A 54190-nucleotide genomic window follows, 5' to 3' on the forward strand; every position below is an offset into this window, starting at 1 on the left:
GAGGGTGTGGGCGATCACCCCGGCGTTGGCCATGAGGATCAGCATCAGATCGTTGGGGGCGAAGTCGGCCCGCAGGCGCCCCTGCGTCTGGGCGCGCCGGGTGAGCGCACTGAAACTCCGGTAGGCGCGCGATCTTTCCGACTCGAACTCGGGCGCGGCCGGGAAGGCCCCGATGAGCACCTGGGTGAACCCCCGGTCGCTGGCCTGTAGTTCGCACACCTGCAGGACGCACTGGCGAAACCCCTCCCAGGCGTCGGGGAGCTCTGCCGCCGCCTCGGTGAGCTCGGCGTAGCGGCGCATCCGGTCATGGAAGACGGCCGCCACCAGTTCGTCGCGATGGGCGAAGTTGCGCAGGGCCGTGGCGATCCCCACCCCGGCGCGGCGCGCCACCTCGTTCATCGAGGCGTCCAGGCCCAGATCGGCGAACGCCCCGGCCGCCGCGGCGACCAGACGCTCCCGATTGCGTACCGCGTCGGCCCGTCGGCCCGCCTGCTGAGCACCCATGGAGAGCAAGGTTACGCGACCCCGGAATATCTGGATAGGGCACTCCAGTTATGCTGCCCGTCGAAATGGAGCGGGTGCTCCAAATGATCGGGAGGCAAGTCGTGGAAGTCGGGATCGCGTCGCTCAGCGACGTGGGGGCAACAACAATGGACGTCGGTCGCCGGACCCGGGAGATCGTGCGGTACGCGGTGCTCGCCGACGAGCTGGGTCTGGACGTGTTCGGCCTGGGAGAGCATCACGGCGAGGACTTCGCCGTGTCCTCACCGGCCGTGGTGCTCGCGGCGGTGGCCCAGGGCACCCGCCGGATCCGGCTGGCCAGCGCGACCACCGTGCTCACCACGCTCGACCCGGTGCGCGTGCACGAGGACTTCGCCACGCTCGACCTGCTCAGCCAGGGACGCGCCGAGATCGTCGTGGGCCGCAGCGCCTATCCCGACCCGTTCGCGCTGTTCGGCGTCGATCTGGCCGACTACGACGAGGTCTTCGCCGAGAAGCTGGACCTGCTGCTGCGCCTGCGTGAACAGCCGCGCATCACCTGGAACGGCCGGCATCGGCCCGCCCTGCAGGATGCCGCCGTGGTGCCGCGCCCGCACCAGGAACAGCTGCCGGTCTGGCTCGGGGTAGGAGGCTCACCCGCCAGCCTGGAACGGGCCGGTCGGCTGGGCCTGCCCATGATGCTGGGGCTGATCGGCGGCACCATCGAGCGGGCCCGCGCCGCGGTGGAGCTGTACCGGTCGGCCGGGGAGCGGGCCGGGCACGACCCGTCCGTGCTGAAGGTCGGTCTGGCCACCCACCTGCTGGTCACCACCGACCGTGCGTCGGCCCTGGCCGCCTACCCGAACTACCGATCCTTCCTGGCGCCGAAAAGACCCGGTGCGCCGGGCTTCATCGTCGACCAGGCCACCTTCGAGGCTGGAATGTCGCCGTCGGGAGTGCTGATGATCGGCAGCACCGAGGCAGTCGCCGAGAAGGCCCTGCGGATGCGGGATCTGCTCGGCGCCGACCGCATCCTCTCCCTCGCCGACTGGGGCGGCCTGGCTCCCGGCCGCGTCGAGGACAGCATCGCCCGTTTCGCCCAGCACGTAGCCCCCACCCTCCGGAAGGACTCCCTCTGATGTTCATCGCCACCGTCATCGTCTCCGTTCTGCTCGCCGTCGCCCTGATCGCCTCGGCCGGCGGCAAGTTCCGCCGCAACGAGATCGCCCTGAAGATCTCCAAGACCACCGGCTGGCCGGAGAACCTGCTCTGGGCCCTCGGTGTGCTCGAGGTCGCGGGTGCAGCCGGGCTGATCGCCGGCCTGTTCTGGTGGCCGCTCGGGGTTGCTGCCGCCATCGGCGTCACCCTCTACTTCGCCGGCGCCGTGATCTCACACCTGCGGGTGCGCGATCCCGAGTGGCAGCCTGCCGTCGTCATGGGGCTGATCGCGGCGGCCGCCCTGACCCTGCGGGTGCTCAGCGCCTGAGAGCGCTCGGATCCGGAACAAGTCATTTCACTGATGCGCAGACCGTCGGCGTCCGCGCAGACTGGCTCACCGGCCGTTCGGGCCCCGGGCGGTCGGTGAGCCGACGAGGAGAGACCAGATGACCATCGAGGAACTGATGCACGCCAACCTGCTGGAGGTGTTCGGCGAGCGAGACGCCGAGCGGCGCCGGGCCGCCATCGAGCGCACCTGCGCGCCCGACGTGCGGTTCAGCGATCCGCAGGAGGTGGTGGTCGGCCGGGACGCCCTGTCGGCCAAGGCACAGAAGATTCTGGACGAGGCCCCCGGCTTCGTCTTCTCGCCGGCCGCTCCCGCATACGCGGTTCAGAACCTGGGTCACCTGGCCTGGAACTTCGGGCCACAGACGCAACCGCCGATCGTGCGGGGGATCGACATCGCTCTGGTCGAGAACGGCCTGATTGCCAGCTTCTACACGCTTCTGCTGAACGACTGAATCGAGGACGGGTGGTGAGGCCCGGTCGGTCAGTGTCGCCGGCCCTGGCCTACGCCGCGTATTTCGCCGGACTGGATCATGTAGCCGCAGGAACGGCGTCACAGCAGTGCTTCTCGAGCCACTGACTGCGACGCTGCTGCAGTCGCAGGCGACGAGGGAGCCCTCGATGGACGTGAGAGAGGAACAGCGGGTCGGGGGCAGCAGCGCCGGTTCAGGCAGTCGGTTCAGGCAAAGGCAGGAACGGCGATGTTGCCCTCTTCACCGCTCGCGGTGGTCTCCCGCTGGTCGGTGACCAGGTAGATGCCCTCCGTCGACCAGGCGTCCGTCTCACCGCAGAACACCCGGCTGCCGACCGCGACCACCCCGGTCCAGGACCTGCCGTCGTAGCGACCGCCACGCAGCAGCAGCACCCGGTCGTCCATCTGGTGGGCGGCCGTGGTGCGGTACTGATTCCTGCTGGAGGTTTCGTCGTGCTTGCTCACGCAGAGCCCCTGACTGGGCATGGGCGTCACCTCCGGCGGGTCCGGAGGTCGTGGATCGCCCTGCCGATCCCCTTGACGGTACGTCATGGTGCGGCCGGGTTCGATCCGAGCAGACTTCGAGCAGACGGCGCTCCCGCGGGCGTGGCACCACTTCGACCCAGGCGGGCGCGCGGAACTGGCCCACAAATGTCTGAAGACACTTGAGGAAGGCCAGTCGTAAGCTGCTACGGATGAACACGATCGATGCGGGCGTGCTGACCGTCGCCTACCTGCAGGAAGGCCCCGAGGACGGGTGGCCGGTGGTGCTGTCGCACGGGTTTCCCTACGACGTGCACGCCTACGACGAGGTGGTGCCCCTCCTGGTCGCCGAAGGGGCCCGGGTCGTCCGCCCGTACCAGCGGGGTTTCGGCCCGACCCGGTTCCGGTCGGCCGAGACCCCGCGCAGTGGCCAGCAGGCCGCCCTCGGGAGCGACCTGCTGGCCCTGATCGACGCGCTCGGCCTTCACCGGCCGATCCTGGCCGGGTACGACTGGGGTGGTCTGGCCTCGTGCGTGGCCACCGCTGCCGAGCCGTGGCGGGTGGGTGGCCTGGTGTCGATGGCCGGCTACGACGTCCTGGACATCGCGGGGCAGGGGGAGGCGTCCCCGCCGTCCCTGGAACAGGTTGTCTGGTACCAGCACCTGTTCCAGACCGAGCGCGGCCGCAAGAGCCTGGCCGCCGACCGCCGTGGGCTGTGCCGTCTGCTCTGGCAGCAGTGGTCGCCGGGCTGGCGGTTCGACGACGACACGTTCGCCCGCACCGCAGCCTCTTTCGACAACCCTGACTTCGTCGACGTCGTGGTGCACGCCTACCGTCACGCTTTCGGCCTGGCTGCGGGCGATCCGGCCTGGGAGGCGCTGGAGGGCAAGCTTTCCCGCAAGCCACCGATCACCGTCCCGGCCGTCACCCTCGACTGCACCCAAGACCCGCTCAAGCCGGGCGGCACCGCGCACCACGCCTCCCACTTCACGGCCCGCCACGAGCATCGCGTGGTCGAAGCCGGGCACAACCTGCCCCAGGAGGCGCCGGAGGCCTTCGCCGATGCGGTCCTGACGGTTCAGGGCTGGCTCGGCACCGGATCGTAACCACCCGAGGCGATCTCGCTGAGCAGCGAGGGCCGGCTCGGCGTCCAGCCGAGGGTCTGGCGTGCATGCTGGCCGGTTGCCTGCTGGTTCACCAGCAGGGCCGCGCCGAAAGGGCCCAGCCGTTCGATGGTCTGCTGCGGGGTCTCGGGCACGACCCGGCCCGCCAGGCCCAGCCGGTGACTGGCCGCCTCGCCCAGTTCCCGGGTCGTGGGGTTCTCGCCCGAGACGCCCAGGAACCGGGAACCGTGCTCGGCGCGAACGAGCGCCGCGACGTAAAGGCGCGCCAGATCGTCCACATGAACCGTGGTCCAGTGCTGGGTGCCGTCACCGATCAGGGTGAGCGCGGCCGGGTCGCCGACGCGTTCGCCGGCGAACACGACGTTGGGGATGCCGCCGTGCCGCCCGTACACCACGGCCGGCTCGATCAGGACCGAGCGGATTCCCGGTGCGGCGAGCACTCGTTCGTCGATCTCGGACCGCCAGCGGACGATCGTGGGCGCGTCGGTCGGGGTCTGTTCGGTGATCTCGTCCCCGGCTCCGTGGACCCAGACACCGCCGGTACGGACGAAGGGCTTGCCGGATCCGGCGAGGCCGGCGAGCACGGCGTCGGCGAAGTCGGCCTCGGCCGCGCTGCTGGTCTCGTCGCCCGGGGAGGCGGTGGTGATGACACCTTCGCTCTGCTCGGCCAGACGCCGGACCAGGTCGTGATCCTGCATGTCGCCGACCACGGGCGAGCCGCCCTCCTTGCGCACGGCGGCGGCCTTGTCGTCGGTGCGGACCAGGGCGGTGACGGTGTGGCCGGCCTCCAGCAGGGCGGCCAGGACGCCCCCTCCGATGTAGCCGGTGGCTCCGGTCAGCAGGATGTTCATGGTTCGCGCCTTTTCGTCAAAGATTTGTGGACGCCGGTGGGCGGCCTCCTCGAGTCTGGGCCGACCAGGCCTATCGGGGGAAACGAAAAGTTCCGATGAGGGTCAGCGCTCTGGGCGATAAGCTGGGCGGATGGAACAGCGGCAGCTGGAGTACTTCGTGGCGGTGGCCGAGGAGCTCAGCTTCACCCGGGCGGCCGCCCGCACCATGGCAGTCCAGTCCACGGTGTCAGCCAGTATCCGCACCCTCGAGCGCAGCCTCGGGGTGACGCTGTTCGACCGTTCCACCACGAAGGTGGCCCTGACGCCGTCCGGGCGGTCCCTGCTGCCCCAGGCCAAGCGGGCCCTGGAGGCTCTCGACGAGGCCCGCCGCGCCGTCGGCGGTATCTGCGAGGGGCTGCGGGGGAGCCTGCGGGTGGGAACGCTGGCCGGGCTGAGCGTGGTCGACCTGCCGGGGCTGGTGGCCGACTTCCGCCAGCAGCATCCCGGCGTGCAGTTGCATCTCAGCGCTGATCCCTCCGGTTCGGAAGGGCTGCTGGAAGGGCTGCGCTCGAACGCCCTCGACCTGGCCTTCGTCGGGGTGGAGTCCGGCGACGTCCGCGACATCGAGCTCACGCCGATCGCCGAGTACCAGCCGCGCCTGCTGGTGCCGGCCGGGCATCCGCTGGCCGGGGCGAAGGCGGTGTCGATGAACGAGCTGAGCCCGTCCCCGTTCATCGACATGCCGGCCGGATTCTGCAATCGGGGCCGCACCGACGCGGACTTCCGGCGGGCCGGGGTGGCTCGCTCGATCGTCGTCGAGGTCACCGACCTGACCTCGATCCCGGGCTTCGTCGAGGCCGGGGCCGGGGTGGCCGTCGTCCCGCCGTTACAGACCGAGACCGGCCGGCGGGTGGTGCCGGTCGCGCTCGATCCGCCCGCCACGCCGTGGATCCTGGGCCTGGCCCGGCCGGCCTCGACCACCCGCACCCGGGCGGCCGAGGCGTTCACCGCGTTGGTGCCGAACCGCACGGGCGCCACCCAGCGATTCTGAGCAGTGCTCAGAGGCGGTCCAGCAGGCCCTCGAGATCCCGCTCACCCTCACGGGTCTGCACTCCGGCGGCCAGCTGGCGGCGCGCCACCTCGGCCAGGTCTTCGGTGAACAGCGAGTACAGGGCGGCGTTCTCGACCGCGTAGACCTCGTGCGGGGCCGGCGGTGCGGCGGCGTCGACGATCTGCTTGAGCGCGGCCACGACCTCGGGCTTCACCTTCGCCATCCGCTGCGCCAGGGCGTCCACGAACGCGTCGAGTTCGTTGGCCGGCAGCGCCCGGTTGACCAGGCCGTAGCGCTCGGCCACCTCGGCCCCGACCAGCTGACCGCCGACCAGGAGCTCCAGGGCCCGGGCCCGGCCCACCAGGCGGGTCAGGTTCACCGTGCCGCCACCTCCGGGCACGATGGTCAGATGGGCCTCGGGCTGCGCCTGCCCCGAGGCCCCGATCGCCGCGAAGCGCAGGTCGAGGCTCATCAGGAACTCGTTGCCGGCGCCCCGGGCGAACCCGGCCAGCTTGCCGATGGTGACCTGGGGCAGGGTGCGCACCTCCTCGCTCAGGGCCTCGAGGATGTTCAGCCCGTCGGGGATCTCGGCCCCGGGCGCGGCGTCGATGGCGGCCTGGGTGGCCCGGGGCAGGGCCTCCGGGTCGGTCACGTAGGCCATGTCGCCGTGGGCGCTGAAGAACTCCGGGTCGGCGCTCTGGAACACGATGACCCGCACGGCCGAGTCGCCGCGCACCTGGTGCACGAAGCCCCGCAGCGACGGCAGCAGGACGGCGTCCATCAGGTTCAGGGGTGGGTGGTCGAGCGTCACGGTGGACACGCCCTGGGTCACGGTGACGTGGAGGCCGGGCCAGGTGGTGTAGTCCATGAGGGGATCCTTCGCAGAGGCGCCGGGGCTGTTCCCCAGCGGCACCCCTTGACCGTATGTAGCCGTCGATCAGACAGGCCATGCCTGAAAACCTCGATCTGTTGATCGGATGTCTCACCGGCGTACGATGCGTGAGTGGATCCTCTGGCTGACGCGCTGACCATCTCCGGAGTCCAGGGAGCGCTCGGCACCCGGGTCGAGGCGGGCGGCCCCTGGGCCCTGGCGCTGGACGGGCAGTCCGGCACGACCCTGCACGCCGTGACCGCCGGCCGGGCCTGGCTCAGCGTGCCCGGTGCGGAGCCGGCCGAACTGGGCAGCGGCGACGTCGTCCTGGTGCCGGCCGGTGCGGCGCACCGCCTCGGTGACCAGCCCGGCTTGGCCGAGCCCGCCCAGCCCGCCGGGCCGGCCAGCGGTGAGGCGGGTGAGGTGATCCGGCTGGGCACCGGGCCGGTCACCACCCGGATCGCGACCATCCACTACCGCACCGACCCGGTCACCCTGACCCAGATCCTCAGCGCGCTCCCGGCCCTGGTGCACGTGCGGGCCGACTCCGGCACTGCGGGACTGAACGACACGGTGCGGATGCTGGCCCGCGAGCTCGCCGACCCGGGGATCGGCACGTCCGCGGTGCTGCGCAGCCTGGTCGACATCGTGCTGGTGGAGATGCTGCGCGCCTGGCTGTCGGAGAGCCCGCCGGAGTGCTTCGGCACCTGGCTCGGGGCCCTGGGCGACCCGGTGGTGGGCAAGGCCCTGCAGCACCTGCACCAGGACCCGGCGACCCCGTGGACGACAGCCTCACTCGCCGAGGCCATCTCGGTCTCCCGGGCAACTCTGGCCCGCCGCTTCCCGATCGCCGTCGGCCAGACCCCGGCGGCCTATCTGGCTCTGTGGCGGATGGACCTGGCGGCGGTCCGGCTGCGCGACACCCACGACTCCCTGGAGACGATCGCCGAGAGCGTGGGCTACGGGTCGGTCCCGGCCTTCACCCGTGCCTTCACCCGGGCCCACGGCCGCACCCCGGGCCGTTACCGCAGCCAGGCCCGTAGCCACTGATCGGCCTTCGGCCCGCCCTCCCGCCGTTCCTGCCGCACGCGCAGCCGATCAGGAGGGCACCTCAAGGTGTACAAACGGTACGCAGCGTCCCATGTGTACACCTCGCAGTTGGGCTCGGTGGTGGCCGGCACCTCCAGGTAGGCGAGGTGCCGCAGGAAGCTGCTGAACACCTCGGCGGCCTGGCTTTCACCCGGGTGGGGTGCGTTTCTGCGCACGGGCTAACGGCTTTCCGGGAGGCACGGCCTGGTCGCTCCTACGATGAACGGCTGATCCGGAACATGTAGCACCCGGCCATGGGGTTCCGGGAGTGCACGAAGTCGATCTCCGGGTTCGCCAGCAGCGCGGTCAGTTCGGCGTCGGCCTGGGCGCCTTCGACGAGGGTGTTGCTGAACTGGTGGCCGTTGCGGTCGTAGGCGCGCAGCAGTTGCCGGCGGTGGCGGAAGGCGGGCGGGTAGCGGTCGGTGTCGCGGTAGCCGCCGCAGTCGTGGGGGTGGACGAAGATGGGCCCGACCTCGGCGTAGGCGCCGCCCCGGTTCTCGGGACGGTAGGCGATCAGGGCGATCTGCTCACCCACCTCGGCCTCACGCAGGCAGCAGCGCAGCGGTGCTCCCTGAGACTCGGTGTTCACCAGGCTCCGGACCGGGTTGCCGTGCTGGTCCACGCCCTGCTCGCGTACCTGCGCCAGCACCGGTGCGGGGATCGCGCTCACCTGAAAGGTGTTCATCTGTTGTGTTCTCGCTTCTCGTGGTCGAGGAGGGACTGCTTCACGCTCAGGCCCCAGCGGAAGCCGCCGAGGGTGCCGTCGCTGCGCACCACGCGGTGGCAGGGCACGACCAGGGCCAGGCGGTTGCGGGCACAGGCACTGGCCACCGCACGCACCGCGGTGGGGGCGCCGATCTCGGCGGCAACCTCGCCGTAGCTGCGGGTCTCGCCCGCCGGGATACGCCTCAGGGCGCTCCACACCCGGGCCTGGAAGGCGCTGCCACGCACGTCGAGCGGCAGCGCGGCGGCGGCCGGATGCCCGGCGGCGAGGGCGGCCAGACCGCTCGCCACGTCGGTCAGGGCCTCGTGCTCGGGGGTGAAGGTGGCGGCGGGGAACTCTGTCTGCACCTCATCGAGCAGACGCGGCAGGTGGGGCCCGATGCGGACCGCGCACAACCCACGGGCGCTGGCCACCGCCAGAACGGTTCCCACGACGGTGTTCACACTGGTCCAGCTCAGGTGCTCACCCACGGCGCCGCGGGCGTAGGAGCTGGGCGTCATGCCCAGGGTGGGGGCGGCCGTGTCGTAGAAGGCCCGCACCGAACCGAAGCCTGCGGCGAAAACTGCCTCCGTGACCGGGCTCCCCGTACGCAACAGGACTCTGGCCGTTCCGGTGCGGACAGCGTCCCCAAAGGCTCTGGCACTTGTTCCGGCGACCGCCGCGAAGGCGCGGGAGAGGCCACGCTGACTGAGCCCCGTGATCGAGCGCAGTTGTGCGGCCGGGAGTGGACCGCCGTGGGCCCGCATCGCCCGGCAGGCGGCAATGACGGCTGCCTCGGCCGACGTGTGCCCGGCTTCCCCCTGCCGGTCGGGTTCGCAGCGCAGGCAGGGCCGGTACCCCGCAGTGCGGGCCGCGACGGTGGTGTCGAAGAACGAGACGTTGGCCGGTAGCGGGCGGCGCGAGGGGCAGGTGGGCCGGCAGTAGATGCCCGTGGTGCGCACCGCGTAGACGAACGCCTGCTCGGGTTCCTGACGCGCCAGCACCAGACGCCAGCGCGCCTCCTCGATGTCCGCAGCGGTGTTGCTCACGACGTAGACGTTAGGCAGTGGCCTGGGGGCTCGGCACTCCACTTGCGGCCATCGAAGTCTGGGTGGCGCCGGCGCGCAGCAGTTCCAGTGCCCGCGCGGCCGGGCGGTTGCGGGCACTGGATTCGCGGACGATGGCGTAGATCGAGCGCACCGGACGGGGCCGGATCAGGGGGACGATCACCAGGCCTTCGGGGATCTCCTTGGCTCCCAGCCGCGGCATCACGGTGATGCCGACGCCGGCGGCGACGAATGCGATCCCGGTGGGGTAGTCGTGCGCCTCCACGTGGAAGGGCGGGCTGAAACCGGCCGCGGCGCAGGCGTCCAGCAGGTTCTCCCGGCACCAGCCGTGGGCGAAGTCGTTGTCGATCCAGCGTTCCCCGGCCAGTTCGGCCATCTCGATCTCGGCGCGAGCGGCCAGCGGATGGTCGCGGCGCAGCACCACCACGTACGAGTCGTCGAGCAGGTGGTGGGCCACGAAACCGCTGCCCGGCACGAACGTGCGATTGGCGACGGTCAGATGGATGTCGGCGCGCTCGTCGGGGTTGTCCGGCGGAGTGTCTCTGAGCTGCAGGTCGAGCCGCAGACCGGGGAACTCCTCGGTCAGCCGGCTCACCACCGGCGGTAGCCAGGCCGCGCCGACGGAGGCGAAGTAGGCGATGGACAGGCCGCCGGTGCGCCCCGAGCGAAGATCGGCCACCAGGGCCTCGGTCGCGCCCAGCCGGGTGAGCAGTTCGTCGGCCTCGGCCGCCAGCGCCAGACCTGCCGGTGTGGGACGGAGCCCCCGGCCCACCCGTTCCATCAGGGGCAGGCCGGTCTCTCGCTGCAGGGCGGTGACGTGCTGACTGACGGCGGACGGGGTGTAGCCGAGGTTGGTGGCGGCGGCCTGGACCGATCCGCTGGCCACCACCGAGCGGAACACGCGCAGTCGATGCAGATCGAGCATGCCCCGACAATACAGTCCGGCTTAAGAGTCAGGAAGAAACTCGCGCTGGTGCTTAAAGGTCTGCAGGCTCGACGATCGGTCCATGACCGCACTGGCCAGTCCTCCGGCCCCCTCCACGTCGCCCCGGCCCGCACCCACGTTCCTGCCGATCGCCGCCACGGCCGTGACCATCGTCCTCTGGGCCTCGGCGTTCGTCGGGATCCGCTCGGCCGGGCACGACTACTCCGCCGGGCCGCTGGCCCTGGGCCGACTGCTCGCCGGCTCGGTCGTGCTGACCGTGGCCGTCCTGATCAGCGGCCGCCTGCGGGCCCGGCGCCCGGACCGGCAGACCCTGCTCTGGGCCCTGGTCTGGGGTGTGGCCTGGTTCGGCCTGTACAACGTGGCCCTGAACCTGGCCGAACAGCGCCTCGACGCCGGAACCGCCGCCCTGCTGGTCAATCTCGCCCCGGTCCTGGTCGCGGTGCTGGCCGGACTCCTGCTCGGCGAGGGCTTCCCAGCCCGCCTGATGATCGGTATGGCCGTTGCGTTCAGCGGCGTCACCATCATCGCGGTGACCACCTCCACCGGCCGTGGTGACCTGCTCGGCGTCGTCCTGGGGGTGGCCTCGGCGGTGCTGTACGCGCTCTCGGCGACCGGTCAGAAGCGCCTGCTGGCCCGCATCGACGCGCTGACCCTGACCTGGATCGGCTGCCTGACCGGCACCGTGGTCACCCTGCCGTTCGCCCCCACCCTGATCAGCCAGGCTGCTGAAGCGCCCGCCTCGGCCACCCTCAGCATGATCTACCTGGGCGTGTTCCCGACCGCCGTCGCCTTCCTGACCTGGGGCTACGCCCTATCCCGGACCAGCGTGGGCCGCCTGGCCGCCTCCACCTACGTGGTGCCGCCCCTGGTGGTGCTGCTGTCGTGGACCCTGCTCGGCGAGGTGCCCGGCCTGCTCGCCCTGGCCGGTGGGGTGCTCTGCCTGAGCGGCGTGGGGATCGCAACCCTGCGTCGTTCGGCCCCGACGCCGCAACGTCAGGTCTCGAACAGCTGATCCTGCTCACCGTCGGGCACCGCCCGCGTGGGCGGTGCGGCCATGTCCTGGTCGCGGGTGGCCAGCTCCCAGCGCATGGCGTACTTGTCGTGCCGCACCACACCTTCGCGGGCCAGCTGGTTCAGCGAGCGGCTGACCTGGTCACCCACCAGCAGCACCTTCCAGGACGAGCGGATCTCGGCCGGGATCTGCGCCCATAGACGCTCGCGGATCTCGCGCAACGTCATCGGGGCCGGGCCGGCGGCGAGGCACGCCAGGATCCAGGTGTCGGTCTGGGCGCTGATCTGCTTGCTGTCCATCGCCCGTCATCACACCACACTCGCCGCCGGCCGGGCTGCGTCTTACCGGCCGGCGGCCAGACCTCGCAGGAAGCCCTCGACGTCGCGCTCGTTCTCCAGGGTCTGCATACCGTGCTCGACCGCCGCGGCCATGATCTTGGCCGACCTCTCTCCGGTGACCAGGGCCGACCACTCGTCGTGCTCGACGCGCAGGCCCGGGGTCAGGTCGGCGGCGGGCAGGGCGCGCTTGGCCGCGGCGATGAGGTCGGAGCCTACGGCGGCGATGTCGGTGGCCAGCTTGTCCACGTAGGCGTCGAGTTCGGCGGCCGGGATCGCGCGGTTGATCCAGCCGTACTGCGCGGCCGTGTCTGCGTCGAGCAGTTCGGCCGACAGGACCAGTTCCAGGGCCCGGCTGCGGCCGACCCGCTCGAGCAGGTACTGCGTGGCGCCCCCGCCGGGCAGGATGCCCAGGAGCGCCTCGGTCTGGCCGATCCGGGCGGTCTCGGTGGCGGCGAAGGCCAGGTCGGCCGCGATCACGAACTCCGCGCCCCCGGCGCGGGCGATGCCCGACAGCTTGACGATGCTGACCTGCGGCTGGGTGCGCAGGAGCTCGCCGATGCCCTGGTGCACGTTCACCTGCGGGAAGCGGGCCGCGACCGGCTCGAGTTCCTTCAGGTGCTCGAAGATGCCCATGTCGACGTGGGCGAGGAAGAACTCCTCGTGGGAGCTGGAGAACAGCAGGACGCGTACGTCGGTGTCGTCCCGCAACCTCTCCAGGAGGTCGTGCAGTTCGATCATCATGGCCGCCGAGAGCGTGTTGACCGGGGGGTTGTCGAGCTGGATCCGGGCGATCCCGCCGGCGACGGCGACGTGCAGGGTGGTGTAGCGGGGGAGGTCCATGGCTGCTTCCGTGGTTGTCGAGAGGCCTGTAGGTTCCTGATGCATACCTACCGTCCCCCGGCCCGGCGGGAACGGGCAAGAACGCACTTTCCGCATACCAGGTATCCGAAAGGGAACCGATGGCAACGCCCTTGGACCGCCCGCAGCCGCGCTTCTACGTCAACTGCCCGACCCGGCCGATCCTCGACCAGATCGCCGACAAGTGGTCGATGATGGTGATGACCGTGCTGGAGGAGCCGACCCGGTTCAACGAGATCAAGCGGCAGCTGGAGGGCGTGACCCAGCGCGTGCTCACCCAGACGCTGCGCCGGCTGGAGCGCAACGGCATGATCCAGCGCCGCATCCTCGAGACCACACCGGTGGGCGTGGAGTACTCACTCACCCCGCTCGGGCGTTCCTTCCGCGAGCCCTTCGTCCGGCTCTACGAGTGGACGCTCGAGAACAGCGACGAGATCACCCGGATGCAGGCGGACTACGACGCCCGCAGCGCCGGCTGAGCCGGCTGAGGCGTTCAGGTGTTGCGCTGCAGGGCCTGAAGGGTGCTGGTCGGGTCGGCGTTGAAGGCGAAGCGCGCCTGCGGGGCCAGTTCGTGCCCGGCGTTGACGATCTGCTCGAACAGTTCGGTGAACTCGGCCCGGCCACGCACCCCGTTGCCGATCATCACGATGTCGATGGTGGGGTCGGCCAGGAGCCGGCGGATCTCGGCGAGGCCGGCGGCGTGGTCGTTGCCGATCAGGGCCCGCACGATGTCGTAGCCGGCCTGCTCCACCGCCGCATTGCCCTCGGCGATCCGGGCCCGCAGGGTCTCGGCGTCCAGGCCGGGCGGCAGGGTTACGGCTTCGGGGGCGAGCCCGATCAGCAGAACACGCGTCATACCGTCATGCTAGGCAGACCGTCCCTGGTCGTGGGGGGCGGTTCAGCCCACCACCCGCAGCCCGCTGTGCTGCGAGATCATCGAGCGCAACGCCTCCTCGGACTGGGCGTCGGCCGGGGTGATCGCCGAAAGTCGTTGCTCGGAGCCGTCTTGCACGGCCAGCACGTCGTAGCGCAGGGTCATCACCCCGGCGGTCGGATGTAGCACCCGCTTGGTCCCGTTGGTGCGTTCCTGCACCGTGTGGTCGTCCCACCAGGTGGCGAAATCCGCACTCTTGCGCCGCAGATCGCCGACCAGGGACTTCAGCCGCGGATCGTCGGGGTGCCGGGCCAGGTTCGCCCGCAGGTTGCCCACGTGCTCCTGCGCGATGCGGGTCCAGTCGAGCTGGAACTCGCGGGCTCCCGGATCGAGGAAGAGCGGTTCGGCGGTGTTGGCCGTCTCGGCGAACCCGGGGCCGAACAGGGCCAGAGCGGCGGCGTTGTGGGCCAGCTTGTCGAACCGGAAGTCGACGATCCAGGCCGGGGTGGTGGGCATGCTGCGCAGCAGGGTCTGCAGCGACTCGCTGGCGGGGGCGGGCACGTGCCGGGCCGGTGGGGCCTCGCCGCGGGCGATCAGGTGCAGGTGGTGGCGTTCGGTCTCGGACAGCATCAGGGCCTGAGCCACGGCGTCGAGCACGGCGGCGCCGGGCACACCCACGCGCCCCTGCTCGAGCCGGATGTACCAGTCGATACTGACCGCGGCCAGCTGCGCGACCTCCTGGCGGCGAAGGCCCGGTGTGCGGCGCCGGTCGGAATCCGGAAGCCCCACGTCGGCCGGCTGCACGCGGGCCCGCATCGCCCGCAGAAAAGCCGACAACTGGGGACGATGGGTGGCACGGATCGCGGTCACCTCGCCAGCCTGCCTCACCCCCTGGGCGGTGGTCGACCGCTCAGGGTGGTACTCCGGGCACCAGCATGCCGAGGATCTCCCTGCCCCCGGCGGTCGGCCGCAGATTGGAGGTGTTCACCGAACCGTCCGATCGATGGAGCACAACCAGCATGAACAACCCGTTCGACCGTCTTCCCCAGGTGCCCGCCTTCGAGCTCAGCAGCTCGGCCGTCGTCGAGGGACAGCCCCTGGCCCCGGCCCAGATGTCCGGCGCCTTCGGCATCCCCGGAGGCCAGGACATCTCGCCGGACCTGACCTGGTCGGGCGCCCCGGAGGGCACCCGGAGCTACGCCGTGACCATGTACGACCCCGACGCCCCGACCATGTCCGGCTTCTGGCACTGGGCCGTCGCCAACATCCCGGCCTCGGTGACCACCCTGCCCGCCGGTGCCGACCTGCCGGCCGGGGCTGTGCACCTGCCCAACGACGCCCGTATGCCGCAGTACATCGGTGCGGCCCCGCCCGCCGGGCACGGCCCGCACCGCTACTTCATCACCGTGCACGCCCTGGACGTCGAGGACATCGGCGTGCCGGCCGAGGGCACTCCGGCCTTCCTGGGCTTCACCATCGCCGGTCACATCCTGGCCCGCGCCACGATCGTGGCCACCGCCGAGACCTCGGCCGCCTGAACCGGATTGGGGCTGGGTGCTTTCACAGCACCCAGCCCCGTGGTTTCGCGTCAGCTCACGTGATCGAGCTGGGACTCCCGCGTTCCCGGCTCGCCCGGGTCACCCGTCCTCTGTTTCTGCTGTGCCTGAACCACGAGAACCGCGGCGACGGACCAGAGAACGATCAGACCGGGCAGCGCCAGCACGCCGAGCTGATCGGCCACCTCGGCCACCGGGTTCGCCGCGCCCAGCCGGTCGGCCAGCCAGCCCAGGGCCGCCACCGCGGTCAGCGCTGCGGCGGCGTTGCGGGCCACTGCATACCGGCCGGAGCGAGCCAGCACGATCAGCGGGGGCAGGACCAGCACGACGACCAGCAACTGCATGGCCTCGATGCCCAGGTTGAAACCGAGCAGCGACCAGGCCAGCTGGGCCCCGGTCAGGTCCAGCTCGCGCAGCGCCTCGGAGAACGCCAGCCCGTGTACGAGCCCGAAAGCCCCGGCCACCAGCGCTTCCCGGCCGGCGAAGAGCGGACGGACGGCGTGCAGCGCGGCGACCAGGATGCTGACCGCGATGAGGGATTCGACGAGCTGTTGCGGCACCGGCGCACCGAGGGTGCCCAGGGCCAGGGTGAGCGAGTGGCCGAGGGTGAAAGACAGTGTGATGGCCGCAATCCGGTGAACCGCCCGCTGAGCCGGGGCAACGCCTGTCCAGCGCCGGCCGACGGCCAGCAGGGGAGCGGGCAGCAGCAGTGTCAGCAGGAACAGCTGATGGTCGGTGCCTTCCCGGATGTGCTGCACCCCCAGGCTGAACATCGCCGAGAATCCGCTCGTGGCCGTGAGATCCACGTGCAACGGCTGCACCTTGTTGGTCACCGTACTGCGCCGCACCGTACCCACCGTGCGGACACTGTCGTCATTTTCGGTGCGGGCCGTGACGATCACCGTGTGGGTGGCCACCCGGTCGACCACGGCGTCGTAGCCCAGGTTGAACGACTCGTGCTCGCTCCCGGCCGGGGGAGTCAGGGTGAACGTGGTCTGCACCTGCTCGTACAGGCCAGTGGTTGCCTTGTTGCCGGTGGTACTCACCGTCAGCGAGCCCATGCCGACGTCCCAGGCCTGACCGTCGTCGCTGGTCGGGGTGAAGTGGGCGAGTAGGTACTGCTGAAGCTGCTCGCTCTGGGCGTCCACGTCGGCCTGCGACTCCAGTGTCGTTCCGGTGGAGTCCTGCAGGTCCGACAGCGGAATGGCCACCGCGGCGTCGATCTCGTCCTCGTGCACCAGGAGCTGGATGCTCGAGGTGGGCACCACGTGCGCCGAGGCGGCCGGGGCGAGCGCGAGCCAGACGATCGCGCCGGCCAGCATCAGGACGAGTACGCGCAGGGTTCGGCCCCGGGGTGCGATCAACTCTGCGTACCGCCGTAGTCGCTGGTCCGGTCGCGCCAGACCGAGTGCGGGTGGTTGCCCGACAGCACGATGCCGTTCTGCATGGAGAACTCGATCCACACCGACGGCCCGTCGATCCGGATGTAGTCGTTGCGCTCGGTGAGGGCGGTCGTGCCGGAGTAGGCGATGTAGGTGTCGTCCAGTTCTTCCTCGTACTTGGCCAGGACGGTCGCGGCATCGTCGTCGGCGATGTCGTTCACGTAGCCGGCGATCGCGGCGAGGGCGAGCTTCTTCTGCTTGGCCGAGAGCGTGGAGATCTGCACGCCCTCGTACTCGGTCGGGAAGGCCCAGTCGTTGCCCGGGCCGAGCACCAGGTCGGAGTAGGTGTCGGCGAGCTTGGCCGCGGTGAGCTGCTTCGTGTTCAGGCCGGCCAGCAGCGCCGCGAACGCCTGGTGCTTGGCCTTCATCGGCTGGTAGCTCTGGCCGTCCAGCTCGAACTTCTGGAACGGCTCGGAGCCCCGGAACGAAGGTGTGGCGCCGGCCAGCTTGCCGTCGACGTAGGTGTTGGCCACCGCCATGTGGTGCCCGCCGAACTGGAACTCCCAGGTGCCGGAGTCCTGCGGGCTGCCCAGGATGGCCACGTAGAACTGGCCGCGGCCGTAGGTGTCGCCCCCGCCGTTGTCCTGGAGGTAGTCGTCGGCGGCCAGTTGCTGCTCGATCTCGTCGTACCCCAGCCCGGACGTGGTACCCGTGGCCGCCTTGAGCAGGGTGGTGAACGCGGCCAGTTGCTCGTCGCTCAGCTCGCCCAGAGCGATGCCTACCCGGCCCTGGCTGCTGCCACCTCCGCCGCCAGGGGCTCCGCCGCTGGTGCCGCTGCCGCTGGGCATGCCGCCGCTGGGAGGACCGCCGCTCGGCATCTCACCGGTCGCTCCACTGGGCATCCCACCGGAGGGCATCCCACCGCTGGGCATGCCGCCCCCGCCACCGGCGCCGCCGGTGATCAGGCCCTGCGGCAGGTTGGACCAGCGCTTGGCGTTGTCGAGGGTGTAGTCCAGCAGCACCGTGGTCTTCTGGTCGGCGTCCAGGGTGTTGTAGAAAGCCTGGGCCAGCGCCGCGACACTGCCCGCCGCCGCCTCCCCGTCGGCCGTGGCGGTGGAGGTGCCGGTGGACGTGGCCGTCGAGCCCGTGCTGCTTTCGTCGTCCGAGCTGGAGCATCCGGCGACCAGGAGGGCCAGGCCCGGGATGCCGGCCAGGAGGGCCCGGCGCCCCAGGGGCCGGTCGGCGAGATTCAGGTCGTTGCTGGTGGACATGGCGCGAAGCTAGGAGTGACGCACGAGTAATTCCTGCATGCTGGCTATGCGCCTTCTGTGATCACGCGTGGCTGACCCCTCAAATGGGGACGCGCCGTCTACGAGCCGCCGCCCCCACCGCCGTCGCCGCCCCCACTGCCACCGTCGCCACCGCCGTCCCCACCGCCGTATGTGCCGGCCGCCGCAGCGCCGCCGGCGATGGTGGCCACCGAGGCTGCGATGGCCGCACTGGCCACCCCGGCGCCCCAGTCGCCCTTCTGGATCTCCTTGGCCCGCTGCTTCACCTCGGGTGTCCAGGACACGTCCTGTTCCTTCAGCACGTGCTTGAGCGAGTTGCCGGCCGACAGCAGCGCGATCAGCGCGGCCACCCGCGACCGGGCGGTCAGGCCGTCGGCGAGCACGGCGCGGATCTCGTTGCGGACCGCGCGTTCGCGGGACTGGTCGATGCTGGGGTAGCGGGTCTGGGAGAAGATCCGCATCACCTTCTTCTGCTCCAGTCGCACCAGACCGCGTTCGGCCAGCCGGGCCGGTACCCGCTTGTGCAGGTCCTTGCTGATCTTGGAAAGTACCGACTGCGGGTCACGGGGTTTGTCGACGACCTCGTCGTACGCCTCCTGCAGTAGGGGGTCGGGCAGCGGCCCCTGGCCCAGGGGCAGGAGCTTGCGCCGGCCGAAGAGGCCTTCTTTCTCGCCCTGGGCCACGCGTTCCAGCAGCGTCAGTTCCGACAGCAGCGCCCCGGCCAGCAGATAGGGCGCGCTGGACTCGCTGTGGATCGTGCCCTTCTCGTCGTCGAGCAGCAACAGCATCAGGTCCTCGGCGATCAGGAAGTCTTCCAGCCCGTGCCCTGTCATCGTCCCCTCCAGCATCCGTCCGGTCGGCCTCCAGTCAATCTTGATCGCCCGGGTATCTCAATTGAGGACGTCGGTGGCGGGCTTCCGGGGTCCCGCACCTGCGCGGATAACTGGGTTGGCATCGACAGTGCACCCATCGTGTCTTTTTTGCCCGCTTTGATTAGCCTGGCCCGCGCGTGGGGTAGTGCCAAGGTCGCAGACCGTGACAAGTGCGCAGGGGGTGGGATGAGGATCGACGATCGGGTGGAGGGCCTGGTGCGCGAGAGCCTGGCCGCGGTGATCGCCGCGGACCCGGGCCGGATGACCGTCGCCGGGCAGGCCGTCCTCGATGCGGGTGAACAGACCCTCGACGAGGCTTCCGACCTGCTCTTCGCGCTGAACGACCGACTGCTCGCCGATCTGCACGACGGCCCGGTGCGCCCGGACAGCGTGGCCGCCCTGGCCGAGGCGGTCGCCCGGATGGAGGCCTGGACCGGCCTCGACTCCTCGGTCGCCTGGCAGTTCCTGATGGCCCTGGCCCAGGGCCGCGACCCGTCCGAGGCCCTGCCGCCCGACGAGGCGGTGAGCACGGGCCTGGTCGTGGGCGGCTGGCTCCTGTCCGCCTTCACCCCGGCCGGTCAGCACTGGGAGAGCGTGCTCGACGAGTGCCTGGACTGCCTCGAGAACAACGTTCTGCAGGGTTCTTTCGCGAGCTGACCGGCTCCCGGGGGGCCGTCTCGAATGGTGATGCCCGGTCACGGCGGGTAGACGTTGGGCATGTCCCGTCTAGCCAACGCGCTCGAACGTGTCGCCACCAAGGTCGAGAACCTGAGCGCTCTCGACCCGGCTGCGGATGCGGCCCAGAAGGTGACCGGGGCGCTGCCCGCGGGCCGGGTCAAGGACCTGCTGTCGGGCAGCGACGTGGGCCATCCGGTGCACCCGCTGCTGATCACGGTGCCGATCGGCGCCTTCACCTCGGCCGCGGTGCTGGATTTGACCGGCGACCACGCCGCCGCCCGGCGGCTGATCGGGCTGGGCATCCTGTCCACCCTGCCGGTGGCCGCCACCGGCGCCTCGGACTGGTCGGACACGGCCGGGGCCGAGCGGCGGGTGGGGCTGGCGCACGCCGCGCTGAACACGGTCGCGCTCGGCGCCTTCGCCACCTCGTGGGTGCTGCGGCGCTCGCCGGGGCGCGGCAAGATCTCCAGCCTGGTGGGCCTGGGCATCCTGGGCGCCTCCGGGTGGCTGGGCGGGCACCTGTCCTACGCCATGGGAGTCGGCGTCGACACCACTGCCTTCAGTCAGACCCCGACTGACTGGAGCGACGTGTGCGACACCGCCGACCTGGTCGACGGCAGCCCGAAGGCCTTCACCGTCGAGGGTGAGTCCGTCCTGGTGGTGAACCGGGCCGGGCGGATCCACGCCCTGCTGAACCGGTGCACGCACCGCGGCGCGCCGCTCAACGAGGGCCAACTGGTCGGCGACTGCATCGAATGCCCCTGGCACGCCAGCCGTTTCCGCCTGGAAGACGGCATGATCGAGCAGGGCCCGGCCACCCGTCCCCAGCCGGTGCTACAGACCCGGGTCGAGGGCACGCGCGTGCAGGTGCGCCGGTCCGAGCCCCGCGCGCTCCGGGTGAACGCTGTCTGACGGAACGTTGGTGGTGCACGCCGGACGGGTGGAGGGTGTCGGCACACCACCCTGGACAAGCGTGAGGACGCCGTCGAGTCACTCACGGCTATCGAACGCCTCGCCCTGGAATGGCTGAAAGTCCAGGCCTACCCGCGGACCATCATGCGTGGACTCATCGAACGAGAACGCCGCGGCAGAACCAGCCAGTTCCACGACCTCGCCGAACGAGTTGGCGTGCTGACGTAAACTCGCCTCAATCCAGCGCCCAAGGGAAGGCCCTTCGGGTGCAGCGTCATCTCAGTAACAGGTTTAGTACGATCGCGCACGCAGTGGTCGTGCAGCTTTCGCAGGTCAGGCAGCGTCTTCGACGCGAGCCCGGATCACCTCATCGACTGTGACCCCACGCTCCGCCGCCTCGGCCCGCAGGGCCCGCTCGGCCTCTGGCGACAGATCCAGCACATGCCGGTGCACAACCGGCGCGTCCAGCGGAGGCAGGGCGTCGATATCGAATCCGCCGGTCTCACCCTCAGGCAGAAGTTCCAACCGGTGAACATCCAGCGGCAGCCGCGCGCGCTCCGCCGCGCTCAGTTCAGGCATCATTCCGTCGGGCACGGTCAGCCTCCCATCCAGCAAGCTCAGCATCTTCGGCAGCCGTCAGAGGACGGGCACCAACGATTTCCCAGTCTCTCCCACTCAACGGCCGCGTCGCCACCAGAACTCCCCGGCCGGCCGACGTCCGCCCCCAGACCGTCAACGTGAACACCCCCGTATCCGGCGCACGCATCGGCCTCGGCCACCGCGGATCATGCGACAGCACCCACAGCACCTCCCCCGGCTCCAGCCCCTCAGCCAGGACGCTCCGCATGATCGGATCCGGCCCCCACGTCCACACCATGCCGCCGACAATACCGGAAAATCACAAATCGCCCGGGGTCGTGCAGATCGCAGACGAACAGCCGGCCTGTCACGCAGTTCGCTAGCTGAAGTCGGCTGCCCCGTACATCGGCCGCTCAGTCGGACTCAGTCGAAGCTGTCCGATCACTACGCTTTGTCATCGAACGATGCTAATGCCGTTCACGCCCGGTGGCCTGAGCGGGCCCGGCACGGAGCAATACATTGAGGGTTTCGCCCTCTCGCCCAGCACGATCAACTGGGTCACCTACACCGTCGACGGTAGTGGGACCTCAAGCCTGGGGAACTACATCCTTCATCAGCGCCCGCGCAAGGGTGGCAACGGTCCTGGCTGGCGCCCCGGACACGGTCCAAGTGTTCGACGGCCGCACCTGGTGGACCGTGACCCTGCCCGGGGCCGCGTCGGGCCTGGCCGGAGCTGGCTACACCTTCGTGACCGCCGTCAGCGGCTCTTCTGCCACCGCGGGTGTTTATCAAATCAAGGCCGGCGCCAACACGGCTCAGCGAGTAGCTACCGCCCCAGGGCCTGACCCGGCTCCCTAACCCTGTCCGTAGCCGATTCACACCCCAAAAATGTAACGCGAACCCCCGAGCGTGTGGCAAGGGCGCGGTCACGGGCCCCGTTACACCGGCGTCCAGGGACGACGTTCGAGCCTTCGAAGTGTCTCGCAAACGATCGTTACTGCCGTCACCACGGATCGGTCAGACTAGGCGCCATGAGCAGAGCGGCTCGACGCACGGTCGGCGTGGAGGAGGAGTTCCTCCTGCTCGACAATCAGGGGGTGCCCACTCCGGCGGCGCCTGCGGTCATCGCGCTGGCGGGGGAAGTCGCGCACGGTGAGCTTCACCAGGAGCAGATCGAGATCGCCTCCCGGCCCGCCGCCGATCTGGACGTGATCGCCGCCGATCTGCTGCTGGCCCGTCAGCAGCTGGCCGAGGCGGCCGCGGGCGCCGGTGTGCGGGTGGCGGCCTCGGCGACGAGTCCGCTGCGGTGCGCCCCACCCCCTCATCCGATGACCGGTACCAGCGGGTGGTCGACAGGTACGGGCTGACCGCCCGGCAGAACCTGATCTGCGGCTGCCATGTGCACGTGGGCGTCAGCTCAGAAGCTGAGGGGATCGCCGCGATCAACGGTATCCAGCCCTGGCTGCCGGCTCTTCTGGCGCTCAGGGCGAACTCGCCGTTCTGGGACGGCGCCGACACCGGGTACGCCTCGTACCGGCGCCAGCTGTACGAGCGCTGGCCGACCACCGGCGCGAACAGTCCATTCGCCGACCCGGCCGAGTACCACGCCCTGGTGGCGGATCTGGTCTCCACCGGCGTGCTTCTGGACGCGGGGATGGTCTCGTTCGACGTCCGGCTCTCGCACCGGTATCCCACCGTGGAGATCCGGGTGGCCGACGTGGGCCAGGAACCGGAGAGCGCACTGGTGGTCGCGGCCCTGAGCCGGGCCCTGGTGGACGAGGCCGCCCGGGCCGCTGTCTCGGACCAGCCGTGGCCGGTGGCCCGGCCGGAACTGCTGCGGGCGGCGGCGTGGCAGGCCTCCCGCCACGGCCTGTCCGGCGATCTGCTGGATCCGCTGACCGGCCGGCACCGGCCGGCGGCCGAATACCTGCAGCAACTCCTGGAACGGGTGCGGCCTTTGCTAGTAATGAATGGCGATCTACAGCGGGTGGAAACGGCTTTCGACGATCTGCTGAGCAACGGCACCGGTGCGCAACGGCAGCGGGCGGCGCATAGCTGGCGTGGTTCTCTAAAGGATGTGGTCGACGACGTCGTCGCCCGCACCTGCCCGCCGGAGCGCACCGGGGGTGTTCAGGCCCGGCAGCTGATCTCCATTCCGTCTTCCACCGGGAAGTCCACGCTCGCGTAGCCGTTGGCCGGGTCGCGGATGTAGGCCATGCTGTGAGGACAGGACGGCGGGTCAGGGCTGGGCGATCAGTTGTGAGCGGTTCTGCTCGAAGCGAGCGTAGAAGTTGTCGACGGTGAGCCCGAACGCCTGCTCGAAAGCGTCGTGCCAGGGCTGACCTCGGCCGACTGAGCGGCAGAAATCCATCATTGCGGACGCTTTCGGGGCCAGTGCGTCGAGGTGTCGGGTGGCGATGTGGAACAGGGCGTAGGCAGCGTCGCCGATGACCGCGCCGCCGTTCTCGTACGCCCTGAGCTGGTCGAGGTCAGGATCGGCGGCACCCCACTCCCGCATCAGCGGCACCGTGCGGGCGTCCGGCCAGCGTCCGGCCCGGCTCATCGCCTGGAACGACAGGTGCTCGGCCATGCCCTCGAACAGCCAGAGCCACTCGTGCTCGTCGCGGGCGGCGAAACAGCCCAGCTGAGCCTGGGCGTTGTGGACGTGCTCGTGGGCGGCCACGATCGACGCGAGCGCCGGGTCGTCGGCGAACTGCTCCCGCCAGCCCGGGGCCTTGGTGTTCAGGCACAGCCGGCGGGCATCGGCCCAGCCGGTGGGGGGCCCGGCGGGTGAGGTGAACGGCTCGCACCCGTCCTGGTGCGCGAGCCGCACCTGCACCCGCTGCCGGACACCGGCGTCCATCTGGGTGTTCAGGTACTGGAATCCGACGCTGAGCCCGTCGCGGACCGCCGCCACCTCGGCCTCGCTCACGCCCGGCTGGATCAGCAGGTCGAAGGGAGCCTGGGCCACGGCCTCGCGCCGGGCCTCGAACCGCAGCTCCTTCCAGGCCACGCTGGCCGCCGCGACCACCAGCAGCACGAGCGCGCCGGCGATCACCCGCCGCCGCGGCCAGTTCCTGGTCGGGCGATCTGGTGGGGCCGCCTCGGATCCGGGCATATCCACAGAATAGGCGAAGCGGACTGCGGGGAACCGGGGTTCGGGGCTACTAGGGCGTAGGCCGCGTGGGTGATCACGGCTCCGGTGTGGCGGCGCAGGTCAACCGGCCCCGGGCTCGGCCCGATACCCCCTGAGCACCGCATCCGGCAGTGCCGTCGAACCACCGGCGGTCGTGAGGAGCGGGCGAGCAACGGCGGACGAGGCGGCGTGACGTGATGGGAGAAGGCGGTCTGACGTACCGGGCTCTCTTCAGGAGCCTGGCGTTCGCGGTGGTCTTCGCGGTGGCGGTTCTCCTGGGGCGCCTGACCGTCCTGGAAGGCACGAACCTGAGCCTGGTCTGGCCCGCCGCCGGAGTCGCCGCGCTGTGGTTCGCCGCGCAGCGGGCGGCCGACACCCTGTATCTGGACTACGCGCTGCTGGGGGGCCTGACCTTCGCGCTCAACCTGGTGACGGGTGCCCCGCTGATGCTGGCGCTGTGTTTCGCCGGGGCCAACCTGATCCAGGTCGCGCTGCTGCACCACCTGCTGCAGCGCTGGAACCCCACGCTGTGGGGTGCGGGCGGAGACCGGCCGCTGACCGGCACGCAGCAACTGCTGGGGTTACTGCTGGCCGCGCTGCTGGCGACCGGCGCCGGGGGACTGCTCGGCCCGACCGCGGTGGGCGTTCTCACCGGGCAGTGGTCGCTGCTGTCGGCCGTGGTGTGGATGGTGCGCAACTGCGTGGCCGTCGTGCTGATCCTCGGGCTCGGCCTGCGGGTCGGGTACCTGATCAGCGCCCACCAACGGGCCCGCCGGGCCGAGAACGGCCCGCATGCCCTGCCCGCCCCGTCGATCGTCCTGCCCTTCATACGTCTGCATGGTTCCCGGGGTCTGGAACTGACGTTGTTCGTGCTGCTGTCGGTGACGGCCTACCTGCTGGTGTTCGTCCTGAGCTCGCAGTTGCCCATCGCCTTCGTGCTCATCACCCTGCCGGTCTGGGCGGCCCTGCGGTTCGACACCACCATCGTGGTCGTCCACAACTTCGTCGCCGGGGTGGCCGCGGTCGTCTTCACCCTGGCCGGGAGCGGACCCTTCGCCTCGGTGGCCGACTACGCCGTGCGGGCGCTGATCGTGCAGATGTTCGTGGGCGTGGTGGCGCTGGTCGGGCTGGCCCTGGCCCTGGGCCGGGACGAGCGCGAGCTCCTGCTGGCCCAGGTGCGCAGTCATGCCCGCGAGGCCGACGAGCGGGCCGAGCACGTGGAGGTCCTGGCCCGTCTGGCCCGGCAGCTGTCCACCTCCGACGACGTGCGCACCGACATCTGCGTGGCGGCCCGGCAGATCACCGGCGCCGACATGGCCTACCTGTTCGAGCCGGGCGGGGACGACGAACTGGTCACCGCCGCCTCCTCGGCGGGCGAGGGCATCGAGGTCCCTCCGGTCGCGTTCAGCCTGAACAGCGACGAGCCCTCGCTGACCGTCCAGGCCTTCCGGGGCCACGAGCTGCGGTTCGTGGCCGACCTGCCCGCCCGCGACGACGCCACCGTGCGGGTGGTCGAGGGGCTGAGGATCGTGGCGGCCGCCTGGCAGCCCATCCACACCCACACCGACCAGGCCATCGCCGTGCTCTCGCTGGCCTGGCGTCAGCCGGTGCGCTCACTGCCGGCCCACGTGGCGCCCATGCTGCAGACGCTGGCCGGTGAGGCAGCGGTCGCCATCGAACGCGGCGATCTGCTGGCCCGGTTGGCCACCGTTGCCAACCAGGACGCCCTCACAGGCCTACCCAACCGCCTGCGCTGGGACCAGGCGGCGGGGGAGGAGATCGCCCGCGCGGAACGCAACGGCCTGCCCTTGACCTTCGGCCTGATCGACCTGGACCACTTCAAGCGCTACAACGACAGTCGCGGGCACCTGGCCGGCGACGCGCTGCTGCGGGAGTTCGCGAGCAACGCGCGCCAGCACCTGCGGGTGGTGGACACGCTGGCCCGCTGGGGCGGGGAGGAGTTCGCCATGGCCCTGCCCGGATGCACCGCGGAGGAGGCGGTGGCGGTGGCCGACCGGATCCGCGCCAGTGTGCCGCGCGCCCAGACCTGCACCATCGGCGTGGCCCAGTGGCAGCCCGGGCAGAGCGTTCAGGACGTCCTCGACGAAGCCGACATTGCGCTCTACCGGGGCAAGAGTGAGGGGCGGAACACGACCGTCATCGCCCCACCGAAGCTGAGGAACACGGCCGCGCTCCTGCCGCACCAGCGGCGCAAGGACAACCACCCCCAGCTCAGCTGAGCTCCAGCCCGCCAGGCTCGGGCACAGATCCACCGAAGACGCCAGGAACTGCCCCGGCCGTGGGGTTCCGTGAAGTGAAGGGATGCCAGGTGCACAGTACGTATGCGTTCCTGGCCCTGTGCGGGGCGCTGCTGTGCCTGATGACGACCGCGTTCGTGTGGCGCCGCCGGCGGCAGGCCCGGGCGGCGACGGTGCTGGCCGGCACGATGAGCGCCACCGCCGTGTGGTGTCTGGCCGATGCGGCTGTTGCGTACTGGACGTGGCTCCCGCCCACCGCGTTCTTCCTCGTCCTGATCGCGAGTGTGCATGCGGTCTCGGCCGGGACCCTGTGTTTCAACTACATGGTGACCGATCCGCAGTGGCGGTTACGCCGTCGCTGGGGCTGTCTGCTGCTGGTGGCGCCGGTGCTGGCGTGCGCCGCCGTCGCCACCAACGGCCAGCACGGCCTGTTCTTCCAGGCGAGCACCGACCAGCCGGACGCGGCGGTCGTCCTCGATTTCGGGCCGTTCTTCTGGGCGCACACGGCCTACTGCTACGCCTTGGCCGGGTGGGCGCTCTCCCGGCTGGTGCGCGCCTGGTGGCGGGCGCCGTCGGTGTTCCGGCGTCAGTACCTGACCATGATCATCGCCGACCTGGCGCCCTCCGCCGCACTGGTGGCCGGGGGGTTGGGTGGGCACGCGTCCTCCGGTATGGACCTGACCCCGTTCGGGTTCGCGCTGACCGGGGTGCTGATCACGTATGCCCTTCTGGCCCAGGGCATGCTGCGTCTGGTCCCGGTGACCCGGGCCCGGATCGTCGACAGCCTGCCGGACGGGGTCTTCGTGGTCGATCCCGCCGGGACGCTGATCGATGTGAACACGGCCGGGCGCGCCCTGCTGGCCACCGCCCGCCCCGACCTGCCCACCGAGGTGGTCGGCTGGCCGGCCCGGGACCTGCTGATCTCCGCGGACCTGATCGCGGCCCTGGACAGCCGGGCCGAGACCGGCAGCGACGGCATGGTCAAGGAGGTCAGGCCCGGCCTGCACCTGGCCTTCCAGTTCAGCAATCACCACGACGAGCGCGGCCGGATGCTGGCCCGGGTGGTCACCGCCCGGGACATCAGCGCGGTGGTGGCGGCCGAGCGGGCGCTGCACGAGCACGTGCGCACGATCGAGGCGCTGCGGGCGAACCTGCAGGAGGAGGCCGTCCGGGACGCGCTGACCGGCCTGCACAACCGCCGGCACGCCAATGTCGTGCTGGAGGAGGCGGTGGCGGCCCGGAGCGCGTTCGCCGCCCTGCTGCTGGACGTCGACCACTTCAAGGCGGTCAACGACACCTTCGGCCACCACGGGGGCGACCAGGTGCTCAGGGCGGTGGCCCGGGCCCTGAACGGCTGCGTGCGCACCAGCGACCTGGTGGCCCGCTGGGGAGGCGAGGAGTTCCTGATCGTGCTGCCCGGAATGGATCTGGAGGCCGGAGCGGCCCGGGCCGAACGGGTCCGCCTGGCCTGTTCCCGGATCGGCCAGGGCACCTCCCGGCCCGGTGCGCCGCCCCAGCCCACGGTGACGGTCTCGGTGGGCGTGGCGGCCTACCCGCTCTGCGGGCAGAGCGGCGAGGAGGTGCTGGCCGCGGCCGACGCCGCCCTGTACGAGGCGAAAGGTTCCGGCCGCAACCGCGTTTGCGTGGCGTCGGGCGGCGTCTCCCACAGCTTCGCCCCGTTCCTGCCGGCCTGACTACCGGTTGACGGCCTGCACGAGCCAGACGGCGGCCGGCACTCGCAGCGTCCCGGTACCGGGGTCGCGAGCGGCCCGCAGGTCCTGGCGGATCTGCTCGACCAGGTCGTTCCAGCCAGCGGGCCCGAGAACCGGTTCCAGTTCGGCGCGGGCGTGCCGGGCGCGAGGCCCGCCGAGCACCACGGCAAGGCGTTCCTCCACGCCGTCGGTGCCGTTGAGCGCACCGAAGTCGCAGACGAAGTCCAGCGCCTCGATGCTGATCTGCTGCCAGCCGCTGTCGTCGAGGATGCCCCGCAACAAGTCGGGATCGGCGAACGCGACCGGGCCGGGAGCGCCCGGGCTCACGGGAGCGGCCGGTTGGGCCACCCGCTCGGTGAGCCGTTCCAGACCGGCGGTGAAGATGGTGTTCTCGCTCAGGCCGCGCCAGCAGGCGAACACCAGTCGCCCGCCGGTGCTGGTGGCCAGGCGCAGGTTGCTGAAGGCCGCCACCGGGTCGGGGAAGAACATCACCCCGAAGCGCGAGATCACCCGCTGGAACGGCGCCCCGGGCAACGCGTTCAGGTTCTCGTCCTGGGCGTCGCCCAGGACGATCTCGGCCTGCGGCACCCGGTTCTTCGCGGCCTCGACCATGGCCGGTGAGATGTCGATGCCGGTGGCGGAGGAGCCGGCGTGGCTCGCGGCCTGCACCAGCGTGCCGGTGCCGCAACCGACGTCCAAAATTGTTGTTTGAGGACGAAGATCAGCCGCGCCGAGAACGGCCGCGGTGACGGGGGCGTAGACGCTGTCGTAGATGGCCTCGTTGGCCACCCACCCGGCCGCCCCGGTGGCCCACAGCGCCTTCTGCTCGTTCGTGCTCACGATCGGCTCCTTCGCAGTCGAGACGGTCGAAACGGTCAGCGCCCGGTCAGTGCCCGGTGAGGCCCAGCCGGACCGCGGCCATCACCACCTCGGCGCGGTTGCCCGCCCCGAGCTTGCGGTAGATGTTGCGCACGTGGGTCTTGACGGTGGCCGGGCTGATGTAGAGCCGGCGGCCGATCTGGGCCACCGCCAGGCCGTTGACCAGCAGGTCGAGGACCTCGTGCTCACGCGCGGACAGACTCGGCCCGGCCGCCTCGTTGCTGCGCCGGTGCAGGGCGCCGGACAGGTCGTTCGCGGTGAAGGTGCCCGGGCTGGCCGCGGCATGGCGGGTCGCGGCCAGGACGTTCTCGGCCGGTGCGTCTTTCCCGACGAAACCGGAGGCGCCGGCGTCGAGTGCGGCGAAGAGGTGGTTGTCGTCGGCGTGCATGGTGAGCACGACGATCCCCACGCTGTCGTCGGCCGCGCGCACCTGGGCGGTCAGTTCGAGGCCGTTGCCGTCGGGCAGTTCGACGTCGGTGACCAGCACGTCGGGCCTCACCCGCTGCAGCAGCTGCAGCGTCTCGCCCACCTGCGCGCTCTCACCCACCACCTCGAAGTCCCCGGCCGACTGGAAGGCCTGGCGCAGCCCACTCCGGATTAGGTGGTGGTCGTCGACCAGGACGACCCGGATGCGCTCCCTGGTCGCTGTTGCTGTTGTGGCGTAAGTGTTCTGGGCCGTTCCGTTCACCGTGGCTCCTTCTGGCGAGAAGAGTGGGCCCCAGCCCCCGGATTCCGAGCCTAGAGGTGCCATCAGACGTATTCACGGTTTCTGCGCTCGACCATTCGGTTGAACGGTCGGCGCGATCTCGGCTTGGGTAGCGTGAGCCCGGTGAGCGCCGCGGGCAAGAGCTACGTGTGGGTGGACGCGTCGGAGCAACGGTGCTGCGGTGAGCCGTTCCGGACCGGGGATGTGGTCGCCTGGGAGGCGAACGAGCGCCCGGGGGCGCAGCGGGTGGTGGTGCGGCTGGGTCAGGACTGGGCCGAGCGGATCCGGTTCGCGCCGGAACACCACGGCGACGATCCGCAGGGAGTCCTGACCGGCACGGTGGCGCGGATCGACGCTGTGGCCTGCCGTAGGGAACCGCACGGCCGCAGTCTTGACCTGGTGGTCGGGTCGGGCCGGCTGTACGAGGTGCACGCCGACGTGCCCTGGGTGCCCCTGGTGCCCGACGACAACACCGAACTGTGGACGCACGAGGGCTGGGTGGTCGAGCTGGGGGCCGCCCGGTTCGAACGCTAGGACGGCCCCTCAGCTGCGGCACCGGTCAGGTGCCGGTCACGTGCTGGTCGGGTTGGGCCCGGGTTGGGCTCAGATCACGCTGGCGCGGGCGCGGGTGAGCCGCTGCTGCACGTCGGCCCAGTTGACCAGGTTCCAGACCGCCTTCACGTAGTCGGCCTTGACGTTGAGGTAGTCGAGGTAGAAGGCGTGCTCCCACATGTCCAGCATGAACAGCGGCACGATCCCGACCGGAACGTTGGCCTGCTGGTCGTGCAGCTGGAAGACCAGCAGCTTCTGCCCCAGCGAGTCCCAGGCCAGCACGGACCAGCCGGAGCCCTGGATCGAGGTGGCCACGGCGGCGAAGTGCTTGCGGAACGCCTCGACCGAGCCGAACTGGTCCTTGATCGCCTCGGCCAGCTCGCCCTCGGGCTCGCCCCCGCCCTCGGGCGAGAGGTTCTGCCAGAAGATCGTGTGGTTGACGTGCCCGCCCAGATGGAACGCCAGGTCCTTCTCGAGCATCGTGATCGCGCCGAAGTTCCCGGTGTCGCGGGCCTCGGCCAGCTTCTCCAGGGCGGCGTTGGCGCCGCTCACGTAGGCGGCGTGGTGCTTGTCGTGGTGCAACTGCATGATCTTGCCGCTGATGTGCGGCTCGAGGGCCGCGTAGTCGTAGGGCAGGTCGGGCAGGGTGTAGACGGCCACGGGACTTCCGTTCCTTAGTGATCGCACGGGCGCCCACGACGCTAGAAGCTCAACTCGACTTGAGGTCAAGGGGCTCGGGGGGCGAACTGCTGCTGCCCGAGAACGGCCAGCAGGGCCAGCTTCTCGCTGGCCTCGGTGCGCGGGGCGGCGGTGAGCACCAGCAGGGTCTGGCCCTGGTCCTCGGTGAACAGGGCCTGGCAGTCCAGTTCGATCCGGCCGACCTCGGGGTGCAGGAGCACCTTGTGGTCGGCGAAGCGCCGGGCCACCTCGTGCCGCTGCCACAGTTCGGTGAACTCGGAACTGACCTTGTGCAGGGCCCGCACCAGAGCCCCGGCGCGGGAGTGCTCCCCGCCCAGGCCGTAGCTGGCCCGCAGGCCGGAGACCAGCGCGCGGGCCTGGTGGTCGTGGTCGCCGGGCTCGTACACCTCGCGCTCGGCCGGGTCGGTGAACCACCGGTAGATGCCGCTGCGGGCCAGCCCGGTGTGCTTCGACTGGTCGCCGTGCAGGGCCAGGGAGAGGTGGTTCTGGACCAGGGTCTCGCTCAGGCTCGACAGGATCAGGGCGGGGGTGTTGTCGAGCCGGTCCATCACCCGCAGCAACCCCGGGGCCACGTGCGTGTCCAGGGGGCTGCGGTCCGGGGCGGACTGACCGGCCAGCCGGTACAGGTAGTCGCGCTCGTCGTTGTCCAGGCGCAGGGCCCGGGCCAGCGAGGCCAGCATCTGCTCGGAGGGCTGCCGGCTGCGGGCCTGCTCCAGGCGCACGTAGTAGTCGGTGGACATTCCGGCCAGCAGGGCCACCTCGTCCCGGCGCAGGCCCGCAGTACGCCGGCGGGGGCCCGTGCTGAGGCCGACGTCCTCGGGACGCAGACCGTCGCGGCGGGTGCGCAGGAACTCGGCCAGGGTGGTGCGATCCATGCCCTCACCATCTCGCAGCTACGCGGGCCGAAACAGGGACCCGCGGTCCTACGAAACGAAGTCCTCTCCCGCCGTCCGGGCCGCCGCAGCAGGCTGACGGCCATGAACATCAGCGGAAACACCATCTTCGTCCCCGGCGCCACCTCCGGTATCGGCCTCGCCCTGGCCCTGCGGCTGCAGGCCGAGGGCAACACCGTCGTGATCGGCGGGCGCCGCACCGAACTGCTGGCCGAACTGGCCGACAAGCACGGTCTGGCCACCGTCACCGTGGACACCACCGACCCGGCCTCGGTGCTGGCCGCCCGCGACGAGGTGCTGCGCCGGCACCCGGACCTGAACGTCCTGATCGCGATGGCCGGGATCATGCTGGTCGAGGACGTGACGTCGGAGCAGTTCCTGGCCGGGGCCGAGCGCATCGTCGAGACGAACGTGCTGGGCCCGCTGCGCCTGGTCTCGGCCTTCGTCGGGCACCTGCAGACCCGCCCGCAGGCCGCGGTGCTCACCGTCTCCTCGGGCCTGGCGTTCACGCCGCTGGCCTTCACGCCGACCTACAACGGCTCGAAGGCCTTCGTGCACGCCTTCAGCGAGACCATCCGGCTGCAGCTGGCCGCCACCTCGGTCCAGGTGATCGAGCTGGTGCCGCCGGCTGTGCGCACCGAACTGCTGCCCGGCGGCTCGGACGTGGAGCAGTACATGCCGCTGGACGACTACGTGAACGAGACCGTGGCGCTGCTGCAGTCCCAGCCGCAGGCCAAGGAGATCCTCGTCGAGACGGTCAAGTTCCTGCGCTTCTCCGAGGTCGAGGGCCGCTACGACGCGGCGGTGACGGCCCTTAATCATCACTGACTGACTTTGCGGGTGAGCCAGGTCGAGCTCGGCCGCTGGAGAAGTGCGGTTCCCTCGGCGTGGGCCCAGGTCTGGTAGTCGCTGGAGTACAGGCGTTCACCCACCCAGTGGTACCTCTCGGCGGCCGCAGCGGGCTTGTGGGGGACGAAGTTCGCTGCGTCGTCGGTGCTTCCGCTCCCGTCGTAGCGGGCCACCGTGGGATAGGGGTACAACGGACGGGTGCGGGTGCCGGCCGAGGCGACCACCCGGGCCGGGGCCTGGCCGTTCTCGGCCCAGGCCATCACCGGGCTGAGAATGTCGAAGGTGTTGGGGCCCTCGCCCCCTCCGCAGTGGGCCACGCCGGGGAACAGGTACAGCTTGGTGAAGGACTCCACGGTGCGCGGGCCCATCGCCTCGCGCATGGCGTCGTAGTAGGCCAGCGTCGAACTCGGCGCGATGTGCTGGTCGTTCCAGCCGTGCCAGAGCACGAGTTTGCCGCCGCTGCTGCGGAATTCGCTCAGGTCCGGGTCCAGGGCCGACATGTAGGCGGACGACTGCACGGTCTTCCAGAACTCGGTCGCCGTGAACTTCAGGTCGCTCAGCTGGAAGTCGGGGTCCTGGGCGCCCGGGAAGGCCAGGTAGCGCAGGTACGAGAGGGCGAAGTTCTCGCTCGCGACGCGCTGACCTGGGCGGCGGGAACGAACAGTGTCCACTCCAGTTCGGATCCCCACTCGTGCCCGACGGCCGGTTCCAGACGGCGGCCTTTCGCGTCGGTGGCCCCGTCATGCAGACGGCGCACCACGTTCGCCTCGGCCTTGCTCAGGCAGCCACTGGGATCCTGCCCATCACGACAGACAATTGAGGACGGGTCGAAAGCGCACCTACGGGGGTCGTCGATCACGCCGTCCTTGACGCCGTCAATGGCGTCGCACGTGGCCAGCACCGCGGTGTGGATCAGCGGGAGTTTCCCGGCCAGCAAAATGTACTTGCCGTCGGCGTCGAGGTTGGCGACCACGTTCCAGGCGTGGTGGTAGGTGTTCTGTACGGCCATGTTGTTGGCCGGGGCACCCGCGGCGATGCCGTCGAAGTCGTCGGGGAAGCGCTGGGCCTCCATCAGGGCTTCGCGGCCGCCGTCGGAGCAGCCGGTGAAGTACGAGTAGGCGATCTTGTGGTGGTAGAAGCGGGTGATCACCGCCTTGGCCACTACGCTGGTGAGATGCACGCTGCGGTAGGCGAAGTCGATCTGCGCCTGCGGGTTGGCCAGGGCCCAGGAGCCGTCCGGCTGCCCCTGGTGGCCCATGTCGGTGGTGGCGCTGGCCACCGTGCCGTCGCGCACCGGCGGGCAGGTGGAGGCCTGGGTGAAGTTGATGTTCGCGCTGCCGCACAGGCCGCCGCAGCCGGTCTGCACGTAGCGCTGGGTCCAGCCGTTCACCGGCAGCCGCAGCACGATCGTGCTGGCGGGGGCGATGGTGCCGCGCACCTCGCAGTACGGGGCGGCGGTGCCGGTGGTGACGACGGCCGCCGACTGCCAGGTCACTTTCGTTCCCGCGGCCCGGTCCACGTCCAGTTCGGTGACGTCCGCGCAGTCCATGGCCGGGGGCAGGGCCTTGAGGTCGGACGATTCGGCCTGTGCGGTGGCGGTATTCAAGGCCGACAAGGAGACGGTGGTCAGCACCAGCGCGGCGGTCAGGGCGAGGCGGCGAACCGCTCGTGGGCCGAAGATCGGAAACCGGTGCATGAAGGCCTCCTCGTGGGCGCCGTCGCCCAGTTCGGTCTGGTTCCAGCGACCGTAACCGCCGTGCGGAGATTGTTACAAGTAGTGTGGACACGATTGTTGACAGTTTCTGGACAGGCTCAGGAGGGGTAGTGGCGACGGACTACGAGGGCGCCGCCGGCACGCAGGTGGCCGGCCAGGCTCTGCGCGAGGCCATCGGCCGGGGTGACCTGGCGCCCGGTCAGCGGCTGGTCGAGGCGGAGCTGGCCGAGCTGCACGGGGTCACCCGGGCCAGCCTGCGAGCGGCGCTGATCGACCTCACCGCCGAGGGGCTGGTGGAGCGCATCCCCAACCGTGGGGCGCGGGTGCGGGTGGTCTCGGTGGCCGAGGCGGTGGCCATCACCGAGTGCCGGATGGTCCTGGAGGGCCTGTGCGCGGCGCGGGCGGCCCGGCTCGCCACCGACGCCGAGGTCGAGTCGCTGCTGGAGATCGGGGGCCGGATGCGGGCGGCGGTCACCGGTGGTGAGCCGGTGAAGTACTCCGAGCACAACCGCGAACTGCACCGCCGCATCCGGGAGATCGCCGATCAGCCGGTGGCGGCGTCCGTGCTCGATCGCCTGAACGCCCAGCTGGTGCGCTTCCAGTTCCGGCTCTCGCTGCGCCCCGGCCGCCCGCAGGTCTCGCTGGGCGAGCACCTGGCCATCATCGACGCGATCGCGGCCCGGGACCCGGAGGCGGCCGAGGCGGCTGCGCGCGCCCACCTGAGCAGTGTCATCGCCGCCCTGCAGGAGAGCGAAGGCTGACCCGCACCCGGCGCTACGACGCTACGACGAGCGATCGATGCGGTAGACAACGTGGGTGGCCAGGGGTGAGGCCGCCACGTCGACGGGCTCGGCCCTGAATTCGCGGACGCCGTCGAAGAGCCGCTCGCCGCTGCCCAGCAGCACGGGGGCGGTGCTGAGCATGATCTCGTCGATGATCCCGCGCTGCAGGCCCTGCCGGACGGCGCTCGCCCCGCCGGCGATGGTGACGGTCTGCTCGCCGGCTGCGGCCTCCGCTTGCTCGAGTGCCTCGTCGAAGTCGCTGACGAAGTGGAAGGTGGTGCCGCCCGCCATCTCGATCGGTTCGTGCGGGTGGTGGGTGAGGACGAAGACGGGTGCGTGGTAGGGCGGCTCGTCACCCCACCAGCCGCGCCAGTCGGAGTCGCCCCACTCGCCGCGGACCGGCCCGTACATGTTGCGGCCCATGACGAAGGCGCCGCGCGGTCCCATGAGCCGCTGGTTCATGCGGCGGTCGGCGTCGTTCGTGGGCTCGCCGAGGTGCCAGCGGTGCACCTCGATCCCGTTGGTGCCGAGCGGGTTCTCCTGGCTCTGGTCCGGGCCGGCGACGAAGCCGTCGAGGGAGATGGACAGGTGTGCGGTGACAAGAGACATGCCCTTGCAGACTGCGGCCGGCCGCCGATCTCATCGCACCCTCTGCGCACTGTCGAACAAATGGTTGACACGATTGTTGACAATCTCTAGCGTTCGCAGCGAACCCCCGGGCGCGTCCACTCAAGGAGGAGCTATGCACCCCCAGGTATCCCGAGCCCTCTCAGCCGCTGCCGGCACCGGACGAGGGCGGATCTCGCACAAGGCTCTGCTGGCCGGTGGACTGGCCACGGCACTCCTGCTGGCCGCCTGCGGCAGTGACGACTCCGGCGACGCGGGCTCTTCGGAGGACGGCACCACCGACATCTCCGTCGGGGCCATCCCGATCGTCGACGTGGCCCCGCTGTACCTCGGCGTCGAGAAGGGCTTCTTCGACCAGCAGGGCCTGAAGCTCAAGATCGAGACCGCCCAGGGCGGGGCCGCCATCGTGCCCGGCGTGGTCAGCGACCAGTTCCAGTTCGGCTTCAGCAACACCACCTCGCTGCTGCTCGCCGCCTCGAAAGGGCTTCCGCTGAAGGTGGTCACCTCCGGGGTCGCCACCACCGGCAAGGACGGGGCCGACTTCGGGGCCGTCGTGGTGGCCGAGGGCAGCGCGGTGAAGACCGCCGCCGACCTGGCCGGCAAGCGGGTCGCGGTCAACACCCTGAACAACATCAACACCACCACGGTGAACAAGGCGGTGCGCGACGCCGGGGGTGACCCCAGCGGGATCAGCTACGTGGAACTGCCCTTCCCCGACATCCCGGCCGCCATCGCCAAGGGCGACGTCGACGCCGGACAGGTCGTCGAGCCGTTCCTGACCGTGGCCCAGAACCAGGGAATGCGGCAGGTGGCGTCCAACTACGTGGCCACCCACCCCGAACTGACCATCGCCGCGTACTTCACCTCCGCCAACTACGCCAAGGCCAACGCGGAGACCGTCACCAAGTTCACCACCGCGATGAACGAGTCGCTGGCCTACGCCGACAGCCACCCGGACGAGGCCCGGGCGATCCTCAGCACCTACACCGAGATCGACCCCGCCGTGCAGGAAGCCGTCACCCTGCCCAAGTGGCCCAGCCAGGTCAGCGAGGAGTCGGTGAACGCGCTGTCCGAACTGGCCGTGCAGGACAAGCTGATCACCTCCGCCCCCGACATCTCCCAGCTGCTGCCGTGAACCGCTGGGCCCGGGCCGGGCTCGGCGTGCTCGGCCTGGTGATCGTCGCCGCCGTCGTGGAGGTGCTGCCACGCAGCGGCCTGGTCGACCGGGACTACCTGCCCCCGGCCAGCGACATGGCCTCCGCCCTGGGCACGCTGGTGCAGGAGAGTTCCTTCTGGACGGCGCTCGGCGACACGATGCGCGGCTGGGCCCTGGGCCTGGCCGTGGCGATGCTGATCGGCGTGAGCGGCGGCATCGTCATCGGATCCGTGCCCGTGCTCAGGGAGTTCACCGCCTCGACGATCGAGTTCCTGCGGCCGATCCCCTCGGTGGCCCTGATCCCGCTGGTCGTCCTCATCTTCGGCAGCCGGCCGCAGTCCGCACTGACCCTGGTGGTGTACGCGGCCACCTGGCAGATCCTCATGCAGGTGCTCTACGGCGTGGCCGACGTGGACCCGGTGGCCCGGGACACCGCCCGCTCGTACCGGTTCTCGCGCTGGAGCATCGCCCGCAACGTGGTCTGGCCGACCGCCCTGCCCTACGTGGTCACCGGTTTCCGGCTGGCCGCGGCGGTCGCGCTGATCCTGGAGATCACCGCCGAACTGGTGATCGGGGTGCCCGGGCTGGGCAAGACCATCGGGGTCGCCCAGTCCTCCGGCGCCGTGTCTCAGACGTACGCCCTGGTCATCGCGGTGGGCCTGATCGGGGTCCTGGTGAACCTGGCCGCCCGCACGGCCGAGCGCAGGGTGCTGCGCTGGCACCCGTCGATCCGGAGGGAAACGGCATGAGGAAGCTTGCGCGGTCGGTGTCGGCCGCCCTCCTGCTGCCCGTCGTCCTGCTGAGCGTCTGGTGGATCGTCACCGCCGACAGCACGAACTTCTTCTGGCCGCCGCTGCGCGACATCCTCGGCACGTTCGGCGAGACCTGGATGCACGGGCGCATTTCCACCGATGTCTTGCCCAGCGTCACCCGGCTGGCGGTCGGCTATCTGCTGGCCCTGGTCCTGGGTGTCACCGCCGGCCTGTTCATCGGCCTGTCGGCCGTGCTGCGGGCCCTGAGCGAGCCGGCGCTGGAGTTCTTCCGGGCCGTCCCGCCCCCGGTCCTGGTGCCGATCATCGCCCTGTTCACCGGCTACACCGGGGCCACCTCCAAGATCGTCACGATCGCGCTCGGCTGCCTGTGGCCGGTCCTGCTCAACACGGTCGAGGGGGTGCGAGCGGTGGACGAGGTACTGCTGGACACCGCCCGCAGCTACCGGATGAGCCGGCGCAGCACCCTGGTCCACGTCATCCTGCGCAGCGCCAGCCCGCAGATCGCCGCCGGGGCCCGGCAGGGCCTGTCCATCGCCGTCATCCTCATGGTGATCAGTGAGATGTTCGGCGCCAACCACGGTCTGGGCGCCAGCGTCGTGCAGTTCCAGCGCAGCTTCGCCGTGCCCCAGATGTGGACCGGGATCATCGTGCTCGGCCTGCTCGGCGTGACCCTGTCCGTGATCTTCCGCATCGTCGAGAACCGCGCGCTGGCCTGGTACCGGGGCCTGCGCCAGGCCGACCGAGGAGCCTGAACCGATGGAAAAGACCGCCGAGAAGACCGTGCCGAAGAACCCGCCGGGCCGGCTGCCCGCCCTGGAGGTCGAGGGCCTGCACAAGGTCTACGACGGGCACGGCCGCCGGGTCGAGGCGATCCGCGACCTGACGTTCTCCGTGCAGCGCGGCGAACTGGTCTGCGTCGTCGGCCCTTCCGGGGCAGGCAAGACCACCCTGCTGCGCTGCATCGCCGGCCTGCTCGACTCCACCCGCGGCGAGGTCCGGCTGGACGGCCAGCGCGTGACCGGGCCGCCGCCGGGCATGGCCGTGGTCTTCCAGGAGTACGGGCGCAGCCTCTTCCCCTGGATGACGGTGCAGCAGAACGTGGAACGACCGCTGATCGAGAAAGGGCTGGGCAAGCAGGAACGCCGGCGGCTGGTCCAGGAGGCCGTGAACGCGGTCGGTCTGGGTGACAGCCTGGCGGCGCACCCGTGGCAGCTCTCGGGCGGTATGCAGCAGCGGGTCGCCATCGCCCGGGCCGTCGCCTACGAGCCCTCCGTGCTGCTCATGGACGAGCCGTTCGCCGCCGTGGACGCCCAGACCCGGGCCGACCTGGAAGACCTGGTGCGCTCGCTGTGGCAGCGTCTGGGGGTGACCGTCCTGTTCGTCACCCACGACATCGACGAGGCGATCTACCTGGGCCAGCGGGTGCTGGTGCTGTCCAACCGGCCCACGGTCGTCCTCGAGGACGTCACCGTCGACCTGCCCGACCAGCGCGACCAGCTGCAGACCCGTTCGGCGCCGCGGTTCGGGCAGTTGCGCGGGCACGTCTACGAACTGATTCAGAAGGCGAAACAGGGCTACCGGCCGGAGGAACGATGAACGAGTACCAGGAACGGGTGCGGGACGTGGCGCACCTGAGCGCCGTCGAGCTCTTCACCCCTGATCTCGAGGCCACCGTGGACTTCTTCGTGCGGCTGATGTCGCTGGAGGAGGTCGGCCGCCGGGACGGGGTGGTGTTCCTGCACTGCTGGGACGACTACGAGCGCGTCACCCTGCGGGTGGTGGCTCGCGAGCAACCGGGCATCGGGCGCACCTGGCTGCGCACCACCTCACCGCAGGCCCTGGAACGCCGGGTCGCCGCGCTGGAAGCGGCCGGGGCGAAAGGCCAGTGGGTGGAGGGGGAGGCCGGTTTCGGGCGCACGTACGAGGTCGAGGACCCGGACGGGCACGTGCTGGCGCTGTACTGGGAGTCCGAGCGCTACCGTGCCCCCGAGGGGCGGGGCCCGGCGCTGAAGAACCAGGCCGCGCCGTTCCCCGGGCGGGGCGCGAACGTGCGGCGCCTGGACCACATCAACTTCCTGGCCGCCGACGTCAGCCGCAACGGCACCTTCCTGGCCGAGGCCCTGGGTGCGCGCCTGAGCGAGCAGATCGTCACCGACGAGGGCCAGCAGGCGGCCGGCTGGTACACCTTCACCGACAAGTCCTACGACCTGGTCCACACCGGCGACTGGACCGGCGCGAACGGCCGCCTGCACCACATCGCCTTCGCCACCGACACCCGCGAGGACATCCTGCGCGCGTGCGACGTGTTCCTGGAGGCGGGCATCTTCATCGAGACCGGCCCGCACAAGCACGCCATCCAGCAGACGTTCTTCCTGTACGTGTACGAGCCGGGCGGCAACCGGGTGGAGCTGTGCAACGCCGGGGCGCGGCTGCTGCTGGCCCCCGACTGGGAGCCGATCACCTGGACTCCGGCCGAGCGGGCCAAGGGTCAGGCCTGGGGCCTGCAGACGATCGCCAGCTTCCACACCCACGGCACACCACTGGTCCAGGTTCCCCTTCCCTGAGCCGCCCGACCGAGAGGAGGCCGACGTGCCCGTCGTCGTCCGCAACACCCCGCGCACCCCGCTGGAGATCGTCGATGCCCTGGCCGAACTGGGCGTGGCCACGGTGCACGAGGCGCAGGGCCGCACCGGTCTGATGGCCGAGCGGCTGCGCCCGGTCTACCGGCCCGCCCGCGTCGCCGGCACGGCCCTGACCTGCACCGTGGCCCCCGGGGACAACTGGAGCATCCACGTGGCGGTCGAACAGGCCCGGCCGGGAGACATTCTCGTGGTCACCCCGACCAGCCCGTCGCACGCCGGGTACGTCGGTGACCTGCTGGCCGAGAGCCTGCGCGCCCACGGTGTGCGGGGCCTGGTCATCGACGCCGGGGTACGGGACGTGGCCACGCTGACCGAGATGCAGTTCCCGGTCTGGTCGGCGGCCGTGTTCGCCCAGGGCACGGTCAAGCAGACGGTCGGAGACGTGCAGGTGCCGGTGCGCTGCGCCGATGCGCTGGTGCATCCGGGGGATGTCGTGGTCGCCGACGACGACGGTGTGGTTGTGGTGCCGCGGCAGGAAGCGGCCAAGGTGCTGGTCCGGGCGCAGGAGAGGGAGGCGCGCGAGGTGGACAAGCGTGAGCGGTTGCGGGCCGGAGAGCTGGGCCTTGACATCTACGTAATGCGGGAAGCGCTGGCCGAGAACGGCTTACGCTACATCGACTGGTCTCCGGGGCAGTCGTGAACCAGATCGCCGTACCGGGGGCGCTCATGCGTGGGGGAACGTCGAAGGGCCTGGTGTTCAATGCGGACGACCTGCCGGCCGACGCTGCCGCCCGTGATGCCCTGCTGCTGGCCGCCATGGGCTCACCTGACGTCCGGCAGATCGACGGAGTCGGCGGCGCTCACCCGCTGACCTCGAAAGTGGCCGTGGTGAGCCGGTCCACACGGGCCGGCGTGGACGTGGAGTACCTGTTCCTGCAGGTGTGGCCGGACCGGCCGGAGGTCTCCGACAGCCAGAACTGCGGCAACATGCTCGCCGCGGTCGGGCCGTTCGCCATCGAGACCGGTCTGGTGGCCGCTCGCGACGGGGTCACCCCGGTGCGGATCTGGATGACCAACACCAGTTCCCTGGCCACCGCTCACGTCCCCACCCCTGGCGGCGAGGTGACCTATGCCGGGGACGCGAGCATCGACGGGGTTCCCGGCACGCACGCGCCGATCCTGATCGAGTTCGCCGACCTGGTCGGCTCCAGCACCGGTGCGCTGCTGCCGACCGGCCGTCCTCGCGACCGGATCGCCGGGTTCGACGTGACCTGCATCGACAACGGCATGCCGGTGGTCTGCCTGCGGGCCGTCGACCTGGGCCTGAGCGGGCAGGAGACACCGGCGCAGATCGAGGCCAACGCAGAAGTGCTGGCCGCCGTGGAGAGGGTTCGCCTGGCTGCCGGCCCACTGATGAACCTGGGCGACGTCACCGATCAGACGGTGCCGAAGATGAGCCTGCTGTCGCTGCCGGCGCAGGGCGGTTCGATCGCCACCCGTACCCTCATCCCGCATCGGGTGCACGAGGCGATCGGTGTGCTGGGGGCCATCTCGGTGGCCACCGCCTGCCTGGTGCCCGACTCGATCGTCGCCGAACTCGCGCCGGAAAACCTGTCGTCTACCGGGCATGTCGAGCTGACGGTCGAACATCCCACCGGCTCGTTCACGGTCGGGCTGGATCTGGCCTCCCCGGAGTCCGGGAACGTGGTCGAGCGGGCCGGCCTGCTGCGTACGGCCCGGATGCTGATGCGCGGAGAAGTGCTGATTCCGCGGGAGACTCAATGATCATCGACTGTCACGGCCACTACACCACCGCCCCGCCCGCCCACACGGCCTGGCGAGAACAGCAACTGCAGGCCCGTGAGGCCGGTCGCCCCGAACCGGCCTATCCAGACATCGCCGACACCGACGTCCGTAAAAGCATTGAAGGCAACCAGTTGCGGCTGATGCTCGAACGCGGGGGCGACCTGACCCTGTTCTCGCCGCGGGCCTCCACGATGGGCCATCATCTGGGGGATCTGCAGGCCAGCATCTCCTGGACGCAGGTGAGCAACGATCTGGTGGCGCGTGTCGCCGCGCTCTTTCCTGAGCGCTTCGCCTGCGTCGCGCAACTGCCGCAGAGCCCAGGGCAAACAGTGGACGCCTGTGTCGCCGAAGTCCGTCGGGTCGCCGAACTGGGTTTCGTGGGGGTGAATCTCAACCCCGACCCCAGCGGCGGGTACTGGAGCGCGCCGCCGCTGACCGACCGCTACTGGTACCCGCTGTACGAGGCGTTGTGTGAGGAACAGTTCCCGGCCATGATTCACGTCTCGGCCAGCCAGAACCCGGCCTTCCACGCCACCGGTGCGCACTACCTCAACGCCGACACCACCGCCTTCATGCAACTGGTGCAGGGCAACCTCTTTGCCGACTTCCCGCAGTTGCGGCTCATCATCCCGCACGGCGGGGGAGCGGTGCCCTACCACTGGGGCCGCTACCGCGGGCTGGCCGACATGCTCGGCCGGCCCGACCTGAGCGAACATGTCATGAGCAACGTCTTTTTCGACACCTGCGTGTACCACCAGCCGGGCATCGACCTGCTGCTGAACGTGATCGACCCCGCGAACATCCTGTTCGGCTCCGAGATGGTCGGCGCCGTGCGGGGAATCGATCCGGCCACCGGCCACTACTTCGACGACACCAAGCGCTACGTCGAGGCCGCGGCCCTCAGTGACCAGGAGAGGCGGGCCATCTACAGCGAGAACGTGCGCCGGGTGTACCCGCGGCTGGACCAGATGCTGTCCGCGCGTTCGTAGCCCAGTGCGCTGGGCAAGCCGGGGGAAGGCGGCTGCGCTACGTGACCGCGCCGCCGCTCGACCACCTGGGTGGTGGGCGCTCATGCCTGGCCGGCAGCGACCGATCCGGCCTCTGTCGTGCTCGGCCGTACGCGTCCTGAGGGGTCGGTCATGGAACTGCTGATCTGGGCACTGGTGTTCGGTAGTGCCGTATGGGTGGGTATGGACGCCTCGCGCCTGGGCGCCCACCGGGGCCGGCTCGGCGGCGGCTTCCTCGACATGGGGCCGGTGGCCTGGTTCCTCGTGGTCTGGCTGTTCTGGATCATCGGGATGCCCTGCTACTTGGCCACCCGCGGCCGCCTTGTCGAGGCGCAGCGCCGGGCGCAGACCTTCTGGCCCCAGCAGGGTGGCTACCCCGGTCAGCCCTACCCGCCTGGCCCTTATGTCCCGCCCGGCTCTTATGGCGGGGGAGCGCAGCCCTGGGGGGCCCCGGCGCCGCCGCAGCACTATCAGCCCTATCCGCCCCAGCCGGTCGCGTACTACCCGCCCAGCTACCAGCAGTCCTACCCGCCGAATGCTCCGGGGGCCTTCCCGCCGCCGCAGGGGCAGCCAATGCCTGCTCCACCGCAGGCCGCGCCACCGGTTCAGCCTTCCTACGAGAGCGGAGCCGCGTACCAGGCCGAGCCCGAGTACCAGAACCAGGCTCCGAGGGTGATCTACCCGCCGCCCAAGGAGTAGCGAGCCCGGTCATTCAGGGTCGAGCAGTTGGTGCATGCGCCGTGGGATGAACTCCTTCAGCACCAGACTGGTGGCCGTCCGCCGGATCCCCCGCGCCTGCATGATGCGCTGGGTGATCCGGTAGACGTCGTCCGCGTCACGGGCCAGGATCTCGATCTGGAGGTCGCTGGGCCCGGAGATCGCCACGCACTCGACCACCTCTGGAATCGCGGCCAGGGTGTCGATCGTGTGCTCGAACTCCGACTGGTCGACCTCCGCGGTCACCAGTGCCCGCAGCGGCCGCTCCACGCTGGCCGGATACAGGCGGGTGCTGACCGGGGCCAGGTGATCCCCGTCGAACAGCCGGTTGGTGTGAGCCTGGGCCGTACCCCGGGCAATGCCCAGGTGCTCGGCCAGGTACTGGATGGTTGCGCGGGGCGTGCGGTCGAGCAGCCGCAGGATCCGCCCGTCGGTCGCGTCGATCTTGGCCAACCTGTCTCCCTGGTGATCATTGTGACCGGCAGAACGGGCTAAGAGGCGTGCTCATCTGCTCAGAATGTTCAGTGCTGGGTTCAAGTATTGCCCGTTTCTCGCATCATCTCGACACTTCGGTGATCGAAGCGACAAGCACCCCAGCACGAGAACCGGAGCCGGACCTTGGCCCACGTACGTGAACGACCGGCTCCGGTAGCCCCGTTCGGACACCCGCACCAGGCCGTCGGCGCCGTGGCGGTCGCCGCCTTCTGCACGGTGCTGGCCGGCGTCAACCTGCCCAACCCGCTGGTGCCTCTGTACGTCGACCGCTACGGACTGTCGCCGCTGGCCCAGTCCACGCTGTTCGGTCTGTACCTGCTGGCTCTCGTCCTGACGCTGGTGTTCATCCTTTCCCGCTCGGAACGCAACGCTGCCTCGGGCGAGCGGGCCGCGGCCATCCTGATGACGGCGCTGCTGCTGACCATCGCCGCCGACGTCCTCATGGTGTTCGGCGCCGAAGTGCTGCCCTTCCTCCTGGCCGGGCGCATGGTCTCCGGAGTCGGCGTGGCCCTGGCCACTGGCGCCTCGGCCACCCTGGCCCTCGCCGGGCTGGGGGAGCAGGCCCGCACCGTCGTCGCCTCCGGTGCGGTGATCGGCTCGCTCATCGGGAACGTCGGCGGCGGCTTCCTCGGATCGGTGCTGCCCACCCCGCAGACGCTGGTGTTCGTCGCTCACCTGGCGCTCACCGCGCTCGTCCTGGCCGTGCTCGTGCTCCTGTCGCGCGCACCCCGGTCGTCAGCGCCCAAGGCTCGGGCTGGGGAACGCAGCGGCGCCCTGTGGAAAGCCGACTACGGCCCGCGGCACCGGGCCGCCGGGCTCCTGCTGGGCGCCATGGCCTGGAGCGCAGCCGGCGTGGTGCTGGCTCTCGTGCCGGGAGCCCTGCGTAGCGCCGTGCCGTCGATGTCGTTGCTGGCAGCGGTCTTTCCCGGCGGCGCGTTCCTCACCGCCGCGTGGGTGGGCCAGGTGATCTGCGGGCGGCGACTGCTGCGCATGCGGGCCTGGCAGCTGTCCATCCCCGTGGTCGGCGGCATGGCCATGATCGCGCTCGCCCTGGAAACCGCCGACCTCACCCTGCTCGTGGCGGGCGCCATCGTGTGCGGAAGCGGTCAGGGCCCGGCGTACAGCCTCGGTCTGGCCACCGTGACCCACGGCCTGAGCGCCGGGCACCAAGGACGATCCGCCTCCGTCTTCGCCGCCATCGCCTACGGAACCTGCGGTGTGGTCACCATTGCCACCGGTGCCCTGGCCCGGGCGGTCGGCGTACCCTCGGCGGTCGAAGCCCTGACCGTGGTGCTGGCCGGGGTTGCCCTGATCGTCGCTGCCCTCGCCGGCCGGCCCCAGCCGATTCGTCCGCTCGCCAGCGCCTGACACGTATCGCGTCCGGCCGCTCACTACCCCGCTCAGACCCCCGTATCCGGATCGGTCCGGGCGGGGTGCTGGTGCCCAGCCACGCGCTCCGAGCTGAAACCTTTCGAACTGAGGACGGGTGTGAGCCTCGAAGCTGGTCGCGTACAGGCTGCTTTCGATCACCTCGGGCATCGGGTGCGACGAGCCCGCGGGATCTCCATGACCGCAGGCCGCCGCGAAAACGTTTCGGCTCCCGGAGGCCGGGTCGAGCTGTTGACACCCGCTGTTGGCCAACTGATGCTGAAAAGCACTATCTGCGCACCTCTCATCCCTGAGGAGACTCAGTGCGTATCAAAAAGTGGATCACTCATGCGCTCGCCGCCCTGATGGTGAGCGCTCCGATCGCGGTCGTCACCACCGCCGCCCCGGCCCAGGCCGTCGGCCCCGCGGTTCTTCCGGTCACCGTCACCAACAACACCGGGCGAGCAGAGGCCGTCCATCTGTATGTTCTCGGCACGAATCTGAACACCGGCCGCCTCGGCCACGTCAATCAGGCCGGTGTCTTCACGCCCTGGCCGGCCGGTTCGATCCCGCCGTCTCCCGCGCCCGACGTCGCCATCAGCGGCCCGGGCACCGGCGGCTCGGCGACAATCCGCTTCCCGCGCGGGTTCTCCGGCCGGGTCTACTTCTCGCTGGGTGAGAAGCTCAAGCTGTTCCTGACGCCGGACGGCTTCGTCCAGCCGGCCCCCTGGACCAGCGCCGACCCCAACCGCAACATCCTGTTCGACTGGAGCGAGTTCACCTACAACGACGCCGGCCTCTGGCTGAACAGCACCCAGGTCGACATGCTGTCCGTGCCGCACGCGGTCACGGTCACCGGCGCCAACGGCGTCACCACCCGCACCGGCGACCTGGTGGCGGGTGGGCGCAACAAGGTGTTCAACGCGCTGCGGGCCCAGCCGGGCTGGGCCAACACCGTCTACACCAGGCCGGACGGCACCGTCCTGCGTGCCCTGGCCCCCGGCAAGGCCTCGGAGACGGGGTTGCTCAGTTCTTCCTACCTCGACGCCTACATCACCTCAGCCTGGAACGCCTACACCAGCAAGACACTCACTGTGGTCCCGTTCGCCGGGCAGCCCGGCGTTCGCTACTTCGGGCGCACGTCCGGCAACGTCATGCGTTTCACCAATACAGCCGGCCAGACCGTCGCCTCCTTCAACAAGCCGTCCTCGGCCTCGGTCTGGAACTGTGACCGGGACCTGTTCGCACCCAACGACAACGTCGTGGGCCCGATCGCCCGCACTCTGTGTGCCGCCCTCAACCGCGGCACCCTGGGCACCGTCGACACCCAGCCCTCCACCGACGCCTCGCAGTTCTACCGCAACAGTGCACCCAACCACTACGCCCGGATCATGCACCAGAACATGGTCGACGGCCGGGCCTACGCCTTCGCCTTCGACGACGTGGGCAACTTCGAGTCGCTCGTGCACAACGGCGACCCGCGGGCGGCGAGCATCGTGCTGACGCCGTTCGGCTGAGCAGGTTCGCTGATCCGGTGACCTGGGAGTGTGGGCACCGACGCGCTCATGGTGCCCACACTCGTCCACTGTTTGAACTGCGTACTTACCGAAAAACTGCTTGCCGCAGGATTCGGCGAACACCGACCCTGGGCCGATGAACCTCGAAGATGCGGAACAGGTTTGGAATCGCGACGCATTCGTCATCTTGCCGGGTTTCCTGCCGAGGGCCGAGTTGACCGCGGCTGTTCAGACGCTGGATGAGCTGTTCCCGACGGCCGAGGGTCTTCATGGCGGCACCGATCCCCGGCGTGAGCGCTTCATCGGCGACGAGTTCGCCGGGATCGACACTTTCCCCTTCGCCAGTGCGCAGATCAGCCTGCTGGCCGTGCACTCCCGGATCCTGGACCTGGCCGAGACGCTGCTGCAGGACAAGGACATTCATCTCTACGGGGCGCAGGCCTGGGCCAAGTACACCGGTGCCTGTGACTACGACCAGCCCCTGCACCGTGACTACCTCAATCACACGATCCTGGTGCCCAGCACCACGCCCGGCTGCCGGCAGGTCGAGATGTTCGTCTACCTCTGCGATGTTCCCGACGAGCTCGGACCGCCGCATCTGGTCCCGCGCAGGCACACCGCCGACCTTCCTGCCGTGCCGAACTGGCTGCTACCGACGGAGCCGGACGCGGTCGACCGGTACACGGCTCGCGCCGATCCGGCGCTCTACGAGGCTGAGGTCAGCGCAGCAGGACCGGCGGGCACGGTCATCGCCTTCGAGTCGGGCACTTTCCATCGTGGCACCCAGCTCACCGCTCCTCGAGGCGCTCGATTCAGCATGCATCTGTGCTTCCGGCCTCTCAGCCTTCAGTGGGGGCAGCGCGACGGCTGGGCGGCGAAGAGTTTCACCCCCGAGTGGAACGAGTTCGTACCTCAGGCCGACCCGCGCCAACTCCAGGCTCTGGGCTTTCCGCCACCCGGGCATCCCTACTGGACCCCCGAGACCCTGGCCGGGATGGCCCTGCGTTACCCCCGGCTCGACCTTTCCCCGTGGAGCCCTCGACCCTCCTGAGTCTTCGGACTCCCAGGTGATCACTCGCTGTACAGTTTTTGGTCACTTGACCGGCGATAGTCTGGCACGGTGCTGTGTGGGAGGGCCCTGATGAGGGTCTCCCCGCTGCCCTCGTCCAGATCTTCTTTGTGAGGAAGCGTTTTCGTGGAGAATCCCGTTGTCGTCGTGGGGGCTGGGATTGCGGGCCTGGCCCTGGTCCGTGCGCTGCACCGCCGTGAAGTGCCGGCCGTTGCGCTGGAGCGACGCGAGCAACTGCCGTCGTCCGGTCTGGCCATCAACATCCCGGGCAACGGCATGACGGCCCTGTCTCACCTGGGGCTGACCGACGTGCTGGGGGAGACGGGAGCGCCGATTCAGCGCCGCGAGTACCGCGACTCCCGGGGAAAGCTGTTGTACGCGGTCGATGAGGCGGCGTTTTGGAGCGGCCGGGTGCCCAGCCGGATCCTGGGGCGCCCTGAGCTGCTGCACGCTCTGGCGCAGGATCTGCCCTCGGAGGCGGTGCGGTTCGGGGCGGCGCCGGAGGCGTACGAACAGGGGCCGGACGGCGTGACGGTTCAGCTGCCCGGTGGCGAAACCCTGAAAGGGGCGTTCCTGGTGGGCGCCGACGGTGTGGGATCGGCTGTGCGCACGGCGTTCCTGGGTTCGGAGGGCCGCCGCACCGGGCTGCTGGCGCAGGCCAGCTGGCGCTTCATGGCTCCTGACCCGGGCGTCGCCTGCTTCACCGTCTGGCTCGGCCGGGGTCGTTCCTTCCTGGCCATTCCTGCTGGTGAGGGCCAGGTGTACTGCTTCGCCTCCGGTGTGGGCGGGGCCTCGGTCGCGGCGGACGAGAGCTGGCTGCAGGAGTCGTTCGAGGACTTCCCGGCGCCGGTGCGTTCCATCCTCGAGCACGTGCGTTCCGGTGGGATCAAGCTGCATCACTCGCCGATCGAGGAGGTGCGGATCCCGGCCTGGCATCAGGGACGGGTGGCGTTGATCGGTGATGCGGCGCACGCGACCGCCCCCGTGTGGGCCCAGGGGGCGGCGCTGGCGGTCGAAGATGCGCTGGTGCTGGCCGAGCTGCTGGATCAGGAAAAGGACTGGGCCGGGGTGGGCGCTGCTTACGATCAGCGGCGCCGGGCCCGGGTCGAACACGTTCAGCGGATGACCGACCGGGGCTCACGGGCGGCCGGGCTGCCGGACTGGCTACGCGGGCTGGTTCTGCCGCGGGTGGGCCCCTCTGCCTACCGTTCCACCTTCACCGAGCTGCGAGAGCCGGTGGTGTGACGAGTCGAGGGCCGCTGTGCGTGTCGCACAGCGGCCCTCGAACGAATGGTTTCCCCGGCGAAGAGGTCACTTCACCTCGGAGCGCATGAGCGCGACCAGGCCGATCGCCAGCGGCAGAGCCAGCCAGACGGCGCTGGTGACGGCCAGGTTCGCCCACTCCTCACCGCTGAGGTTCCCACCGAACAGGGCGCCCTGGGCGTAGTTGAAGTCCAGCCACCCCCGGCGCTCGTCGTACCAGGAGGCGTTGGCGGCCAGCAGTTCCGAGAGGCCGGGCAGCACCAGGGAGAAGACGAAGTAGCCGACGATGGCGCCGGCCGAGTTACGGATGACCACGCCGAGCATGAACCCCACGAGCATGCCGAGCGTGTTGCCGAGCACGATGTACAGCAGGTCGCTGACCGAGGCGTCCCAGGTGGCGTCCACCCCGGCCAGGGCGGAGCCGGCGACGTTGCCGAGCACGCCGATGACCATGGCCAGGACCATCGAGGTGACCGCGACGGTGAGGGTGGCGATCGCCTTGGCGGCCACCACCCGGCCGCGGTGCGGCACCAGGGTGAACGTGGTCAGGCCGCTGCGCTGGCTGTATTCGCTGGTCACGGACAGGACGGCGATCATCGGCAGGATGACGCTCATCGGGAAGCCGACGGCGCTGGCGAAGGAGGTGTAGGTGACGTCGGCGTCGGGGGCGAAGATGATGACCGCGACGGTGGCCAGGGTGGCGGTGATGGCGATGCTGGCCATCAGCCAGAAGCCGGAGCGGGTGTCGAACATCTTGCGCAGTTCCACGCCGACCACGCGGCTCAGGGGGATGGGCCGGATCGGCCCGGCCTCCTCCAGCGCCACGCGCCGGGTGCGCAGGGATGTCTCGGGCGTGCTGAGGGCGGCGGTGCTCATGCCACGGCTCCTTCGCGCTGGGTCTCGGCGGTCAGTTCCAGGAACATGTCTTCCAGGCCCGCCCCGTCGGCGGTGCGCAGTTCGGTGAGGGCGACCCCGACGGCCAGGGCGGTCTTGCCCACCAGTTCCGGCTCGGCGGAGGTGCGCAGGCCGCCGTCGGGCAGGACCGTGGTGTCGAAACCGCTGCTGCGCAGGGCCCGTTCCAGCTCGGCCAGCCCCGACGAGGCGCGCACGGTCGTCCCGGCTCGTTGCAGCAGAGAGGCTTTCGTGCCCGAGGCGACGATCCGGCCCTGCCCGATCACCACGAGGTCGTCGGCGATCACCTCGATCTCGTGCAGCAGGTGCGAGGACAGCAGCACGGTGCCGCCCTGGTCGGCGTACCCGCGCAGCAGGTCGCGCATCCAGCGGATACCGGCCGGGTCCAGGCCGTTGGCCGGCTCGTCGAGGATCAGCACCTGTGGGTCGCCGATCAGCGCGGTGGCGATGCCGAGGCGCTGGCGCATGCCCAGGGAGTAGTTGCGGACCCGACGGTCGGCCTCGCTGCTGGTGAGGCTGACCTGCTCGAGCATGGCTGCCACCCGCGAGCGGGGCAGGCCCATGGTCTGCTGGGCCACGGTGAGGATCTCCCGGCCGGTGCGCCCGGCGTGCTGGGCGGAGGCGTCCAGAAGAACGCCGACCTCGCGCCCCGGATTGGGCAGGTCGGCGTAGTGGCGCCCGAGGATGGTGGCCTGCCCGGCCGTGGCCTTGGTCAGGCCGACCAGGACGCGCATCGTGGTGGACTTCCCGGCCCCGTTCGGTCCGAGGAAGCCGGTGACGCGGCCCGGTTCGGCCGTGAAGGAGACGCTGTCGACGGCGGTGAAGCCGCCGTACTTCCGGGTGAGTGACTCGATCGAGATCATGAGGTTCAGCGTGGCGGTGGTCACAGGTGCGCCACATCGGGGAACACGCTGAGCCGCGCCCTGGAAGTCCTCAGGGTCGTCCCTGATCACCCCCTTCCGGGACGCGGACTGACAACGGTGCCAACAAACGTCCGAACGGCTTAGTACTGGGTGTATCTGATCCATTCGTAGCGGGCGGTCAGGGCCCGGCCGGGATAGGTGAACGGGCCGAGCCACTCGTCCACCCCGATGCCGGGCCACAGGTTGACCATGATGCGCTGCGGGTGGCTCGGCAGGGGGCCTCGTGAGCCGTCCTCCTGATGCACCAGCCGGCCGTCCACGAACCACTTGATGGTGCTCTCGCGCCACTCGATGGCGTAGTTGTGAAAGCCGGTGGAGGCGTCGAACCCCAGATCGATGACGCTCTCGTGCCCACCCACGCCGTCGGTGTAGTAGTTGGTCTGCATCTGGGTGGTGTTCCGGCCCAGGATCTCGACGTCGATCTCGTCCCACGGCTGGCCGTCGCTGGGGCCGGTGTAGGTGAAGAACGACGTGACGGTTCCGGGGCGTTTGACGGCCTTCATGCGTACCTCGAAACGCCCGTACGAATATTGGGCGTTGGTGCGGTATTCGCCGGAGGCATACGGTTTGGCCGAGCAGCCGCTGGGGCAGGTGGCCGTGTCGAGGTTGATGGCCATGACGCCGCCGCTGTGCCGGATGTGGTCGGCGCGCCAGCCGGCGTTGAACACGCCGCCGTTGCTCCAGCCGTTCGCCTTGTGCCAGCGGCGGGTGTCGAAACCGTTCAGGTGGTCGAGGAATCCACTGCTGGCGGCTGCCTGGGCCGGGGCGCTGGCGCTGGGGCTCACCACGGCGGTGAAGACGGCCAGCGTGGCCACGGCGGCGGCCCGGGCCAGACGGGATCGGTTCCACTGCACGGTGATCTCCCGCTTGCTCTCGGCTACCCTGCGGCGAGTGTGAGCCTGCGCAAAGGGGCTGTCAAGCGGGAGGGTTCGGGTCAGCGGCGGCCTTTTTGCGCCGCTTGCCCTCGTGCATGGCCTGCACGCGAGCCACCGGAATGGTGTGGCCCTCGGCGACGAGGTCGGCATCGAGGGCCTGCGGTGCCGGCATCAGCTCGCGCCACGGGTCGGCATCACCGAGTCGTTCTGGGGCCGTCCTGATCGTGAAGTCGCCGGGGGTCACCGCATCGATCTCGTCCCACCGCAGGGGGAAGGACACCGGCAGGCCGGGCCGGATCCGGGGGCTGTAGGCGGCCACCACCGTGGCACTTCCGGCCCGGGTGGAGTCCAGGAATACTCGCCCACCACGATCGTCCCTAATGAAAGCCGTTGTGGTCAGCGCCGGATCGAGCCGCTCGGCCCGGGCGGCGACGGCGCGGGTGGCGGCCGCGACGTCTTCGATGCTGAAAGTCGGCTCGAGCGGGACGAACACGTGCAGACCCTTGGCTCCGCTGGTCTTGACCACGCTGTCCAGCCCGACCTCGTCCAGCACCCGTCGCACGAGGTGTGCGGCGGCGGCCACCACGGCGAAAGGGCCCTCCGGCGGCGGGTCGAGGTCCAGCACCAGGTGCGACTGGCCGGAGCCCACGGGGGACAGCGGCACGTGGAACTCGACGGCGCGCTGGTTGGCGAACCACAGCAGGGTGCGGCGGTCGTTGCCGAGCGCGTACCTGACCTCCCGTTGCGACGAGCGCGCCGGGATGGTGACGGTGCGGATCCAGTCGGGGGCGTGCTTGGGCACGTTCTTCTGCATGAACGGCTCCTGCCCGGGCCGGACCCGCACCACCGACAGGGGCCGGTCGGTCAGCACCGGCACGATCCGGTCGGCGAGCGCGTCGAGGTAGTCGACCAGGTCGCGCTTGGTCACCCCGGCCTCGCCGGTCAGCGGCTGCTCCAGGTGCGTGAACGTCACGTCCTCGTCGTCGCTCATCCCGGCGGGCCCCCTCGGTGCTGGATCAGTGCTGGGCGATACCGGCCTCGTCGGCCGGGGTGGTGAGCACGCAGAACTCGTTGCCCTCGGGGTCGGCCAGTACGGCCCAGCCGCTGTCGTCGCTGCGCAGGTCGTTGACGATGGTGGCGCCCAGGTCGAGCAGGCGCTGGACCTCCTCGTCGCGGCTGCGGTCGACCGGGCGCAGGCACATGTGCATGCGGTTCTTGACCGTCTTGGCCTCGGGCACCCGCAGGAAGATCAGTTCCCGCCCGGCCGGGCCGGTCAGCGCCACCTCGTCGTCGTCGTCCTCCTCGACGGGACGGAAGTCGTCGAGCACCTGGGCCCACCACTCCGCCTGGGCACGCGGGTCATGAGCGTCGATGCAGAAGTTCGCGGTGCGGGAAGCCATGTGTCACCTCGACGAGGACGCGGGTAAGACGGGCCGAAATTACCAGTCCTGACCGTTCGCGCGAGCGCCGACGGCCCCTCGTCCATCGGCTACGGTTTGTCCCAGTTCAACATTTCGCAGCGAGGTGGGATGGAATTCCTCTGCTATCACCGCGACCGGCCGGGCTCGGCCGCGCTGCGTGAAGAGCTGGCCGAGCGCCACTGGTCATACATGGACCGCTTCGCCGACCGGATGATCGCCCGCGGCCCCACGCTGGCCGAAGACGGCACCGCCACGGGCAGTCTGCACATTCTCGACCTGCCCGACCCGGGTGCCGCCCGCGCGTTCGCCTTCGACGAGCCCAACTACCAGGCCGGTGTCTACCGGGACGTCCTGTTGCGGCGTTGGCGCAACGTCCTGGGCCGCACCATGTGGCAGTTCCCCGGCGCCGCCGCTGCGGGCAACCGTTACCTGGTCATCGGTCTCGGCGCCGGTGCCGGCGCCGGTGCCGGCGCCGGTGCCGAGGAACTGCCACCAACAATGGACGATCTGATCGCCTACGGCCCGCTGCT

Annotated in this window: 60 protein-coding genes and 1 pseudogene (2 of these 61 cut by a window edge); 32 read left to right on the forward strand and 29 right to left on the reverse strand. The window is 70.2% G+C overall.

What is annotated here, in order from left to right; translation table 11 throughout:
- Positions 1 to 504, reverse strand: partial view of a TetR/AcrR family transcriptional regulator gene (locus tag LWF15_RS07710; protein WP_232809697.1) — the 5' portion only. Its footprint begins 135 nt before the window's first position; only the first 504 of its 639 coding nucleotides appear in the window; its start codon is at positions 502 to 504; its stop codon lies off the left edge, out of view.
- A gap of 101 nt (positions 505 to 605) precedes the next feature.
- On the opposite strand from LWF15_RS07710, the gene LWF15_RS07715 reads away from it, so the two are divergent.
- The 3 genes from LWF15_RS07715 (at position 606) to LWF15_RS07725 (ending at position 2438) form a co-directional block, all read left to right on the forward strand.
- Positions 606 to 1619, forward strand: coding sequence for an LLM class flavin-dependent oxidoreductase (locus tag LWF15_RS07715; protein WP_232809698.1), 1014 nt, complete (start codon positions 606 to 608; stop codon positions 1617 to 1619).
- A complete protein-coding gene (locus LWF15_RS07720; RefSeq protein ID WP_232809699.1) occupies positions 1619 to 1966 on the forward strand; it encodes a DoxX family protein in 348 nt (115 codons plus the stop codon). Before LWF15_RS07715 ends, LWF15_RS07720 begins: the two co-directional genes overlap by 1 nt.
- Before the next feature lie 118 nt (positions 1967 to 2084).
- A complete protein-coding gene (locus LWF15_RS07725) occupies positions 2085 to 2438 on the forward strand; it encodes a nuclear transport factor 2 family protein (protein ID WP_232809700.1) in 354 nt (117 codons plus the stop codon).
- A gap of 224 nt (positions 2439 to 2662) precedes the next feature.
- On the opposite strand, the gene LWF15_RS07730 is transcribed toward LWF15_RS07725, so the two are convergent.
- Positions 2663 to 2941, reverse strand: coding sequence for a hypothetical protein (locus tag LWF15_RS07730; RefSeq protein ID WP_232809701.1), 279 nt, complete (start codon positions 2939 to 2941; stop codon positions 2663 to 2665).
- 209 nt (positions 2942 to 3150) lie between these two features.
- On the opposite strand from LWF15_RS07730, the gene LWF15_RS07735 reads away from it, so the two are divergent.
- Positions 3151 to 4044, forward strand: coding sequence for an alpha/beta fold hydrolase (locus LWF15_RS07735; protein WP_232809702.1), 894 nt, complete (start codon positions 3151 to 3153; stop codon positions 4042 to 4044).
- Here LWF15_RS07735 and LWF15_RS07740 read toward each other — a convergent pair.
- Positions 4017 to 4913, reverse strand: a complete 897-nt coding sequence (locus LWF15_RS07740) for an NAD-dependent epimerase/dehydratase family protein (protein ID WP_232809703.1) — start codon at positions 4911 to 4913, stop codon at positions 4017 to 4019. The genes LWF15_RS07735 and LWF15_RS07740 overlap by 28 nt on opposite strands.
- 130 nt (positions 4914 to 5043) lie before the next feature.
- Here LWF15_RS07740 and LWF15_RS07745 point away from each other — a divergent pair, with 130 nt between their 5' ends.
- Positions 5044 to 5943, forward strand: a complete 900-nt coding sequence (locus LWF15_RS07745; RefSeq protein ID WP_232809704.1) for a LysR family transcriptional regulator — start codon at positions 5044 to 5046, stop codon at positions 5941 to 5943.
- 7 nt (positions 5944 to 5950) lie between these two features.
- Here the strand turns inward: LWF15_RS07745 and LWF15_RS07750 are convergent, their stop codons facing one another.
- Entirely contained in the window at positions 5951 to 6811 is an 861-nt protein-coding gene (locus LWF15_RS07750; protein ID WP_232809705.1) for an enoyl-CoA hydratase/isomerase family protein, read from the reverse strand.
- Between the two features lie 135 nt (positions 6812 to 6946).
- Here LWF15_RS07750 and LWF15_RS07755 point away from each other — a divergent pair, with 135 nt between their 5' ends.
- Positions 6947 to 7864, forward strand: a complete 918-nt coding sequence (locus tag LWF15_RS07755) for an AraC family transcriptional regulator (protein WP_232809706.1) — start codon at positions 6947 to 6949, stop codon at positions 7862 to 7864.
- 253 nt (positions 7865 to 8117) lie between these two features.
- Here the strand turns inward: LWF15_RS07755 and LWF15_RS07760 are convergent, their stop codons facing one another.
- The 3 genes from LWF15_RS07760 to LWF15_RS07770 are packed head-to-tail and all read right to left on the reverse strand — an operon-like array spanning position 8118 to position 10598.
- Positions 8118 to 8588 carry a DUF1203 domain-containing protein gene (locus LWF15_RS07760; protein WP_232809707.1) on the reverse strand — a complete coding sequence of 157 codons (471 nt, stop codon included), beginning with the start codon at positions 8586 to 8588 and terminating at the stop codon, positions 8118 to 8120.
- Complete coding sequence (locus LWF15_RS07765; RefSeq protein WP_232809708.1) at positions 8585 to 9655, reverse strand: bifunctional transcriptional activator/DNA repair enzyme AdaA; 1071 nt, start codon at positions 9653 to 9655, stop codon at positions 8585 to 8587. The genes LWF15_RS07760 and LWF15_RS07765 overlap by 4 nt, the downstream gene beginning before the upstream one ends.
- 10 nt (positions 9656 to 9665) lie before the next feature.
- Positions 9666 to 10598, reverse strand: coding sequence for a LysR family transcriptional regulator (locus LWF15_RS07770; protein ID WP_232809709.1), 933 nt, complete (start codon positions 10596 to 10598; stop codon positions 9666 to 9668).
- Positions 10599 to 10680: 82 nt separating this feature from the next.
- Here LWF15_RS07770 and LWF15_RS07775 point away from each other — a divergent pair, with 82 nt between their 5' ends.
- The gene (locus tag LWF15_RS07775; protein WP_232809710.1) at positions 10681 to 11631 is read left to right on the forward strand and encodes a DMT family transporter; all 951 of its coding nucleotides are present in this window, start codon (positions 10681 to 10683) and stop codon (positions 11629 to 11631) included.
- On the opposite strand, the gene LWF15_RS07780 is transcribed toward LWF15_RS07775, so the two are convergent.
- Together LWF15_RS07780 and LWF15_RS07785 are read right to left on the reverse strand one after the other, a co-directional pair.
- Entirely contained in the window at positions 11613 to 11930 is a 318-nt protein-coding gene (locus LWF15_RS07780; protein WP_232809711.1) for a hypothetical protein, read from the reverse strand. The two genes, LWF15_RS07775 and LWF15_RS07780, sit on opposite strands and share 19 nt — an antisense overlap.
- Positions 11931 to 11972: 42 nt before the next feature.
- Positions 11973 to 12809, reverse strand: a complete 837-nt coding sequence (locus tag LWF15_RS07785) for an enoyl-CoA hydratase/isomerase family protein (RefSeq protein ID WP_232809712.1) — start codon at positions 12807 to 12809, stop codon at positions 11973 to 11975.
- 119 nt (positions 12810 to 12928) lie between these two features.
- Between LWF15_RS07785 and LWF15_RS07790 the strand changes: the two genes are divergently transcribed.
- On the forward strand, positions 12929 to 13306 hold the full coding sequence (locus LWF15_RS07790; RefSeq protein WP_232809713.1) for a winged helix-turn-helix transcriptional regulator: 378 nt from the start codon (positions 12929 to 12931) through the stop codon (positions 13304 to 13306).
- A 14-nt stretch (positions 13307 to 13320) separates the two neighbouring features.
- Here LWF15_RS07790 and LWF15_RS07795 read toward each other — a convergent pair whose 3' ends face one another.
- Entirely contained in the window at positions 13321 to 13683 is a 363-nt protein-coding gene (locus LWF15_RS07795) for a hypothetical protein (protein ID WP_232809714.1), read from the reverse strand.
- Positions 13684 to 13725: 42 nt separating this feature from the next.
- A complete protein-coding gene (locus tag LWF15_RS07800; RefSeq protein ID WP_232809715.1) occupies positions 13726 to 14571 on the reverse strand; it encodes a helix-turn-helix transcriptional regulator in 846 nt (281 codons plus the stop codon).
- 149 nt (positions 14572 to 14720) lie between these two features.
- Here LWF15_RS07800 and LWF15_RS07805 point away from each other — a divergent pair, with 149 nt between their 5' ends.
- Positions 14721 to 15239 (forward strand): YbhB/YbcL family Raf kinase inhibitor-like protein, encoded by a 519-nt coding sequence (locus LWF15_RS07805; RefSeq protein ID WP_232809716.1) that lies wholly within the window; start codon positions 14721 to 14723, stop codon positions 15237 to 15239.
- Positions 15240 to 15289: 50 nt separating this feature from the next.
- On the opposite strand, the gene LWF15_RS07810 is transcribed toward LWF15_RS07805, so the two are convergent.
- From LWF15_RS07810 to LWF15_RS07825, 3 genes are all read right to left on the reverse strand, one after another.
- Positions 15290 to 16621, reverse strand: a complete 1332-nt coding sequence (locus LWF15_RS07810; RefSeq protein ID WP_232809717.1) for a HupE/UreJ family protein — start codon at positions 16619 to 16621, stop codon at positions 15290 to 15292.
- Positions 16618 to 17910, reverse strand: coding sequence for a DUF3500 domain-containing protein (locus LWF15_RS07815; RefSeq protein WP_269809763.1), 1293 nt, complete (start codon positions 17908 to 17910; stop codon positions 16618 to 16620). Before LWF15_RS07815 ends, LWF15_RS07810 begins: the two co-directional genes overlap by 4 nt.
- A 98-nt stretch (positions 17911 to 18008) precedes the next feature.
- A complete protein-coding gene (locus tag LWF15_RS07825; RefSeq protein WP_232809719.1) occupies positions 18009 to 18761 on the reverse strand; it encodes a GOLPH3/VPS74 family protein in 753 nt (250 codons plus the stop codon).
- A 225-nt stretch (positions 18762 to 18986) separates the two neighbouring features.
- On the opposite strand from LWF15_RS07825, the gene LWF15_RS07830 reads away from it, so the two are divergent.
- Positions 18987 to 19457 carry a hypothetical protein gene (locus LWF15_RS07830; protein ID WP_232809720.1) on the forward strand — a complete coding sequence of 157 codons (471 nt, stop codon included), beginning with the start codon at positions 18987 to 18989 and terminating at the stop codon, positions 19455 to 19457.
- Positions 19458 to 19517: 60 nt separating this feature from the next.
- The gene (locus LWF15_RS07835; protein ID WP_232809721.1) at positions 19518 to 20390 is read left to right on the forward strand and encodes a Rieske 2Fe-2S domain-containing protein; all 873 of its coding nucleotides are present in this window, start codon (positions 19518 to 19520) and stop codon (positions 20388 to 20390) included.
- A 333-nt stretch (positions 20391 to 20723) separates the two neighbouring features.
- Here the strand turns inward: LWF15_RS07835 and LWF15_RS07840 are convergent, their stop codons facing one another.
- Positions 20724 to 21014, reverse strand: coding sequence for a hypothetical protein (locus tag LWF15_RS07840; RefSeq protein ID WP_232809722.1), 291 nt, complete (start codon positions 21012 to 21014; stop codon positions 20724 to 20726).
- A gap of 986 nt (positions 21015 to 22000) precedes the next feature.
- Here LWF15_RS07840 and LWF15_RS36105 point away from each other — a divergent pair.
- Positions 22001 to 22336, forward strand: coding sequence for a glutamate-cysteine ligase family protein (locus tag LWF15_RS36105; protein WP_269809764.1), 336 nt, complete (start codon positions 22001 to 22003; stop codon positions 22334 to 22336).
- Positions 22276 to 23157 carry a carboxylate-amine ligase gene (locus LWF15_RS07845; RefSeq protein WP_285621103.1) on the forward strand — a complete coding sequence of 294 codons (882 nt, stop codon included), beginning with the start codon at positions 22276 to 22278 and terminating at the stop codon, positions 23155 to 23157. The genes LWF15_RS36105 and LWF15_RS07845 overlap by 61 nt, the downstream gene beginning before the upstream one ends.
- Positions 23158 to 23208: 51 nt before the next feature.
- Here LWF15_RS07845 and LWF15_RS07850 read toward each other — a convergent pair whose 3' ends face one another.
- Entirely contained in the window at positions 23209 to 24087 is an 879-nt protein-coding gene (locus LWF15_RS07850) for a hypothetical protein (protein ID WP_232809723.1), read from the reverse strand.
- A 215-nt stretch (positions 24088 to 24302) separates the two neighbouring features.
- Between LWF15_RS07850 and LWF15_RS07855 the strand changes: the two genes are divergently transcribed.
- Entirely contained in the window at positions 24303 to 26345 is a 2043-nt protein-coding gene (locus tag LWF15_RS07855) for a sensor domain-containing diguanylate cyclase (protein ID WP_232809724.1), read from the forward strand.
- An 89-nt stretch (positions 26346 to 26434) separates the two neighbouring features.
- Positions 26435 to 28057 (forward strand): histidine kinase N-terminal 7TM domain-containing diguanylate cyclase, encoded by a 1623-nt coding sequence (locus LWF15_RS07860; RefSeq protein ID WP_232809725.1) that lies wholly within the window; start codon positions 26435 to 26437, stop codon positions 28055 to 28057.
- Here LWF15_RS07860 and LWF15_RS07865 read toward each other — a convergent pair whose 3' ends face one another.
- Together LWF15_RS07865 and LWF15_RS07870 are read right to left on the reverse strand one after the other, a co-directional pair.
- Positions 28058 to 28915, reverse strand: a complete 858-nt coding sequence (locus LWF15_RS07865) for a class I SAM-dependent methyltransferase (RefSeq protein WP_232809726.1) — start codon at positions 28913 to 28915, stop codon at positions 28058 to 28060. It lies immediately after the preceding gene.
- A gap of 46 nt (positions 28916 to 28961) precedes the next feature.
- Positions 28962 to 29642, reverse strand: coding sequence for a response regulator (locus LWF15_RS07870; protein ID WP_232809727.1), 681 nt, complete (start codon positions 29640 to 29642; stop codon positions 28962 to 28964).
- 141 nt (positions 29643 to 29783) lie between these two features.
- On the opposite strand from LWF15_RS07870, the gene LWF15_RS07875 reads away from it, so the two are divergent.
- Positions 29784 to 30194, forward strand: coding sequence for a DUF6578 domain-containing protein (locus LWF15_RS07875; protein ID WP_232809728.1), 411 nt, complete (start codon positions 29784 to 29786; stop codon positions 30192 to 30194).
- Positions 30195 to 30263: 69 nt separating this feature from the next.
- Here LWF15_RS07875 and LWF15_RS07880 read toward each other — a convergent pair whose 3' ends face one another.
- Both LWF15_RS07880 and LWF15_RS07885 read right to left on the reverse strand, forming a co-directional pair.
- Positions 30264 to 30872, reverse strand: a complete 609-nt coding sequence (locus LWF15_RS07880) for a superoxide dismutase (protein ID WP_232809729.1) — start codon at positions 30870 to 30872, stop codon at positions 30264 to 30266.
- A gap of 65 nt (positions 30873 to 30937) precedes the next feature.
- Entirely contained in the window at positions 30938 to 31786 is an 849-nt protein-coding gene (locus LWF15_RS07885) for a helix-turn-helix transcriptional regulator (RefSeq protein ID WP_232809730.1), read from the reverse strand.
- Positions 31787 to 31888: 102 nt separating this feature from the next.
- On the opposite strand from LWF15_RS07885, the gene LWF15_RS07890 reads away from it, so the two are divergent.
- On the forward strand, positions 31889 to 32632 hold the full coding sequence (locus LWF15_RS07890) for an SDR family oxidoreductase (protein ID WP_232809731.1): 744 nt from the start codon (positions 31889 to 31891) through the stop codon (positions 32630 to 32632).
- Here LWF15_RS07890 and LWF15_RS36110 read toward each other — a convergent pair.
- Together LWF15_RS36110 and LWF15_RS36115 are read right to left on the reverse strand one after the other, a co-directional pair.
- Positions 32626 to 33324 (reverse strand): tannase/feruloyl esterase family alpha/beta hydrolase, encoded by a 699-nt coding sequence (locus LWF15_RS36110; protein ID WP_332879883.1) that lies wholly within the window; start codon positions 33322 to 33324, stop codon positions 32626 to 32628. The genes LWF15_RS07890 and LWF15_RS36110 overlap by 7 nt on opposite strands.
- Positions 33210 to 34349, reverse strand: coding sequence for a tannase/feruloyl esterase family alpha/beta hydrolase (locus LWF15_RS36115; protein ID WP_269809766.1), 1140 nt, complete (start codon positions 34347 to 34349; stop codon positions 33210 to 33212). The genes LWF15_RS36110 and LWF15_RS36115 overlap by 115 nt, the downstream gene beginning before the upstream one ends.
- 128 nt (positions 34350 to 34477) lie before the next feature.
- Here LWF15_RS36115 and LWF15_RS07900 point away from each other — a divergent pair, with 128 nt between their 5' ends.
- The gene (locus LWF15_RS07900; protein ID WP_232809732.1) at positions 34478 to 35128 is read left to right on the forward strand and encodes a GntR family transcriptional regulator; all 651 of its coding nucleotides are present in this window, start codon (positions 34478 to 34480) and stop codon (positions 35126 to 35128) included.
- Between the two features lie 21 nt (positions 35129 to 35149).
- Here LWF15_RS07900 and LWF15_RS07905 read toward each other — a convergent pair whose 3' ends face one another.
- The gene (locus LWF15_RS07905; RefSeq protein WP_232809733.1) at positions 35150 to 35758 is read right to left on the reverse strand and encodes a dihydrofolate reductase family protein; all 609 of its coding nucleotides are present in this window, start codon (positions 35756 to 35758) and stop codon (positions 35150 to 35152) included.
- Positions 35759 to 35891: 133 nt separating this feature from the next.
- On the opposite strand from LWF15_RS07905, the gene LWF15_RS07910 reads away from it, so the two are divergent.
- From LWF15_RS07910 to LWF15_RS07950, 9 genes are all read left to right on the forward strand, one after another.
- On the forward strand, positions 35892 to 36911 hold the full coding sequence (locus LWF15_RS07910; RefSeq protein WP_232809734.1) for an ABC transporter substrate-binding protein: 1020 nt from the start codon (positions 35892 to 35894) through the stop codon (positions 36909 to 36911).
- A complete protein-coding gene (locus LWF15_RS07915; protein WP_232809735.1) occupies positions 36908 to 37681 on the forward strand; it encodes an ABC transporter permease in 774 nt (257 codons plus the stop codon). Before LWF15_RS07910 ends, LWF15_RS07915 begins: the two co-directional genes overlap by 4 nt.
- Complete coding sequence (locus LWF15_RS07920; protein WP_232809736.1) at positions 37678 to 38457, forward strand: ABC transporter permease; 780 nt, start codon at positions 37678 to 37680, stop codon at positions 38455 to 38457. Before LWF15_RS07915 ends, LWF15_RS07920 begins: the two co-directional genes overlap by 4 nt.
- A gap of 4 nt (positions 38458 to 38461) precedes the next feature.
- Complete coding sequence (locus LWF15_RS07925; protein WP_232809737.1) at positions 38462 to 39301, forward strand: ABC transporter ATP-binding protein; 840 nt, start codon at positions 38462 to 38464, stop codon at positions 39299 to 39301.
- A complete protein-coding gene (locus LWF15_RS07930; protein ID WP_232809738.1) occupies positions 39298 to 40269 on the forward strand; it encodes a VOC family protein in 972 nt (323 codons plus the stop codon). The genes LWF15_RS07925 and LWF15_RS07930 overlap by 4 nt, the downstream gene beginning before the upstream one ends.
- A 25-nt stretch (positions 40270 to 40294) precedes the next feature.
- Positions 40295 to 40987, forward strand: coding sequence for a 4-carboxy-4-hydroxy-2-oxoadipate aldolase/oxaloacetate decarboxylase (locus tag LWF15_RS07935; protein WP_232809739.1), 693 nt, complete (start codon positions 40295 to 40297; stop codon positions 40985 to 40987).
- The gene (locus LWF15_RS07940) at positions 40984 to 42072 is read left to right on the forward strand and encodes a 4-oxalomesaconate tautomerase (protein ID WP_232809740.1); all 1089 of its coding nucleotides are present in this window, start codon (positions 40984 to 40986) and stop codon (positions 42070 to 42072) included. The genes LWF15_RS07935 and LWF15_RS07940 overlap by 4 nt, the downstream gene beginning before the upstream one ends.
- The gene (locus tag LWF15_RS07945; RefSeq protein ID WP_232809741.1) at positions 42069 to 43082 is read left to right on the forward strand and encodes an amidohydrolase family protein; all 1014 of its coding nucleotides are present in this window, start codon (positions 42069 to 42071) and stop codon (positions 43080 to 43082) included. The genes LWF15_RS07940 and LWF15_RS07945 overlap by 4 nt, the downstream gene beginning before the upstream one ends.
- A gap of 150 nt (positions 43083 to 43232) precedes the next feature.
- Positions 43233 to 43799 (forward strand): hypothetical protein, encoded by a 567-nt coding sequence (locus tag LWF15_RS07950; protein ID WP_232809742.1) that lies wholly within the window; start codon positions 43233 to 43235, stop codon positions 43797 to 43799.
- Positions 43800 to 43808: 9 nt separating this feature from the next.
- Here LWF15_RS07950 and LWF15_RS07955 read toward each other — a convergent pair whose 3' ends face one another.
- Positions 43809 to 44270, reverse strand: coding sequence for an Lrp/AsnC family transcriptional regulator (locus tag LWF15_RS07955; RefSeq protein WP_232809743.1), 462 nt, complete (start codon positions 44268 to 44270; stop codon positions 43809 to 43811).
- 165 nt (positions 44271 to 44435) lie between these two features.
- Between LWF15_RS07955 and LWF15_RS07960 the strand changes: the two genes are divergently transcribed.
- The 4 genes and pseudogenes from LWF15_RS07960 to LWF15_RS07975 all read left to right on the forward strand — a co-directional run bounded on the left by LWF15_RS07960 (position 44436) and on the right by LWF15_RS07975 (position 49511).
- Positions 44436 to 45680: an MFS transporter gene (locus tag LWF15_RS07960; protein WP_232809744.1), complete on the forward strand. Its 1245-nt coding sequence runs from the start codon at positions 44436 to 44438 to the stop codon at positions 45678 to 45680.
- Positions 45681 to 46003: 323 nt separating this feature from the next.
- Positions 46004 to 47191: pseudogene (locus LWF15_RS07965) on the forward strand (glycoside hydrolase family 64 protein); the annotation flags it as partial.
- Positions 47192 to 47333: 142 nt separating this feature from the next.
- Positions 47334 to 48248, forward strand: a complete 915-nt coding sequence (locus LWF15_RS07970; RefSeq protein ID WP_269809767.1) for a phytanoyl-CoA dioxygenase family protein — start codon at positions 47334 to 47336, stop codon at positions 48246 to 48248.
- A 144-nt stretch (positions 48249 to 48392) separates the two neighbouring features.
- Positions 48393 to 49511: an FAD-dependent oxidoreductase gene (locus LWF15_RS07975; RefSeq protein ID WP_232809747.1), complete on the forward strand. Its 1119-nt coding sequence runs from the start codon at positions 48393 to 48395 to the stop codon at positions 49509 to 49511.
- Positions 49512 to 49577: 66 nt separating this feature from the next.
- Here LWF15_RS07975 and LWF15_RS07980 read toward each other — a convergent pair whose 3' ends face one another.
- From LWF15_RS07980 to LWF15_RS08000, 5 genes are all read right to left on the reverse strand, one after another.
- Entirely contained in the window at positions 49578 to 50405 is an 828-nt protein-coding gene (locus LWF15_RS07980; RefSeq protein WP_232809748.1) for an ABC transporter permease, read from the reverse strand.
- Positions 50402 to 51304 (reverse strand): ABC transporter ATP-binding protein, encoded by a 903-nt coding sequence (locus LWF15_RS07985; protein ID WP_232809749.1) that lies wholly within the window; start codon positions 51302 to 51304, stop codon positions 50402 to 50404. The genes LWF15_RS07980 and LWF15_RS07985 overlap by 4 nt, the downstream gene beginning before the upstream one ends.
- A gap of 140 nt (positions 51305 to 51444) precedes the next feature.
- A complete protein-coding gene (bglS, locus tag LWF15_RS07990) occupies positions 51445 to 52218 on the reverse strand; it encodes a beta-glucanase (RefSeq protein ID WP_232809750.1) in 774 nt (257 codons plus the stop codon).
- Between the two features lie 61 nt (positions 52219 to 52279).
- A complete protein-coding gene (locus tag LWF15_RS07995; RefSeq protein ID WP_232809751.1) occupies positions 52280 to 53230 on the reverse strand; it encodes a DNA polymerase domain-containing protein in 951 nt (316 codons plus the stop codon).
- Between the two features lie 25 nt (positions 53231 to 53255).
- Entirely contained in the window at positions 53256 to 53639 is a 384-nt protein-coding gene (locus LWF15_RS08000) for a VOC family protein (RefSeq protein WP_232809752.1), read from the reverse strand.
- Positions 53640 to 53768: 129 nt separating this feature from the next.
- Between LWF15_RS08000 and LWF15_RS08005 the strand changes: the two genes are divergently transcribed.
- A protein-coding gene (locus LWF15_RS08005) for a YciI family protein (protein WP_232809753.1) crosses the window boundary here: on the forward strand, positions 53769 to 54190 show its 5' portion. The gene runs 139 nt beyond the window's last position; the window shows 422 of its 561 coding nt (coding positions 1-422); the start codon lies at positions 53769 to 53771; its stop codon lies beyond the right edge, outside the window.

Source organism: Kineosporia rhizophila, from assembly GCF_021277265.1.
In the GTDB taxonomy this organism is placed as follows: Bacteria; Actinomycetota; Actinomycetes; order Actinomycetales; family Kineosporiaceae; genus Kineosporia; species Kineosporia rhizophila.

Coding starts and splice junctions, on each gene's coding strand:
- LWF15_RS07790 (WP_232809713.1), top strand. CDS start 12,929: ATGGCAACGCCCTTGGACCGCCCGCAGCCGCGCTTCTACGTCAACTGC.
- LWF15_RS07855 (WP_232809724.1), top strand. CDS start 24,303: ATGGGAGAAGGCGGTCTGACGTACCGGGCTCTCTTCAGGAGCCTGGCG.
- LWF15_RS07785 (WP_232809712.1), bottom strand. CDS start 12,809: ATGGACCTCCCCCGCTACACCACCCTGCACGTCGCCGTCGCCGGCGGG.
- LWF15_RS07750 (WP_232809705.1), bottom strand. CDS start 6,811: ATGGACTACACCACCTGGCCCGGCCTCCACGTCACCGTGACCCAGGGC.
- LWF15_RS08000 (WP_232809752.1), bottom strand. CDS start 53,639: ATGGCTTCCCGCACCGCGAACTTCTGCATCGACGCTCATGACCCGCGT.
- LWF15_RS07830 (WP_232809720.1), top strand. CDS start 18,987: ATGAGGATCGACGATCGGGTGGAGGGCCTGGTGCGCGAGAGCCTGGCC.
- LWF15_RS36105 (WP_269809764.1), top strand. CDS start 22,001: ATGAGCAGAGCGGCTCGACGCACGGTCGGCGTGGAGGAGGAGTTCCTC.
- LWF15_RS07775 (WP_232809710.1), top strand. CDS start 10,681: ATGACCGCACTGGCCAGTCCTCCGGCCCCCTCCACGTCGCCCCGGCCC.
- LWF15_RS07840 (WP_232809722.1), bottom strand. CDS start 21,014: ATGCTGAGCTTGCTGGATGGGAGGCTGACCGTGCCCGACGGAATGATG.
- LWF15_RS07970 (WP_269809767.1), top strand. CDS start 47,334: ATGAACCTCGAAGATGCGGAACAGGTTTGGAATCGCGACGCATTCGTC.
- LWF15_RS07890 (WP_232809731.1), top strand. CDS start 31,889: ATGAACATCAGCGGAAACACCATCTTCGTCCCCGGCGCCACCTCCGGT.
- LWF15_RS07925 (WP_232809737.1), top strand. CDS start 38,462: ATGGAAAAGACCGCCGAGAAGACCGTGCCGAAGAACCCGCCGGGCCGG.
- LWF15_RS07980 (WP_232809748.1), bottom strand. CDS start 50,405: ATGAGCACCGCCGCCCTCAGCACGCCCGAGACATCCCTGCGCACCCGG.
- LWF15_RS07910 (WP_232809734.1), top strand. CDS start 35,892: ATGCACCCCCAGGTATCCCGAGCCCTCTCAGCCGCTGCCGGCACCGGA.
- LWF15_RS07735 (WP_232809702.1), top strand. CDS start 3,151: ATGAACACGATCGATGCGGGCGTGCTGACCGTCGCCTACCTGCAGGAA.
- LWF15_RS07945 (WP_232809741.1), top strand. CDS start 42,069: ATGATCATCGACTGTCACGGCCACTACACCACCGCCCCGCCCGCCCAC.
- LWF15_RS07985 (WP_232809749.1), bottom strand. CDS start 51,304: ATGATCTCGATCGAGTCACTCACCCGGAAGTACGGCGGCTTCACCGCC.
- LWF15_RS07720 (WP_232809699.1), top strand. CDS start 1,619: ATGTTCATCGCCACCGTCATCGTCTCCGTTCTGCTCGCCGTCGCCCTG.
- LWF15_RS07825 (WP_232809719.1), bottom strand. CDS start 18,761: ATGACAGGGCACGGGCTGGAAGACTTCCTGATCGCCGAGGACCTGATG.
- LWF15_RS07725 (WP_232809700.1), top strand. CDS start 2,085: ATGACCATCGAGGAACTGATGCACGCCAACCTGCTGGAGGTGTTCGGC.
- LWF15_RS07760 (WP_232809707.1), bottom strand. CDS start 8,588: ATGAACACCTTTCAGGTGAGCGCGATCCCCGCACCGGTGCTGGCGCAG.
- LWF15_RS07905 (WP_232809733.1), bottom strand. CDS start 35,758: ATGTCTCTTGTCACCGCACACCTGTCCATCTCCCTCGACGGCTTCGTC.
- LWF15_RS07885 (WP_232809730.1), bottom strand. CDS start 31,786: ATGGATCGCACCACCCTGGCCGAGTTCCTGCGCACCCGCCGCGACGGT.
- LWF15_RS07780 (WP_232809711.1), bottom strand. CDS start 11,930: ATGGACAGCAAGCAGATCAGCGCCCAGACCGACACCTGGATCCTGGCG.
- LWF15_RS07745 (WP_232809704.1), top strand. CDS start 5,044: ATGGAACAGCGGCAGCTGGAGTACTTCGTGGCGGTGGCCGAGGAGCTC.
- LWF15_RS07805 (WP_232809716.1), top strand. CDS start 14,721: ATGAACAACCCGTTCGACCGTCTTCCCCAGGTGCCCGCCTTCGAGCTC.
- LWF15_RS07795 (WP_232809714.1), bottom strand. CDS start 13,683: ATGACGCGTGTTCTGCTGATCGGGCTCGCCCCCGAAGCCGTAACCCTG.
- LWF15_RS07815 (WP_269809763.1), bottom strand. CDS start 17,910: ATGTCCACCAGCAACGACCTGAATCTCGCCGACCGGCCCCTGGGGCGC.
- LWF15_RS07930 (WP_232809738.1), top strand. CDS start 39,298: ATGAACGAGTACCAGGAACGGGTGCGGGACGTGGCGCACCTGAGCGCC.
- LWF15_RS36115 (WP_269809766.1), bottom strand. CDS start 34,349: ATGCACCGGTTTCCGATCTTCGGCCCACGAGCGGTTCGCCGCCTCGCC.
- LWF15_RS07950 (WP_232809742.1), top strand. CDS start 43,233: ATGGAACTGCTGATCTGGGCACTGGTGTTCGGTAGTGCCGTATGGGTG.
- LWF15_RS07920 (WP_232809736.1), top strand. CDS start 37,678: ATGAGGAAGCTTGCGCGGTCGGTGTCGGCCGCCCTCCTGCTGCCCGTC.
- LWF15_RS07995 (WP_232809751.1), bottom strand. CDS start 53,230: ATGAGCGACGACGAGGACGTGACGTTCACGCACCTGGAGCAGCCGCTG.
- LWF15_RS07730 (WP_232809701.1), bottom strand. CDS start 2,941: ATGCCCAGTCAGGGGCTCTGCGTGAGCAAGCACGACGAAACCTCCAGC.
- LWF15_RS07835 (WP_232809721.1), top strand. CDS start 19,518: ATGTCCCGTCTAGCCAACGCGCTCGAACGTGTCGCCACCAAGGTCGAG.
- LWF15_RS07740 (WP_232809703.1), bottom strand. CDS start 4,913: ATGAACATCCTGCTGACCGGAGCCACCGGCTACATCGGAGGGGGCGTC.
- LWF15_RS07770 (WP_232809709.1), bottom strand. CDS start 10,598: ATGCTCGATCTGCATCGACTGCGCGTGTTCCGCTCGGTGGTGGCCAGC.
- LWF15_RS07850 (WP_232809723.1), bottom strand. CDS start 24,087: ATGCCCGGATCCGAGGCGGCCCCACCAGATCGCCCGACCAGGAACTGG.